The following is a 57671-nucleotide window of genomic DNA, read 5'->3' on the forward strand; positions in this document are numbered from 1 at the left end:
GCCCCTGCCACGGTTCGCCAATCAGCGTACGCCACGCGGCGGCGGTTTCAGGCGCGGGCGGGTCCGAATCCTTTCGCAGGAGAAACTGTATCTGTCCCGCCGTGCTCCCGTCCGGCAGTGCCACGTTCTGGCATCCTTGCGCGGCGATGCCGGTATACGCGCCATTCACGAGAAGCCTGTACTTCTGGACGACCGCAAGTGACTGACACGGCTGCTTCTTGAGCGTCACGGCGACAATGTCACCCAGGGCGACCGGCCTTGGCCTGTACAACGTGGCCGGCTTTGTCGATGTGTCCGTTGCGCCCGGCGCGTCCGCCGCATTCACCAAAGATGCGGCCACAAGAAAGAGCATGGCCAGCAGGCCGTGTATCGCCTTCACGATTGTCCCCTTCTCAGTTCAGGAAGAGTGTTTGCTCTGCTTCTCTTCGCTTGAGCAAGCCCGGCAGCTGTTTTCCGTTGGCGAAACTCCAGCGCGGGAACTGCTTCGCCGCATCGTCGAAGTCTCTCGCGTTCAATAGCTTGAGGAGCGTCGAAGAACGCAGATTGCCCAAGCCGAGATTGAGCGTGAAACTCGTGAGTGCGCCGTACTGGTTGTCATTGAGCGCAACCGTGACGACTGAGAGTACGCCGCTTCCGGCATGCATCAAGTCGGCCTGCAGGAAAATTTCTGCCTGCGCCTCGCTGATTCCGTCCGGATAGAGTGCCTTGACCTTGTCGAGATCGGCATTGCCGCGCAGGAAACGACCATCGACTCCAATGGCGTGCCCCCATCCGATCGTCCAGATGCCTATCGGATCCATGTAAGGATAAATATCGCCAGTCGTAATACCAGGAATCCCCTCAGCCTTTTTGACGAGTTCAATGGTTTGCGCGTTGACAGCGCGAGGTTGAGCCATGATTTCCTCACTATTCAGTTATTCTCACGCACCGCATCCCGATCGAGCCACCGATCAATTTCGTGCTGCTTTCACGGGACCATTCTGTTTTTTCGTGAAACGCAGTAGTCGGGCGTCATACTCAATTGCAAACGAATGGACCGTCATCGTAGTTTTCCGGAAGACGCTACATTCATCGGTTCCCGCGACACGAATGACAAGTTTCCGTAAGGATTTGTCGAAGGCCATCAAGTCGGCGGCTACGCGACACACGTTGCCATTGGAGGTCCTGCAGAAGGGGCTGGACTTATGCCCGAACATTAGAAAGCTGCATCTCAGTTTTCCTGAAAATTTACGCCCGAATGTGCGCAAGCGCACACGCGATCGAATTGCGGCAGCACAGAGAGGCAACCGCCGGCGATGAATACGATAAGTAATCCAAATTGAATTTTCGAACCCGAGAAAATTCACAGCCGCGCCATGCCATGAAGCACACGTTTAAAGGCTACTTGGTTCTGTCGACAGCAAACGGCACTTCCAGCACAAGCACTCAGCAAAGGGCAATCAATCGTTGCGGAGAAATCAATTCGTGCGCGGCGCCGGTTCCGCCCCCCGGTTGCACCGCGGCTCATGGCATTTGCGCGAGGCCACACCCTGGACAACTTTGATTGCCGGGCCAGGACAGCTTTCGTTTGCAAGCCACCATAACGGACCGTTTTCTGCACGTATTTAAAGGCGGCGCTACACTCAACCGGTTGTCGAAAGGCCGTGCTCATGTGCCTGTGCTTTGCCCCCCATTAGGCGGGCAAAGCGGAACAGCCGGCGCGCGGACACTTCGATTGCGCGATCAATATCGACAAATCCCCACTCCCGGAGAGCCGCTTCATGACGACGCTGATCATCAACGGAGAAACTCATACAGTCGACGCGCCACCCGAGATGCCGCTGCTCTGGGTCCTGCGCGACATCGTCGGCCTCACCGGCACGAAGTTCGGCTGTGGCATTGCGCAGTGTGGCGCATGCACGGTGCATCTCGACGGTGAGGCGGCGCGCTCGTGCGTGCTGCCCGTCGCGGCCGTAGCGGGCCGCAAGATCACGACCATCGAGGCGATCGGCACGACGCCTGCGGGGCAGAAGGTGCAGAAGGCCTGGCGCGAGATCGACGTCGTGCAGTGCGGCTACTGTCAATCGGGGCAGGTCATGTCGGCGGCCGCGCTCATTGCCGCGAATCCGAACCCGAGCGACGCGGACATCGACGCCGCAATGGCGGGCAACATTTGCCGCTGTGGCACCTATGCGCGAATTCGCGCCGCCATCAAGCAAGCCGCGAAGGAGGCCTGACATGTCACAGGGTCTCCTCGATGCGCAGAACGGCGCGCCGCGACGCAAGCCGCAACACGACGGCGGCGGTCAACTCTCGCGCCGCACGTTCCTCAAGCTCGGTGCGGCAGCAGGCGGCGGGCTGCTGCTCGGCATCAGCTTTTCCGCAGGTGCCCAAGGCGACAGCCAGACGCGCAAGTCGATCATCGGCGGCGACGGCAACGAAGCGCCGCAAGACGGCGTGTTCGAGCCGAACGCGTTCGTGCAGATCGACCGCTCGGGCAAGGTCACGCTCATCATCCCGAAGGTCGAAATGGGGCAAGGCGTGTACACGTCGATTCCCATGCTGATCGCGGAAGAACTCGAAGTGCCGCTCGATAGCGTCACGGTCGACCACGCGCCGCCCAACGAGAAGCTCTTCACCGACCCGCTGCTCGGCGGCCAGCTCACGGGCGGCTCCACGTCGATTCGTTTTGCGTGGCAGCCCATGCGCGAAGCGGGCGCCGCGGCGCGCACCGTTCTGATCCAGGCCGCCGCGCAGCAGTGGCAGGTCGACCCCGCCAGCTGCCACGCCAAGGCAGGCGAGGTGCTGCACGACGCGAGCGGCCGGCGCATTGCCTATGGCGAGCTCGTCGATGCGGCCGCGCACCTGAGCGTGCCGCAGAAGGTGGCGCTCAAGGACCCGAAAGACTTCACACTGGTCGGCAAGCCCACCAGGCGCCTCGACTCGCCGGAGAAGGTGGACGGCTCGGCGCAATTCGGCCTCGACGTGCGCCTGCCCGGCATGGTCTACGCCGCCATCGTGAACTGCCCCGTGTTCGGCGGCACGCTCGCGAAGGTCGACGACACGCGCGCGAAGCAGGTTCCCGGCGTCACGCAGATCGTGAAGATCGACAACGGCGTGGCCGTGATCGGCGCGCACACGTGGGCCGCGAAACGCGGCGCGGCGGCGCTCGTCGTTCAGTGGAACGAAGGCGCGGGCGCGAGCGTGTCGATGCAGCAGATCGTCGGCGATCTGGCGAGCGCCTCGCAACGCGAGGGCGCCGTTGCGCGCAAGGACGGCGACGTGCAGCAGGGGTTCGGCAACGCGAAAACGCGCATCGACGCGGTGTATCAGCAGCCGTTCCTTGCGCACGCAACGATGGAGCCGATCAACTGCACGGTGCACGTGCAGCCCGACGGCTGCGACATCTGGGTGGGCACCCAGGTGCCCACACGCGCCGTGGATACGGCCGTGGCCGTCACCGGTCTCAAGCCCGAGCAGATCACGGTGCACAACCACCTGCTCGGCGGCGGCTTCGGGCGGCGGCTCGAAGTCGATGCGATCACCCAGGCGCTCAAGATCGGCAAGCAGCTCAATGTGCCGGTGAAGGTGTTCTACACGCGCGAGGAGGACATTCAGCACGACATGTACCGGCCGTACTACTACGACCGCATCTCGGCCGCGCTCGACGCGAACGGCAAACCCGTGGCGTGGCAACACCGCATTGCGGGGTCTTCGATCATGGCGCGCTTTGCGCCGCCCGCCTTCCAGCACGGCGTGGACCCCGACGCCGTGGAAGTCGCCGCCGACCTGCCCTATGACCTGCCGAACCAGTTGATCGAATACGTGCGCCAGGAGCCGCATGCGGTGCCCACCGCGTTCTGGCGCGGCGTGGGACCGACGCGCGGCACGTTCGTGGTGGAGAGCTTCATCGACGAGCTGGCCGTGGCCGCGAAAACCGATCCGGTCACCTATCGCCGCAATCTGCTCGGCAAGTCGCCGCGCGCGCTGGGCGTGCTCGACGTGGCCACGCGCGCCGCGAACTGGGGACCGCCGATGCCGAAGGGCCAGGGGCGCGGCGTTTCGGTCATGCACGCGTTCGGCAGCTTCCTCAGCATGGTCGCCGACGTCACCGTGGACGACGGCGAGGTGCGCGTGAACCGCGTGGTGTGCGCCGTGGATTGCGGCATGGTCGTGAATCCCGAGACTATCGAGGCGCAGATCCAGGGCGGCATTGCGTTCGGCATCACCGCCGCGTTGTGGGGGGAAATCACGATCGAGCGCGGACGTGTGACGCAAACCAACTTCACCGACTACCGGATCATGCGCATCGACCAGATGCCGGTGATCGAAGTGCATATGGTGAAGAGCGCCGAAGCGCCTGGCGGGATCGGCGAGCCCGGTACCGCGGCGGTCATTCCGGCCGTGGCGAATGCGATCTATGCGGCCACCGGAAAGCGTCTGCGGCATTTGCCCGTGGGCCGCCAGCTCGCGAACGCGGGCGCATCCGCACAGTCGGCGTGAGGGAGCGAACCATGACGAAAACGATCAAGGCATCCCAACGAGCCCGCGGCCTGCGCCGCGCCGCCGGCCGCGGTGCAAAACTCGCGCTCGCCCTCGCGGCCTTCGCGTGTGCCGGTGCGCGCCCCGCTTTTGCAGCGGCCGCAGCGGACGCCGCCACAATCCAGCGCGGCGCCTATCTCGCCACCGTGGGCGACTGCGCGGCGTGCCACACGGCGCCGCACGGCAAGCCGTTTGCAGGCGGCCTGCCGATGAACACGCCGCTCGGACGCATCTACACGACCAACATCACGCCCGACCCCGACACCGGCATCGGCAACTACACGCAGGCGGACTTTGCGCGCGCCATGTGCGAGGGTGTGGCAAAAGACGGCCACAATCTCTATCCGGCAATGCCCTATCCCTCGTACGCGAAGGTGCGTGACGAAGACGTCGCCGCGCTCTACGCGTACTTCATGCAGGGCGTGCAACCGGTCAGGCAGAGCAACCGCGACGCCGACATCAAGTGGCCAATGAACATGCGCTGGCCGCTCAAGCTCTGGAACGCCGTCTTCCTCGAGAAGGGCGCGTACCAGGACAAAGCGGGCAAGGACGCGGCATGGAACCGCGGCGCGTACCTCGTGCAGGGCCTCGGCCACTGCGGCTCGTGCCACACGCCGCGCGGCGTCGGGTTCAACGAGAAGGCGCTCGACGAAAGCGGCGACGCCTGGCTCACGGGCGCCGCACTCGACGGCTGGTTCGCCTCGAACCTGACGGGCGAGCACAACACGGGCCTCGGGCGCTGGAGCGAAGCGGACCTCGCGCAGTTCCTGAAGACGGGTGCGAACCAGCACGCCTCGGCGTTCGGCGCGATGACCGACGTGGTCAACAAGAGCACCCAGGCCATGAACGACGCGGACGTGAACGCGATCGCCGTCTACCTGAAGTCGCTGCCGGCGAAGGGCGGCGATGGTGGACCGGCGTATGCATATGACCCGCAGGCGACGAAAGTATCGCTCTCGCGCCCGGCCAACGATGCGGGCGCGCGCGTCTACACGGCGTATTGCATGCATTGCCACGGCGCCGACGGGCGCGGCTTCGCGCCGATGTTCGCGCCGCTCGCGGGCAATCCGAACGTGCTGGAGAAGGACGCGTCGTCGCTCATCAACGTCACGCTCAACGGCACCGGCGATCTCGTGATTCAGGGCATGCCCGCGCCGTACCCCATGCCCGCTTATGCAGATGTCCTAAGCGACAAGCAGATTGCCGACGTGCTCACGTTCGTGCGCGCGGGGTGGAACAACAAGGCGGGTGCGGTGGGCGCGGCAGAAGTGGCGAAGATGCGCACGAGGACGCAGGCGGCGCGCTAAAAAGGAGTGATGAAGCGATCGCGCCGGCCATGAATGCGGCCGGCGCGAGTGAAGCAAGGCGCTGGTAGCAAAGCGCCTGTCGCGTTAGTGAGCGAGCGGTTGCGTCACGTCCTGGCCGAACCACTGCATGGAGATCTTCTTGAGCGTGCCATCCTGCTTGAGCGAGGTGAGCGCGTCGTTGATCGCCTTCTCGAACTTCGGATTGCCCTTGCGGAACGGAATGGCCATTTCCTGATCGGCGCCCGGCAACACGGCGCCCGGACGCAGCGGCAGGTTCGACGTCTTGATGATGTACGGCAGCATCAGGCGGTCGTCCATCGTTGCGTCGATGCGCTTCGCGGCCAGGTCGCGCAGCTTCTCCGGCGCACCCGGATACGTTTGCACGTTGATGCCCGGCACGGCGCGCGCCATCTGGTCATAGTTGGTGCCGAGCGTCACGCCGAGCTTCTTGTCGCCCTTGAATTCGTTGAGCGTCTTGAATTCGCGCTTGTCGTCGGCGCGCTGGATCAGCTGGGCCGCCGAATACGTGTACGGCTGGCTGAAGTCGAGCGCCTGCTGGCGTTGCGGCGTGATGGTCACCTGATTGACGATCACGTCGAACTTGCCGGCCTGCAGCGCCGCGATAATGCCGCTCCATTCGGTGGGAATGAACTCGGGCTTGACCCCGAGCTTGGCCGCCACGGCCTTCGCGACGTCCACATCGAAGCCGACGAGCTGGCCGCTGCTGTCACGGGAATCGAACGGGGGATAGGTGCCCTCCAGACCGATTTTCAGCACCCCGGCCTGTTTGACGGAATCGAGCAGATCTTCCGCATGGGCGGAAATGGCGGTGAATCCCAGTGCCGATACCGCAAGCGCGCTTGTGAACAGGAGCTTCTTCAACTTCATTCAATCTCTCCTCTTTGTCTGGATGTCTGGACTGCTTCGCGATGGCACATCAGCGCCCCCCGAGGCCGCGTCGCTAGAGAATACTACGATCGGCAGCGCCATCGTAGCCCGCGCAACTGAGTACTTTCCCGCGCTCAAGCGGCATCCAGGACGGGGCAAACCCGAATAGCCGAAGCGCCGCGCTATCAGCCCGCCGAGGCGTTCATCGCCTTCACGGCCTCGAGCGCGCCGCCCACCATCGCGCTCACCGCCGGCTCGATTTTCTGCGCGAGCGACGGCGCGTAGTCGAACGGCGCTGCCTCGCTCATATACGTCGACTGGCACATTTCGAGCTGCACGGCATGCACGCCGTCTTGCGGCGCGCCGTAGTGTCGCGTGTTGTAGCCGCCCTTGAAACGGCCGTTCGCGATCCATGTGAAGCCGCTTGCCGAAGCCGCGCGCTCGACTGCCGCCTGGACCGCCGGCGCCGCCGTGCGGCCGTCCTGCGTGCCGATGTTCAGATCAGGCAGCTTGCCATCGAATAGCCGCGGCAGCACGCTCGCAATCGAGTGCGCTTCCCACAGCAGCACGTTGGCGTGTTGCGTGCGCAAGCGCTGCAACTCGGCGCGCAGCGCGTCGTGATACGGCTGCCAGTAGGCGGCGACGCGGCGTTGCCGTTCGTGCGCATCGGGCGCACGGCCCTCGCGATAGAGCGCCGCGCCGCGAAACGTTTCGGTCGGGCACAGCGAAGTCGTCGTCTGCCCCGGATACAGGCTTTCGTCATTGGGCGGCCGGTTCAGGTCGATCACATAGCGCGACACGCGCGCACCCAATATCGTCGCGCCCAATGACTGCGCAAACGCATAGAGCCGGTCGAGATGCCAGTCGGTATCGGCAACCGTGAGCGCAATGTCCGTATAGGCGTCGCGCAGCGGCTCGGGTATCTGCGTGCCGAGGTGGGGAATCGAAATCAGCAGCGGCGCCGTGCCGCGTTCGAGCAAATAGAGGTCGGTCATGTGGGCTCCGTTCGGTTGGCCACGCACTCAAGCGCTGGCGAGGAGATGGTTCAGCGCCTTGCGATAGCCGGCGTACAGGCGCGTTTCGTCGCGGTGGCGCCGGTGCGCGACGACTGGCTCGCCGCCCACGTACACGTCGCGCACCGGCGTTTCGCCGTGCTCGCAGAACACCACGGAGGAAAGCCAGCTTTGTGGCGTTTGCTGCGCGAGGTTCGGGTGCTGCGCGTCGAGCACGAGCCAGTCGGCGCGGGCGCCCTCCTGCAGCGCGCCCACCGCGCGTCCGGTTGCGCGCGCGCCGCCAGCGAGCGCCGCGTCGAACAGACGGTCGGCCACCTGCGCGGTCTCGTGCGATGCGAGCACATTGCGTTCGCGCCGCGTGAGCCGCTGCCCGTATTCGAGCAGGCGCAACTCGGCGCGCCAGTCCACGCCGATATGGCTATCGGAGCCGATGCCGAACGCGCCCTGCGCCGCCAGGTAGTCATGGGCCGGGAAAAAACCGTCGCCGAGATTCGCCTCCGTCGTGAGGCACAAGCCCGCCACCGCGCCGCTCTTTGCGAGCGCCTGCGTCTCGTTCGTGTCGATGTGCGTCGCGTGCACGAGACACCACCGTGCGTTCACGTCGAAGCGATCGAGCAGCCATTGAACGGGCCGCGCGCCCTCGGTTGCGAGGCACGCGTCCACTTCGGCGGTCTGCTCGGCAATATGGATATGCACAGGCGCGTGAGGCAATGCGCCATCGAGCCCTTCCAGCAGCACGCGTAACGAGTCCTGCGACACCGCGCGCAGCGAATGCGGCGCGACGCCATAGCGCAACACGCCGTGTTGCGGCTGTAAGCGTTGCAACGATTCGACGATGGCGAGCAACTGGTCGGGCGTGTTGATGAAGCGCCGCTGGTCGTCGCGCGGCGGTTGCTGGCCGAAGCCGCTGTACTGGTAAAGCACCGGCAGCATGGTCATGCCGATACCGCTGACTTCTGCCGCCCTAACCACACGCTGCGCCAGCTCGGCGGGACTCGCATAATGCTGGCCGTCCTGCGCGTGATGCACATAGTGGAACTCGCACACGGACGTATAGCCCGCTTTGAGCATTTCGACGTAAAGCCAGCTCGCAACGGCCTCAAGATCCTCGGGCGTGATGCGCGCAGCGAAACGGTACATCAGGTCGCGCCAGCTCCAGAAGCTGTCGGTGGGATTCGCGCGGTATTCGGTGAGGCCCGCCATCGCGCGCTGGAACGCATGAGAATGAAGATTAGGCATGCCAGGGATGAGCGGACCGGCCGCGCATGCGACGCCCTGGGGCGCGTGCGCGAGATCGGGCGTCACGCCGCGCAGCGTGCCCGTTGCGTCCCATTCGAGCAGCACGTTGCGGCGCCAACCGCCTGGCAGGTATGCATGGTCTGCGAAAAGCGCGTTCATGATGGAAAGCGGAGGAATAACGGTGCTCATGAAATCAGGTTCGCGCAATATCGAGTGTGACGGCCAGCAGCGTGCCTTCGCCGCGCGCTTCGAGGTTCATTGCCTGCCCGGCGTCCACGCGCAACGTGTCGCCCGGCGCGAGCGCGATGAAACCCTCGCCAGCCACGCTCACCGCAACCTCGCGTTGCACGGCATGCAGCAACACGGTCTGCGCACATACCGTGCGCCGCCCTGCTTCTCGCCACACTTCGAGCGCGCCATGCGCGACGCCACGGCGCACCATCAGGTTGAACACGCGCACGGGCCCTGCGGCAATCCGCGCATCGATCGTGGATTCACCGGCAAAGCGGGCGATGTCCAGCGCGCTTTCCAGCCTGTGCGTTACGTGGGGCATCTCTGCGGCGGCGCGCACTTCGTCCAGCTGCAAGCTCGCGCCTGCGATCAATACGAGCGTACGGTCGACGCCATCGAAACGCGAAAATGGCCCGGCCTGCGCGATATCCGCGAGACTCACGCGCCAGGCGAACGCATCGGGCGGCGCGAGCGCCGCGCCACCCGCCGCGATTTCGCGCGTCACCCCGCCGCCATTCTTCCAGGGTGCGGGCGCAAGATCGACGCCGCGCAGCAGCGTCACCGTTGCTACGGACGAGCGGCTCATGCTCGTGAAAGCACCGCTTGCAGGAAGCTGCGCGTGCGCGGCTGCGCTGGCGCGGTGAAGATCGTCGAAGGCGGCCCCGCCTCGACGATCTCGCCCCCGTCCATCACCACCACGACGTCGGCCACTTCCTTCGCGAAGCCCATTTCGTGCGTGACGACCACCATGGTCATGCCCTCGGAAGCCAGCAGCTTCATGACCTGCAACACCTCGCCCACCAGCTCCGGGTCGAGCGCCGAAGTCGGCTCGTCGAACAGCATCACGCGCGGCTGCATGGCGAGCGCGCGCGCAATCGCGACACGCTGCTTCTGTCCGCCCGAAAGGCTGGCCGGCATCACATGCGCCTTGTGCGCGAGCCCGACTTTCTCGAGCAGGGCAAGCGCGGCGGACTCGGCCTGCGCCTTCGAAGCGCCGCGCAACATGCGCGGCCCTACCGTGATGTTGTGCAGCACCGAGAGGTGCGGGAACAGGTTGAACGACTGGAACACCATGCCGACTTCGGTACGCAGCGCGTTGAGCGCGCGGTCCTTGAGCATCGCGCCGTTTTCCACGAGGCGATGACCGCAGATATCGACCGTGCCGCCCTCGGGCTGCTCGAGGCCGTTGCAACAGCGCAGGAACGTGCTCTTGCCCGAACCGCTCGGGCCGATCACCACGACCACTTGTTGCGGCTGAATATCGAAGTCGATGCCGTTGAGCACGAGGTGCGAGCCAAACGACTTCTTGAGTCCGCGAATGCTGACGATCGGATCCGGTTGCGTGCTCATTGCACCATCCCTCCTGCGCGCAAGCGGCGCTCGACGCGATGCAGCGCATAGTTGGTCGTCTGCGTGAGCACGAGGTAGACGAGCGCGATCACGAGGTACACCTCCAGCGAGCGATACGAAACGCTGATGATCTTCTGGCCTTCATGCATGAGGTCGTCGATCGTCAGCAGCGAGACCAGCGCGGAATTCTTGATGAGCGCGATGAATTCGTTGCCAAGCGGCGGAATCATGCGAACAACGGCCTGCGGGAGAATGATCGCGCGCATGGCCTGCCCCGCCGACATGCCGATCGAACGCGCAGCTTCCATCTGCCCGCGATCGACGGACTGAATCGCGCCGCGCACGATCTCCGAAACATAAGCCGCCGAATAGAGCCCGAGCCCCAACATGCCGCAAACGAACGCCGGCAGCAGAATGTTGAACTGCGGCAGCCCGAAGAACAGCAGGAACAACTGCACGAGCAGCGGCGTGCCGCGAAAGAAGACAAGGTAGCCGGTGCAGAAGCCGTAAATGAGCCGCCGTTGCGGCGCGAGCCGGCCGATGCCGATCAAAAGGCCGAGCAGGCAGCTGAGCACGAGCGCCGCGGCGGTCACCTCCACCGTGACCAGCGCGCCGTGTGCGATGTCGGCCCAACCGGCTATGGCCGGAGAGAAGTCGAGTTGCATGGATCAGATCCGCCGCATTACTTCGAACCGGCGCCGAACCACTTGTTCACGATCTGGGCGTAGGTGCCGTCCGCCTTGATCTTCGCAAGCGCTGCGTTGAGCGAATCGCGCAATTGCGGTTCGTCCTTGCGCACCGCAATGCCATAGGCCTCCTTCGTCAGCTCCGTGTCGAGCACGCGAAATCCCGGGCGCGTGCGTGCGAACTGATACGCAGCGGGCTTGCCGGTAACGGCGGCGTCGGCGCGGCCGATGCCGACCAGGTCGAACATTTCCTGGTTCTTCTCGACCTCGACGCGCGTGACCTTCGGGTAATTGTCGCGCAGGAAGTTCACCGACTTCGTGCCGACCTGCACGGAGACCTTCTTGCCCTCGAGATCGGCGAGCGTCTTGATCGGCGAGTCGGCCTTCACGAGCGCGACGAGGCCGCCCGCGAAATACGGCTGCGTGAAGTCCACCACCTGGCTGCGTTCAGGCGTGATGTAGATGCCGGAGATCGCGGCGTCGAAGCGATGCGCAATGAGCCCCGGAATCAGCCCCTTGAAGTCGATGTCGGTCCACTGGACCTGCTTGCCCATGGCCTTGGCGAGCGCGTTCATGAGGTCGACGTCGAAGCCGGTGCGCTGGCCGTTTTCCGTGAACTCCATCGGCGGGAACGTCGCATCGGTCGCGACCTGGAGAACGTTCTGCGCTTGCGCGCTCGCGGTGCCGGGAGCGGCGGCGGCGAACATCGCGAATGCGACGCACGTGGCGGACAGCAGTTTGTGCAGTTTCATGGTTGGACTCCGGTGTGTGGTTGATCGGGACGCTACGGTTGTTGACTTCTTTCGTTGCGGTCTATCGAAATGCAATCGCATTCGTTCGCATTCATTCGGTTTGCAGGCGGGCGGAAATGGCGTGCGCAGTGCGCAAGGTCCAGTCGGCGAGTTGAAGCTCGCGGCCCGCCACGCGCGAGGACGGCGCCATCAAGGTGATCGACGCGTTGGCGAGCGCGCCGCGCGCAACGCGCCGGAACACCGGCGCGCTCACGCCCCATACGCCGGGGTCGACTTCGCTTTCGCTCACCGCGTAGCCGCGTGCGCGAATCTGCGCCAGTTCCGCTTCGATCGAGGCGCGGCCCGCTGCGTCGCCGGCGAAGAGGCGATCGAGCGCCTCGCCGCGCGCTTTTTCTTGCATGAACGCGAGCAATGACTTGGCCGACGCTCCGGCCTTGAGTGCAACCGCGCGCCCCTTCTCGAACGAGCAGCGCAGCGAATGCGTGCTCTCGACCATTTCGAGGCAGACCACCTGGTCGTTCACGGCAACGACGAGCCCGACACTCTCCTGCGAGGTCCGCGCGAGTTGCAGCATGCCTTCGCGGCTCGATTCGACGAGCAGCGAATTGACGTCGAAGCCGAGCGCAAGCTGCAGACTGATGGGGCCCGGCGCGTAATAGCCGGCGTCTTCGGTCACGAAGCCCCAGCGCTTGAGCACCGCGACCTGGCGGTAGAGTGTGCTCTGCGCGAGACCCGTTGCCGCGAGCATGTCCTTCGCGGACATTGCCTTGCCGCGGCTCGCGAGTGCCGAAAGCACCAGTAGCAGGCGCTCTGCGCCGGTAACACCGGGTTCGTGTTTCACCTGGAGGACGAAGGCTGAATGGATGCAGTCAGCATGCCACGTCACTCCCGGAAATCAAAAATACGATTCCCAGCGAATGGGAATGCGATGCGAGGGTTTTCCCTGGAGAGGTCCCGTGTGGTCCGCGCGGTGTGTTTTACCCGCTTCTGGTAATGTCACGCACATGCAAACGATCCTCTCCATCGAGAATCTCTCGAAAGTCTATGCATCGGGGCTCCACGCGCTCACGAACATCAACCTCGACATCCAGCGCGGCGAAATCTTCGCGCTGTTGGGGCCGAATGGCGCGGGCAAGACGACGCTCATCAGCATCATCTGCGGCATCGTCAACGCGAGCGAAGGCAGCGTGCGCGTGGCCGGTCACGATATCCTCGCCGACTACCGCGCCGCGCGCTCGCTGATCGGCCTCGTGCCGCAGGAACTCACCACCGACGCATTCGAAACGGTCTGGGCCACGGTGTCGTTCAGCCGCGGCCTGTTCGGCAAGCCGGCCAACCCCGCGTATGTCGAACGCGTGCTGCGCGACCTGTCGCTGTGGGAGAAGCGCAACAACAAGATCATGACGCTCTCGGGCGGCATGAAGCGCCGCGTGCTGATCGCGAAGGCGCTCGCGCACGAGCCGCAGGTCCTGTTTCTGGACGAACCGACTGCGGGTGTGGACGTCGAATTGCGCCGCGACATGTGGGAACTCGTGCGCGGGCTCAAGGCGAACGGCGTGACGATCATTCTCACGACCCACTACATCGACGAGGCCGAAGAGATGGCCGACCGGATCGGCGTGATCAACGCAGGCAAGATCATGCTCGTCGAGCACAAGGACGTGCTCATGCGCAAGCTGGGCCGCAAGCAACTGACGTTGCAGCTCGAAGCCCCGTTGCGCGCCATTCCGGAAGGGCTCGCCGCCTGGGGGCTGGAACTGGCCGGCAGCGGCGCCGAACTCATCTACACCTACGACAGCGAAAACGAGCGCAACGACATCATTGCGCTGCTGAAAGACCTGAGCGATGCCGGCATTGGCTTCACGGACCTGAAAACGAGCCAGAGTTCGCTGGAGGACATCTTCGTGAGTCTCGTCCATCAGGACCCGGCGGCCGCTGCGCCATTCGCCGCGCCTGCGGTCGAGGAAGATGGCAAAGCACAGGTAAAAGGACAGGTAACCTCGCGATGAACCACTACGCAATTCGCGCCATCTACCGCTTCGAAATGGCGCGCACCCGGCGCACGCTGATGCAAAGCATCGTTGCGCCGGTGATTTCCACCTCGCTCTACTTCATCGTATTCGGCTCCGCGATCGGCTCGCGCATCAAGGAAGTCAATGGTGTGAGCTACGGCGCGTTCATCGTGCCGGGCCTCATCATGTTGTCGCTCTTGTCGCAGAGCATTTCGAACGCGTCGTTCGGCATCTACTTCCCGCGCTTTACGGGCACGATTTACGAACTGCTCTCGGCGCCCGTGTCCTACCTGGAAATCGTGATCAGCTATGTCGGCGCGGCGGCGACCAAGTCGGTGGTGCTCGGGCTCATCATCCTCGCGACCGCGGCGCTGTTCGTGCCAATCCAGATCCAGCATCCCGTGTGGATGGTGCTGTTCCTGCTGCTAACGGCGGTCACGTTCAGCCTGCTCGGCTTCATCATCGGCATCTGGGCGGACAACTTCGAGAAGTTGCAGATCGTGCCGCTGCTGGTCATCACGCCGCTCACCTTCCTTGGCGGCGCCTTCTACTCGGTCGACATGCTGCCCACCGCATGGAAGGTGATCACGCTGTTCAACCCGATCGTCTATCTCATCAGCGGTTTTCGCTGGAGCTTCTACGGGCTCGCGGACGTCGACGTCGGCGTGAGTCTCGGCATGACAGCCGCCTTTCTCGCGCTGTTCCTCGTGATCACGGCGTGGATCTTCAAAACGGGCTACCGGCTGAAAACCTGACGTTAGCGAATCAGCCGGATGCCCGCCTCTTCACGCGGGCACCTGCCCCGTTGCGCTGTCGTGCGGTCCGTCCTGGGGACGGTTCAGCGGGCCGTCGAATGAGCCGTCCAGAATACGAAGCTTGTCGGTCATATCGGGAAAGCTGTGACCCGCGGCGCGAAGCTCATTGACGATCCGATGCCCAACGGCCCGGCAGTGCGCCAGCGTCTCATGCAAACGCGGCTCGGACTGCAGCCCCGTCACCGCCCGCTCCAGCTCAGGCGGCGATTCGCTCAGCAGTGCGGGCACGACTTCCTCCGGCGGGATCAGCGAGCCGTGACTCAGCAGTTGCGCCGTCCAGTCGCACCCGTACAGCAGCGCGCGCCGTTCGGCCCTGCGCGCTTCGTCCTGCTCGAGCGCGGCGAGGCTCGGGCGGCTCTTCTGGATCTCGGCGCGCCACGGCGCAAGCACGTCAGCACGTAGCGCCGCGATCGCTTCGCCGAGCGCAGCGTTTTGCCCGCCCGCTACGAGGCGGCGTTCATCGAGCCGGTCGACTTCGTCCCGATAGCTTTCGAGGTAGGCCAGCCAGTTCAGCGGCAGCTCCGGCTTTTCGAAGAATGCGCGCCTCACTTCATTGAGTTCGTTGCGAATGTCCTGCAGCGCCTGATTGTCGGCGAGCCGCGCTTCATGCACGTCGTGGGCCGTCACCATCTGCCGGTGCAGAGGGAAAAGCGGATTGCTGTAGCGCCGCTGCAAGTGGCGCTCCGCCGCGCCGGGCCGGGCGCTCCATTTCCAGTTGGGCAGCGACTTCGCGTCGAATTCGACGGCCTCGATCATCGGCCGGAAAACGGCGAGCGCTTCGTCAGTGGCGTGGCGAAAGCAGTCCGCCAGCTTGTAGTCGTTGCCTTGCAGGGAAGCGCCCGCCTCCCCCGCATAAGGCGACTCGGGCCGAAGCCTCAGGGTGCCGGTGGCGAGAAAGAATTCCATCGGCAGTTCAACACGCATGCCTTCCACCGCGAACGCGCGCTGTTCGGCGGAAATCGCTTCGACAGCACGCGCCAGGCGATTTTCCTGGTCGAGCAGTGCATCGATCGCGTCTCCCGAAGACGGCTGCGCGGCATCGGCTAGCAGGCAAAACGTTTCGCGCGCCATTCGCGCCGCGATGGTGCCGTGCTTCTCGGCAAACAGCCAGAACCACAGGGCAAGCTGATAGCCCTTGACCCCATTTTGGGCGGTCGTTTCGACTTCGGGGGTGAACGCGATGCCGGGCGCGGCCCAGTTCGCGAACGGCGGCGTGCCAACGCCCTGGTACATGCCCAGGAGTTGGCGTATGGATTCATGCGTATCGGTCGGCCAGTTGCGCGCCTCTTCTTCCTGGCGCTTCTCGGTCTTCCAGAACCTCCAGTCCATTGTGCACCTCGCAAGAGAGCAAGAGTATCGGTGCTACTCGCTGCGAGGGATACTTGCACACTCCGCCGGGGGCGTAAACCGGTGATGTCCGCTCTTGCTCTTCAGGCTCCGCTCAATTCCTGGTGTAGCGCGACAAACTCGCGTGTGAGTTTGTGCGCCGGGTCGAGGTGCACGACAGGCTTGGCCTGCTGATGCGATTCACGAATCTTCACCGACGACGACAGCCGCGACGACAGCACCGGCAACCCTTCATCGACGAGTTCGTCGACGAGCTTCTGCGGCAGGCTCGCGCGCGGCTGGAACTGGTTGATGACGATGCCTTCGACCGTGAGCGCGGCATTGTGATCCTGCTGAATCTCCTTCACGTTCTCGAGCAGCGTGTAGAGCGCGCGGCGCGAGAAGTCGTCGCAGTCGAATGGAATGAGGCAGCGCTCGACCGCGATTAGCGCGGAGCGCGTGTAGAAGTTCAGCGCAGGCGGCGTGTCGATGTAAATCGCATCGTACATGTCGAGTTCTTTGAGCGCGTCGCGCAACTTGTAGATTTTGTAGCGCGACTCGAGCTTCCCGTGCAGCGTGTCGAGGTCCGCATGCGCGGGCATCACGTCCAGATTCTCGAACGGTGTCGAATGAATGAACGACGTGACGTCGATGGGCCTGAAGCTGAAAGTCAGCGCGGTTTCGAAGAAGTCGGCGACGTTGGGCTTCGCATCGGCGGAAGCGGCCCCGAGCAGGTACTGGCTCGAATTTGCCTGCGCGTCGAGGTCGATCACGAGCGTACGCTGACCCTCATTCGCGCTGATTGCGGCGAGATTACAAACAATCGTTGACTTGCCTACGCCACCCTTCTGATTGAATACCACACGCCGCATGTCTTCGCTCCCCTGTTTCTCGTCAATGCAATGAGACGGATGGGGATGAGCATACCCGATGCGGCGGTGCAGAAAAGTTTTTTGGTGGCGGTTTTCCCGGCCAGCGGCTAGTTATATGACCGCTTCATTTTCCCGGGCCGTTTGGCTGGTTATAACCACTACCGTCGCATGCGTAACTCGCGGTTGCCGGAAGCGCGAGGACAAGCGATACAGCCAGCAGGGCTGCAAACACGCGTCGAGCTTTCATTTGCTTTCCTCCTGTTCAAACGAAGCCGGTGCGTTAAGCATAGGTCAGATGACTTAAAGCGCAATTGCGCGTGATTACGCCCAATTACGCCCCCGCGACTACGGTTACCGATGCCCCCAAAACCTGCGCTGCACCTGCATCACTTCTTCCTCGACCTCGGGCACGGGCCCGATCAGCTCTACGCGCTTCTGGCAATGGTCGAACACATAACGCGACGACACACTCATCGTCGGATTCTCCGCATGGTCGCCCGTGCATTGCAGCAGCCGCTCTTCCGTCATGCCGAACACCACGCGCCCAATGTTCGCCCAATAGGCCGTGCCCGCGCACATGCAACACGGCTCAACCGTCGTATACAGCGTGCAACTCCACAAGTATTGCGGCGTAAAGTTCAGCGCAGCGGTACGCGCGAGCACCGCCTCCGCATGATTGACGGTATCGACATTGCCCTGTTCGATGAGCACCGACTCCTGATCGGGTCCGACGAGAATGGCGCCAAACGGGTGGTGACCCAGGAGCGTCGCACGCTCCGCGACAAGGCTCGCGTGACGCAAATGGCGCACGATCTGTTCGCGCGTCGGCGCGAGCCCTTGTTCGGGAAACGCCGACGCGCTTTGTTGCGGCAAATGGGTCAGGCTCAAACTGTGTCTCCTCCTTGTTGTGGTGTTACGTCGGTGGCGTTACGTCGGCGGTGTTACTTCGGCAATGCGCCGTCTACGCCTTGCACGAACCAGTTTAGCCGCTGCAACTCGGCATCGGGCAGCGACGTGCCGGCGGCCACCTTGATCGCGCCGCTCTGATCCTTGATCGGTCCCGCGAACGGATCGAACTTGCCGGCAATGATATCGTCGCGTTTTTGCGCGAGCGCCTTTTGCGCGGCAGGCGAAACGGTTGCCGTATTGATGTCGGCAAGGTCGATGGCTTTTTCCTTGAGGCCCCACCACGTTGGCGCATTGGTCCACGTGCCCGCCTGCACCTGTTCGACCAGGTGAGAGTAATACACGCCCCAGTAGCTCACGCATGCGCCCAACTGAGCATTCGGGCCGAACTTCTTCATATCGGAGTCCCAACCGAACGCGTGCACCTTCTTCTGCTCGGCCGTCTGCATCGTCGCCGTCGAATCGGTGTTCTGAATCAGCACGTCCGCGCCCTGGCCGATCAGCGTTTCGGCCGCCTGCTTCTCCTTGCCCGGATCGAACCAGCTATTGATCCAGATGACCTTGACCTTCGCATTCGGATTGACCGAGCGCGCGCCCATCGTGAAGGCGTTGATGTTGCGCACCACTTCCGGCACCGGCACCGAGGCGACGAAGCCGAGCGTATTCGTCTTCGTCGTATAGCCGCCAACGAGCCCGGCGAGATACGCGCTCTGGTACGTGCGCACATCATAGGTTGCGAAGTTCGCAGCCTTCTTGTAGCCCGTTGCGTGCTCGAATACCACGTCCGGGTAATCCTTTGCGGTCTTCAGTTCGAAGTCCTGAAAACCAAAACTCGAGCCGACGATAATCTTGTTGCCCTTGCTTGCGAGATCGCGAAACACGCGCTCGGAGTCGGCCGATTCGGGCACGTTCTCCACGCGCGTGACCTTGATCTTGTCGCCGAACTTCGCTTCGATCGCCTTCACGCCCTGCTCGTGCGCATAGGTCCAGCCTGCGTCGCCGGGGTTGCCGAGATAGACGAACGCAACGCCGATCGGGGCCACGGCGGGGGCCGCGGCGGTAGCCGCGGGGCTTAGCGCGGCACAGGCGCCGAGCGTGGCGACGACCGTCGCCGCGAAGCGCAGTGAGCGCACCGCCGCGCAAGCGAATTTTGTTGCCATGAGGTCTCCGAAACAGGATTGGGAAGGATGCGACGCTATTCGACAGTTGTCCGCCGGATAACGTCACGTTAGCGAAAATATTGGTCAGTCAAAATTAAGGCCGAAATTTCGATTCATTATGTGATGAATAACAGAATCGATATAACCGGCCACGGCGTCATAGCAGCACTCAAATGTTCGGGGCCTCACGCTGGAACGCGTCGTGCTTGTCGAACCCGTTGCCCCTTCAACCTTCGCGCTCGGGAGACCTGTCATGCAAACCGCACTCGCCACGGACTTTTCGCACGTCAAGCCGCAGGACACGTCATTTACGGGCGGAGGGCTGCGCGACTTCTTCGTCTATCGAGACCTGGGAATCGCCGATGCGACGCACGGCAAGGTGGTCGCGCAACTCGTCAGGGCAAATCTTGCGCCGGAATTGGGCACGGGCTGGCACCGGCATGAGGCAGAATTTCACATTGTCATCATGCTCAAGGGCTGGGCGCGCTTCATGTACGGCGACAAGGAAACCCTCGTCGAAGCGGGGGACTGCGTGCATCAGGCGCCGGGCATCGCGCATTACCTCTTCGATTACTCGCCCGACATGGAGTACCTCGAAATCGTGAGCCCCGCCGACTTCAAGTCGATCGATGTGGAAGCGCCATGCGCCGTGCCGGCGCCGACGCCATGGCAAACGAGCGCCGCGACGTAAAGCGACCTGACGCGACCTAAAGCGCGCCGTCCGTCCTATTTGGGCTGCGTTTCGGCCGCGCGGCTGATCGCCGATGCCGCATGTGCGTCGGCGTCGAGCAGCGCGCGCAGGGTCACCTGATCGTCGCCTACCGCCTCCGGCGCCGCAATGCGTCGCGCGCGCGGCTCGTGGTCGTGAATGGTCGAGCGCACGAGCGGATAAATCTGCGTGTCCCAGCGGCGGCCATTGAATACGCCGTAGTGGCCCACGCCCGTCTGCACATGATGCGTCTTCATATAGGGGCGCAGCCCCCGGCACAGATCGTGGGCGGCCACGGTCTGCCCCACCGCGCAGATATCGTCCTTCTCGCCTTCGATCGTGAGCAGCGCCGTACGGCGGATCGCGTGCGGCTCGACAAGGCGCTCGCCCACCTTGAGCTTGCCGAGCGGCAGTTCGTACTCCTGAAACACCGAGCTGACCGTTTCCAGATAGAACTCCGCGGTGAGATCGGAGGTGGCGAAGTACTCGCGATAGAACACGTTGAGCGCATCGGCTCTCGCGGGGTCGCCCTTCGCCCGTTCGTGGCGCATCTCCTCGAATGACGCGAGATGACGCTCCAGATTCATCGACATGAACGCGCTGAGTTGCACGAAGCCCGGGTACACGCGCCGTTGCGCGCCGGGAAAGCCGCCTGGCACCGCGCTGATGAGATTGCGCTCGAACCACGTGATCGGCTTGCTGTTGGCGAGTTCGTTGACCTTGGTGGGATTCACCCGGCAATCGATCGGCCCCGCCATCAGCGTCATGCTCGCGGGCTGCGCGGGATCGTTGTCGGCGGCCATCAACGAGACGGCCGCCAGCGCCGCGACCGTCGGCTGGCAGATCGCCACCAGGTGCGCATCGGGCCCGATGCGCCGAATGAAGGACATGACGTGCTCGACGTATTCGTCAAAGCCGAAGCGGCCCGCCGCCAAGGGCACGTCGCGCGGGTTGTGCCAGTCGGTGATATAGACGTCGTGGTCGGCCAGCATGGTGCGCACGGTGCCGCGCAGCAGGGTCGCGAAGTGCCCCGACATGGGAGCGACGAGCAGCACGCGCGGCTGCGGCACGGCCACGTCCTTGCGAAAGTGGAGCAGCGAGGCGAACGGCGTGCGCTTGACGACGCTTTCGGTCACCGGCGTGCGCACGCCATCGACCTCCACGAAATCGATTCCAAACGGCGGCCGCGCGTGCGAAAGCCCGGCAAGCTCGATCTGCTCCCACCATGCATCGAGATAGCGCGCGTCGAATCCGGATGCGAGCGTGGGCCAGGCCGCGATCGCCGCGCGGGAAAACGACGCGGCGGCACGCCCGAACCTCGTCGCGTCCGCGAACGTCTGGTAGGCCAGGTAGGCAAGCAGGTTCATGGGCACGGGTCTCAATTGTCTTGAACGCGAAGTGAAGCAGGCAATACATATGCCAGAAGCGTTCATTGGCACAGTGTTTGCACCTTTTCGGCGTGGCGCGGCATGCGTGCGCGAGCACGCGCGCCGCGGCCTGCGCGTCGCGCCGCGGCAGCGGGGCGCGAACGCCTCGCGCAACGTGCACAGCACGCCGGCTGCGCCGTCCTGCATGCCGCAATGTAGTGCGGCGCATGCCGCGAGAGGTGCATGCACCCGTGATGCGCGCATTCGGTGCATGCGGCTTCCTTCCCGCACCTGCCCACCGTTTCCTTACCGTTCTGGAGCACCCATGAATCAGACGAATACGACCCTGACGATCAGCAGCCGGAACTATTCGTCGTGGTCCATGCGCGGCTGGCTGCTGGCCAAACTCGCTGGACTCGAATTCGAAACGGTAACCGTGCCGCTCGACGACGCCGCCGCGCGCGCCGAGTTGCTGCTGCTTTCGCCTTCCATTCTCGTGCCCTGCCTGCGTCACGACGGCATCACGGTCTGGGACACGCTCGCGATCTGCGAATACCTCAACGAGATCCAGCCGCGAGCGCAATTGCTGCCCGCGGACCGCACGGCGCGCGCGCACTGCCGCTCCGTATGCGGGGAGATGCATTCGGGCTTCAGCGCATTGCGCTCGGCGCTGCCCATGAACCTGCGCGGCCACTTCCCGAACTTTCGCGTCTGGTCGCGCGCGCAGGACGATATCGGGCGTATCGTGACGATCTGGCGCGAATGTCTGCAAAAGTATGGCGGGCCCTGGTTGTTCGGCGAGATCGGCGCGGCGGACGCGATGTATGCGCCCGTCGTCACACGCCTGCTAACCTATGACGTGCCGATCGACCCCGACATCGGCGACTACTGCATGCGCATACTCAAGCAGCCTTACGTTGCTGAATGGATCGCGGCGGCCCAGTCGGAAACCGAGGACATCGACGAACTCGATATGGAGTTCTGATCGTCACCGTGCACCAACAACGGGCGCGACACGCCCCCGCCCGGCATCGGCATGGAAGTTGCATGACCCCATGCAGCCCGATTATCGAACTGTATGAAGAAGCGCGAAGCAACAGCGCAGAAAAGCAGCGGACGGAAAGACGAACATGAAGCAAACATTCTTCAACGAGATGTTCGAGTACGGGGAATTCGACGTTCGCGGCCTCTCCGCCGCTGCGTTCGCGCAGGCCGGCGAGCCGCGCGCCCATTACCGCGAATTCTTCACATGGATGCGCAGCCAGAGCGAGCAGCAAATGCTCAAGAAGCGCGCCGAAGCCGACGCCATCTTCCGGCGCGTGGGCATCACGTTCGCCGTCTACGGTGAAAAGGACGTCACGGGCGCGGGCACCGAGCGCACGATTCCCTTCGACGTGATCCCGCGCATCTTCCAGCGCCAGGAGTGGAACACGCTCGAGCGCGGCTTGCGCCAGCGCGTGAATGCGCTGAACCGCTTCATCCACGACATCTACCACGAGCAGGAGATCGTCAAGCGCGGCATCGTGCCCGCCGACCAGATCCTGCGCAACGCGCAGTACCGCCCCGAGATGCAGGGCGTGAATGTCGCGCACGACATCTATGCGCATATCGCGGGCATCGATATCGTGCGCGCCGGCGAGGGCGAGTTCTATGTGCTGGAGGACAACCTGCGCGTACCCTCCGGCGTGTCGTACATGCTGGAAAACCGCAAGATGATGATGCGGCTCTTTCCCGACCTGTTCGTGCGCAACCGCGTGGCGCCGGTCGCGCACTACCCCGACCTGCTGCTCGACACGCTGCGCGCCGCCGCCCCTTCCGGCACCGACAACCCGACGGTCGTGCTGCTCACGCCGGGCATGTACAACTCGGCGTACTTCGAGCACGCGTTTCTCGCGCAGCAAATGGGCGTCGAACTCGTGGAAGGCCAGGACCTCTTCGTCGAGAACGATCACCTCTATATGCGCACCACAAAGGGCCCGCAGCGCGTGGACGTGATCTACCGGCGTGTGGACGACGACTTTCTCGATCCGCACGTCTTCCGCTCCGACTCGACGCTCGGCGCGGCGGGCCTCATGAACGTCTACCGCAAGGGCAACGTGACGCTCTGCAATGCGGTGGGCACGGGCGTGGCCGACGACAAGTCGATCTACCCCTACGTGCCCGACATGGTGCGCTTCTATCTGGGCGAGGAACCGCTGCTCAAGAACGTGCCCACGTGGATGTGCCGCAAGGCCGACGACCTGCAGTACGTGCTCGACCATCTGCCGGAACTGGTCGTGAAGGAAACACACGGCGCGGGCGGCTACGGCATGCTGATCGGCCCGGCCGCCACGCGCGCCGAGATCGAGGAATTCCGCGCGGTGCTCGTCGCGAACCCGGATAAGTACATCGCGCAGCCTACGCTCTCGCTCTCCACGTGCCCGACGTGGGTCGAATCGGGCGTTGCGCCGCGCCACATCGACCTGCGCCCGTTTGTGCTCTCGGGCAAGGAAGTGCGTATGGTGCCGGGCGGGCTCACGCGGGTCGCGCTGCGCGAAGGCTCGCTCGTGGTCAATTCCTCGCAGGGCGGCGGCACGAAGGACACCTGGGTGCTCGAGCGCTGAGCCGGCGCGTTGGCGAACACAAGAGCGCAAAAACGCAAGCGGCGCGTGGACGTTCACGACCGGGAAGACGAAGCCGAGATCACGCGATGAACGAAGCGCAATTTGTCGATGACAGGCGTTGCCAGCGCGAACGGATAGCCGTCCGGCATGCCGAGGCTGCGGTTCAGGCTATTGAGCGCGTAGGTGAGCGGAAACCAGCGCGCCATGAGGCTGTCGAAGCTCGCCTCGTCCACCGGCGTCTGGTCGACCAGCACAGGCTCGTCGCGGCTTTCGGGCAGCAGCGCGAGGCCGCAGGCCGTGGCTGTGTCGAGCGTATCGACGATATGCAGGTAATGCGCCCACGTCTCGGCCCAGTCCTCCCACGCATGCACCGACGCATACGCGCTCACATGGCGTTCGGCCCAGTCCGGCGCGGGGCCTTCGGCGTAATGCGCGGCGAGCGCTTCGGCATAGTCGGCGCGCTCGTCGCCGAAGCAGCGGCGAAACGGTTCGAGCCAGCGCCCGGTTGGCTCCTGCGCGATGAGACGGTCGAAATAGTAATGGCCGACCTCGTGGCGGAAATGCCCCAGCAAGGTGCGATACGGTTCGTGCAGCGAGACGCGCGTGCGCTCGCGATGCGCGTCGTCGGCCTCGGCGATGTTCATCGTGATGAGGCCATGATCGTGGCCCGTCATGACCGGCTCGCCATCGTCGGTTGCCTCGAGAAACTCGAATTGCAGGCCGTGTTCCGGGTCTTCGGCGCGCGTGACGAGCGGCAGGCCGAGCGCACCCAGCGTATAGAGCAGGCGCCGCTTGGCCGTTTCGAGGCGATACCAGTACAGGCGGTTCTCGGCTCGCGAGAGGTTGGGGATCGTGCGCGTGAACTGGCAGGCGCGGCACAGCGTGTCCCCGGAATCGGCCGGAATCATGCCGTTGCAGACGTTTTCGACCGCGTAGTTGTGGCACTGGCGAAAGAGCGCGCCGGCGGCCTTGGCATTCAGGCTGCGCCAGCGGCCTTCGCCCGCGTCTTCGAAAGCGTGCATCTCGCCCGTCTGCGGCACATAGCCCAAGCGCGCCTCGCATCGCTCGCAGCGCTCGTTTTCGAAAAACACCAGCTGATTGCAGTGGTCGCAGTGAAAGGTCTTCATGGCCGCATTCCTGTGATGGCCGCGCGGGCCGCAGCGCCTCACGCAGCACGCGGCGTGCCTCGCACGCGCGCGGGCCGCGCTTTTGCCCCGGTTGCCGCCGCGGCTGTCACATCCCGCACTCGCGCCGACTGCATCATACGCACGCTGCGCCGTGCGCCGCTTATCCGTTTTGCGCCGTTCCAACCAAGTCGATCGAGGAGTCGGGTGTGTCCATCCGTGTCGCGTTAAACCATGTCACGCAGTATCGCTATGACCGGCTCGTGCGCCTCGCGCCGCACGTGGTGCGCCTGCGCCCGGCGCCCCACTGCCGCACGCCCATCCTCTCGTATTCGATGCGCGTGGAGCCCGCCGATCATTTCGTCAACTGGCAGCAGGACCCGTTCGCCAACTATCAGGCGCGGCTCGCGTTTCCCGAGCCGACGCGCGAGTTCCGCGTCACGATCGACCTGGTCGCGGAAATGGCGGTCTACAACCCGTTCGACTTCTTTCTCGAGCCGAGCGCCGAGCGTTTTCCGTTCACCTACGCGCCCGAGCTGGCCGCCGAACTCGCCCCGTATCTCGTGCGCACCGAGCCCACGCCGCGCTTCGCCGCGTTCGTCGAGTCGATCGACCGCACGCCGCGCGTGACCATCGACTTCCTCGTCGATCTGAACCAGCGCCTGCAGCACGAGATCGGCTACCTGATCCGCATGGAGCCGGGCGTGCAGACGCCCGAGGAAACGCTGGAAAATGGCTCCGGCTCGTGCCGCGACACGGGCTGGCTGCTCGTGCAGACGCTGCGCCAGCTCGGGCTCGCCGCGCGCTTCGTCTCGGGCTACCTGCTGCAGCTCACACCCGACGTCAAGGCGATCGACGGCCCGCGCGGCGCCGAAGCCGACTTCACCGACCTGCACGCGTGGTGCGAGGTCTATCTGCCGGGCGCGGGCTGGATCGGGCTCGATCCGACCTCGGGGCTGCTTGCGGGCGAAGGCCATATTCCGGTGGCGTGCACCCCGGAGCCCGGCAGCGCCGCGCCGATCTCGGGCGCGCTCGACGAATGCGAAGTCGAGTTCTCGCATTCGATGTCGATCTCGCGCGTGCTCGAAACGCCCCGCGTGACGAAGCCCTACACCGAAGCGCAATGGGCCGGCATGCACGCGGTAGGCATCGAGGTGGACGCCGCGCTCGCCGGCCAGGACGTGCGCCTCACGATGGGCGGCGAGCCGACCTTCGTGGCGGCGGGCGACCGCGACGCGCCCGAATGGAACACCGACGCGCTCGGCCCGACCAAGCGCCGCTACGCCATCGCACTCATGGACAAGTTGCGCGCGCACTATGGCGCGCTGGGCTTTTTGCATATCGGCCAGGGCAAGTGGTATCCGGGTGAGCAGTTGCCACGCTGGGCGCTGTCGCTTTTCTGGCGCACGGACGGCGAACCGTGCTGGCGCGACCCCGCGCTGTTCGCCGACGAGCGCTCGCTCACGCACCACACGGCCGAGGATGCGCAGCGCTTCATTGCACATCTCGCTACCAAGCTCGCAGTTGATCCCGAGCACGTACAGCCCGCTTACGAAGACACCTGGTATTACCTGTGGCGCGAGCGCCGTCTGCCCGTCAACGTCGATCCGTTCGACTCGCGCCTCGACGACGAGATGGAGCGCATGCGGTTGCGCCGTATCTTCGACTCGGGCCTCGACACCGTGACGGGCTACGTGCTGCCGCTCGCCTGCGAGCGCGGCGAGCCTGGAGCGGGGCAACCCGCGCTGCAGGGCCCGCGCTGGATCAGCGGCCCATGGTTCTTCCGTGACGAGCGCATGTATCTCATTCCCGGCGACTCGCCAATGGGCTACCGGTTGCCGCTCGATTCGCTGCCGTGGGTCGCGGAGGCCGACTACCCGTGGCAGCACACGCGCGATCCGTTCGCCGCGCCGGCGCCGCTGCGCAGCGCGGCCGAGCTGCGCATGCAGTACGAGGCGAACTTTGATGCCGCTGCGCAATTGCGTAGCGGAGAACGCGCTGGAAGCGCGGGAAGTGCGGGAAGTGCGGGAAGCGCCGCCTACGCCGAAGGCGCGGGAGGCACCGGCGTGCCCTCTGCGTCACATCGCTACCCCGAACGCGGCGAGTCGGCCGCCTGGATCCATCGCACCGCGCTGTGCGTCGAAGCGCGCGACCCGGCGCGCGCCGCGGGACCGAAAGCCGAAGCCGCAACGTTCGGCCGCGCGCAGGGACAATTGCACGTCTTCATGCCGCCGCTCGCCGAACTCGACGACTACCTCGACCTGCTCGCCGCCGTCGAGGCCACCGCCGCCGACCTCGCGCTGCCGGTCGTGATCGAAGGCTATCCGCCGCCGCGCGACCCGCGCCTGAAAATGCTCCAGGTCACGCCCGACCCCGGTGTGATCGAAGTGAACATCCACCCGTCGTCGAACTGGGACGAGCTGGTCGAGCGCACCGAATTCCTCTATCAGGCCGCGCACGAAACGCTGCTCTCCACCGAAAAGTTCATGCTCGACGGCCGCCACACCGGCACCGGCGGCGGCAATCACCTCGTGCTCGGCGGCGCCACGCCCGCCGACAGCCCGTTCCTGCGCCGCCCCGATCTGCTCGCGAGCCTCGTGGCCTACTGGCACAACCATCCGTCGCTTTCGTATCTGTTTTCGGGCCTGTTCATCGGGCCGACGAGCCAGGCGCCGCGCGTGGACGAAGCGCGCAACGATCAGGTCTACGAACTGGAAGTCGCGTTCGCCGAGATCCAGCGCCAAGTCGATCTGCTGCGCGGTTTCGGCAGCCCGTTCGACAACGGCCCGCGCGTGCCGCCGTGGCTCATCGACCGCACGCTGCGCAACATCCTCATCGACGTGACGGGCAACACCCATCGCGCCGAGTTCTGCATCGACAAGCTCTATTCGCCCGACGGCCCGACCGGGCGCCTGGGCCTGCTCGAGCTGCGCGGCTTCGAAATGCCGCCGCACGCGCGCATGAGCCTCGCGCAGCAGCTGCTGCTGCGCGCGCTCGTCGCGCGCTTCTGGAAAACGCCATACACGCAGCGCCTCACGCGCTGGGGCACCGAGCTGCACGACCGCTTCATGCTCTCGACCTTCGTGCAGATGGACTTCGACGACGTGCTCGCCGAAACGACCCAGGCGGGCTTCGCGCTCGACGCCGCGTGGTTCGCGCCGCACTTCGAATTCCGCTTCCCGCTGGTGGGCGAGCTTCACACGGGCGGCATCACGCTCGCGGTGCGCCACGCGCTCGAACCGTGGCATGTGATGGGCGAAGAAGGCGGGGCGGGCACCACGGTGCGTTACGTCGATTCGTCGGTGGAGCGGCTCGAAGTGCGCGTGCTCGGCGTCAACGAAAACCGCCATATCGTCAGCGTGAACGGCCGCGCGTTGCCGCTTCAGCCCACCGGGCGCGTGAGCGAGAGCGTGGCGGGCGTGCGCTTTCGCGCGTGGCAGCAGTCGTCTGCGCTGCATCCGACCATTGGCGTACACGCGCCGCTCACGATCGATATCGTCGACACCTGGAGCGCGCGCGCGATTGGCGGATGCCAGTATCATGTTGCACATCCGGGTGGCCGCAGTTACGAGACGTTTCCGGTCAACGCCTACGAGGCCGAAAGCCGCCGGCGCGCGCGCTTCTTCACGACCGGCCACACGCCGGGGCCGGTGGAAGTGGCGCCGCCTGAGCGCAGCCTCGAATTTCCGTTCACACTGGATCTACGCCGCGGCTGATTGCGGCCGATAACCCGTCAATAGCCCTAACCGAAGGCGCGCCTCGCGAGCGAGGCGCGCTGCCACGACCCACGATCTTGCCGACTCAATCCACCCTGCCGTTCGATTCCTCCGCCAGCGACGACGAGGCGCTCGCGCCGCTGCGCACGCTGCCGGTGCGCGCCGGACACTGGGACGAGCTGCAAACGGCAGAAGGCGAGCTGCGCGAGCCGTGGCGGCAGTTCTTCGGCCTGCTCGGCAAGCCGGGCGTGGCGGGATTCGACAGCGCGGCGGCCTCGGTCGAGCGCCAGGTGCGCGAGAACGACATCACCTATAACGTCTACGCCGACGCGGGCGGGCCGCGCCCGTGGGCGCTCGACGTGCTGCCGTTCATCATCGACGAAGCCGAATGGGCGCAGATCGAGCGCGGCGCCGCGCAGCGCGCGCGCCTGCTCAACGAGATCGTCGCCGATATCTACGGGCCGCAAACGCTGCTCGCGCGCGGCCTGCTGCCGCCCGCGCTGGTGTTCGGCCACCCGGGCTACCTGCGCGCCGTGAAAGGCTTCGTGCCGCCGGGCCGCCAGTATCTGCAGATCGTCGCCCTCGACCTCGCGCGCTCGCCCGAAGGCCAGTGGACCGTCGTCTCGCACCGCACGGAAGCGCCCTCGGGCCTCGGCTATCTGCTCGAGAACCGGCTCATCGTCTCGAGCCTCTTTGCCGAGCCGTTTCGCACCATGCGGGTGCACCGTCTCGCGCCTTCCTATTCGCAGCTCGTCGCCACGCTCGCCGCGGCCGCGCGCGAGATCATGAGCGCCGACGAGCGCAGCGCGAGCGGCGCGTCTGCGCATATCGTGCTGCTCACGCCGGGACCGTTCAGCGAGACCTACTTCGAGCACGTGTTCCTTGCGCGCTACCTCGGCCTCACGCTCGTCGAGGGCAAGGACCTCACGGTGCGCGACGACATGCTGTACCTCAAGACGCTCGATGGCCTCGAGCGCGTGCACGCGGTGCTGCGCCGCCTCGACGACACGTTCTGCGACCCGGTCGAGCTGCGCGCCGACTCGACCATCGGCGTGCCGGGCCTGCTGCAGGTCATGCGGGCGGGCAACGTGATGGTCTCGAACGTGCCGGGCGCCGGCTTCGTCGAATCGCCCGCGCTGCACGGCTTCATGCCGGGCATCGCGCAGGCGCTGCTCGGCGAGGAGCTTGCGCTGCCGAGCAGCGCGACCTGGTGGTGCGGCGAAGACGCGGCCTGGCACGACGCGCTCGCGCAGGTGCCCGAGGCGCTGCTCGTACCGACGTGGCCCGGCGCGGCGAGCGCGTCTTCCGCGCCCGGGCTCGCCGCCGGCCTGCAAACGCTCGCCGACTGGCGCGAGCGCATCGAGCAGTTGCCCGACGCCTTCACGGTGCAGCAGCCGCTGCGCTACAGTTATACGCCGCGCTATGAAAACGGCGCGGGCATGCTCGGCGCGCGGCCGGCCGTCCTGCGCGTCTACGCGATCGCCGACCAGGAATGCGGCTGGCGTGTGCTGCCTGGCGGCTTCACGCGCCTGGCTGCTGAACATCAGGAATCCGTATCGATGCAGATGGGCGGCAGCAGCGTGGATACCTGGGTGCTGTCGAGCCAGCCCGGTTCGACCTTCACGCTCCTGCCGAGCCCGATCAAGCCCGGCGAGCTGCACCGCGAGCGCCGCCGCGTGCCGAGCCGCTCGGCGGAGAACCTGTTCTGGGCGGGCCGTTACGGCGAGCGCGCCGAAAACGGCGTGCGACTGTGCCGGTTGATTCTCGGCTCGCTCGAAGGCAGCGACGCCGAAGAATTGTTCGGCACCTTCATCGAACTGGCCGCCGCCAATGGGCTCGTGCCCGCCACGGGCCATGAAGCGCGGCGCAGCCTCGACGACTTCGAGCGCGCGCTCGTCGCCAATCTGCACGAGAACGCGGGCGCAACGGGAATCGGCCGCACGCTCGCGAGCCAGGCGTACGCCTGCGGCGAGATTCGCGGCCGGCTTTCGAACGACCATTGGCGCACCGTGCTTGCCTCGCGCAACGACTTCCGCGACGCGCTGCACGCGCTCTCGCTCGTGCCAGCGGCGCCGCGCAACGGCACCACCCTCGAATTCAGGCGTCCCACGCCGTACGACCGCATCGCGCTGATGGGCGCGCTCGACACGCTCGCCACGCAGCTAAGCGCCATCAGCGGCTGCCAGGGCGACCGCATGACCCGCGACGAAGCCTGGCGCCTGTTGTTCGCGGGACGCCATATCGAACGCGTGTCCGCACTCGCCACCATGCTGCGGATCGCCGCGCACGAACGCACGCTCGCCACGCCCGCGGGCTTCGACGTGCTGCTGCAACTGTTCGACAGCACGCTCACGTATCGCTCGCTCTATCCAGGGCGCCTCGAAGTGCCCGCGCTGCTCGACGTGATCGTGACCGACCCGACCAATCCGCGCGGGCTCTACGGCGTCTATGCGCGGCTGCGCGCGCGGCTCGACGAAATCGCCCAGGCTTCACGCGGTCCGAAGCGTGAGCCGTTCGCCTCACACCTCGCGCCCGTCGAGGCGCTGCCCACGCTGGAAGTGCTTTGCGAGCCCGGCGACGACGGCCGCTACCCTGCGCTCACCGCGCTGTGCGACAGTTTCGCCGAGCGCATGGCCGCGATGTCGAACGAGATCAGCGCACGCTGGTTCAGCCACGCCGTGCCGCTCGCCGCGCAGGTGTGGTCATGAGCGGCACGCGCCTCGCGGTCACGCACCGCACGACTTACCGCTATTCGACGCTCGTCGAGACCGCGCAGCATCTCGCGACGATCCGTCCGCTCGACCTGCCGTGGCAGCGCGTGCTCACGCACCGCGAACGCATCGAACCCGCGCCGTCGTATCAAACCAGCCGCTGCGACGCCTTCGGCAACGAGGTCCTCTACTTCTCGTTCGACGCGCCACACGACTACCTGCAAATGACGAGCGAGACGAGCGTGCTGCTCACGCCTCGCTACGCATCGCTCGATGTCGCCGCGACACCGGCCTGGGAAGACGTCGAGCGCATGCTGCGCTACACGGCGGGCGGCGCGTTTTACGCGGAGTCGGAGTTTTGCTTCGCTTCGCCGAATATCGCCCTGCAGCCCGGATTGCGAGCCTACGCGCTGGAAAGCTTCACGCCCGGCACCCCGGTACTGGCCGGGGCGATTGACCTGATGCATCGCATCCATGCCGACTTCGAGTACCTGCCCTCGGCAACGGCGTTCGACACACCCGCCGCGCGCGCGTTCGAACTGCGCCATGGCGTGTGCCAGGACTTCGCCCAGGTGATGATCGGCTGCCTGCGCTCGATCGGGCTCGCCGCGCGCTACGTGAGCGGCTATCTGCGCAACGACCCGCCCGAAGGCGCGCCGCCGATGATCGGCGCGGACGCCTCGCATGCGTGGGTGTCGCTCTACGTACCCCCGGCGCCGTCCGCACTCTCTGCGCCCCCGGCAGGCTGGATCGATCTCGATCCGACCAACGACGTGCTCGCCGATCAAGGCCACGTTACGCTCGCCATCGGCCGCGACTACACCGACGTGTCGCTGCTGCGCGGCGTCATTCTTGGCGGCGGCGAGCATCGGGTGGACGTGGCGGTCAGTGTGAACGCGGACTGACCGTCGCGTTCAGACCCAGCGCCGAAGCGGCGCCGCGCTGGGCGCCAACGGCGCTGATACCCCAACCTGTATGCACCTGGCTGGCTAACGAAAGCAGTGAATCGACGTGCCCGGCCACGCTGGCGTCGTAGAGCACGGCTTTGCCTTTCTCCATCTCGGCGGGTTGGCTGGCAATTGCGCGCCTGATCGCCTCGCGCAGCGATCGCACGTCTCCTCGCTCGAAGACGTGCTTCGCTTGTGTGGCGATCACATCGCCGCAACCCATCGTCGAAGGAATGATCACAGGCGTGCCGCACATCACCGATTCGATACCCACCAACCCGAAAGGCTCGTAAGCGGAAGCCAGGATCGTGAAGTCGGCAGCGCGATAACAGTCCTCGATTTCGCGCTGAAAGCCGATGTAACGCACGTGCGGCGAGAGGCTGCCCACCGGCCGCCCCGCTACTGCGACGACGACGGGTTCCTTGAGGTCCCGCGCGGCTGCCTCGATGAGCGGCAGGCCCTTGCGCATGTGACTGCTCGAAGGAAACAGCAACACGCACTCGTTGTCCTGAAAGCCGAGCCGCTTGCGCAGCGATGCGCGCGCAGCGGTATCGACAGGCGTGAAGCGCGCTGTGTCGACGGGGGGACGCAGAATGCGCACCTTGGCCTCGTCGATTCCGTACAGTTCGATCAGTTCGTCACGCATCAAAGGCGAATGCGCCAGAATGATCGCCGCATTGGCGTACAGGCGTTCCTCCAGTGCAATCTGCCAACGGTCGGTAAGCTTGGTTCTGCGGCCCGTTGCGCGCAGGAAGCCACGATGGGTGCCGCCACACACGGCGATATCCGAACTGTCGACACGGTTGCAGCCGATCATGATGTCCACGGCGGCTACACGCTTCGCGCGGCGCAATCGCCAGGAGAACCAGGCATCGCGCAGTTTGCCTGGCAAAAACGACACGTTGATGCGATGCGGCTCGACCATCGCATACTCGGGCAGCGCATGGTCGAGGCTGCGCGCAAAATAGGCGGGACGAAAGCCGCGCTCGGCAATGCCGCGCGCAAGATCTCTCGCGTAGCGCTCCATGCCGCCGCTATGCTTCAAGACATTGCAGGAAACGCCGAGTTTCATGGCATCCCCTCCTCTACAGTTGATCGATCCAATACTTCAAAACCGCCGCGTTTGAAGGCTCGCGCTCATGAACGCGACTGCAGCGCCTGAAAGTGCGCCATGACACGACCCACGCTGAGCAGCTTTGTCCACAGAAGCTCCTTGAGATTGCCGAACGGTATGACGTTGGGCGGCAATACGATGTGGCCAGGCCCCCAGCGCGGGCGCCACGTGCGCGCCAGTCCGCGCCGCATGAAAAGCGTGAGCGTGGGGACTCCGATCGACGAAGCGAGATGACCGAGCCCCGAGTCGTTGCCGATGAACCACGCGGACTCGGCGATCCACGTCGCCACGTCCTCGAGTCGCGGCAGTGAGTGAACCTCGTGCCCTTGCGCCTGGCTCTCCCGCCAGGCCGCAAACTCCCCGGGCGCGACGAGAAAGCTCGGATGCAGGTGCGCACGGCTGAGTTCGTGGGCGAGCGCGAGAAACTTCTCGCGGCTCCACATTTTTTCGCGGTGGCTGCCGGTGGGATGGATCACGACACGATCCGCGAAGCGGCCGCGCTGCACGCCGGGCGGCACGACGAGGCCGTTCGAATGCGTCACATCGCGTAACGCGAGCACATTCACGGCAATGTCGACCACGCGGTCGACCATGTGCTTCCCGCCGCCATATTCGGGCAGTTCGGCCAGACAAAGCGTCTTGCCCGAGCGGCTCAGCATCGGCCCGAACTCGGTGCGGCGCAGTTCGATGACCGTGTCGAACGCGCCGGCATACGCCGCCTGATACCCCACCGTCATGTGGGGAAACCAGGCCGCGAGCTGCTCGGCCACCCAGCCGAACACGATGGGCCGGTAGCCGTTTCGAATGAGGTTGTTGACGAGAACGAGCCCAATAAGGCTGTCGCCGATTGGCGGCGGCAACGCCACCGCAACACTGCCCTGGATCTGGAATTTCATGTCCATGCGAAGGTGGGCCGGAAGATTCCGGCGCGGTAAACGTTAGTAACACTAATCATTGATTCGATGCTTGCCGCGATCGCCGATATGCGTTACCGCGAAGGCAATTTCAGGCCAGCACCGCCACGCGTTCGCGCAATACCCGAAAGGCGCGGTGCACGCGTCGCACCGAAATCGCTTCGCGCCACCACTTTTCCTTGAGGCCAGCGGTCGGCACCCACCACGGCGGCAGCACGATCTCGCCGCACTGAAATCCAGGGCGCCAGCGCTGCGCGACGCGTCGCCGACGAAACACGGTCAGCGTCGGGATGCCGAGTGCCGAAGCGAGATGGCCCAGGCCCGAATCGTTGCCGATAAACCAGCCCGATTCGTAAAGCCACGCTGCAAGGTCAGCCGTATCGCGAAACGAACACAACGGCGGTGCGGTGCTGGCAAGCGGCAGCCAGCGCGAGCGCTCGCCGTCGGCAACGACGAACTCAGGCGCAAAACCTTCCCCGCTCAAACGCTGGGCGAGGCCAATGAAACGGCGCGCCAGCCAGCGCTTGTCCGCTGTGCTGGCCTCCGGGTGCACCGCTACGCGTTGGGCGTGGCGGCGGTGCTGAAGCTCCGGCGGCGCGCGCATACCGTTCGAAATCTCGACGGTTGGCAATCCGAAGTGACGCGCCGCGAACGCCGCGAAGCGATGCGCCATACAGCGGCCGTCGTCCGCGTATTCGACATCGTGCAGATCGACGAAGCCCGGATGCCATGCGCGTAGTTGCTTGAGCGGCCGGTCGCGGTGCATCTGCACGACGACGCCGAAATCCGCCAGCCGATCGCGTGCTTCTTCCTCGCCGAGCGCCGGCTTCATCGACAAGTGCGGGAACCAGCGGGCAAGCGACCACGCGTGATTACCGAATATTTCCACCTGCCAGCCCGCGAGCACGAGATTGTGCGCAATGATCAACAGATTCAGCGAATCCCCAAGCGCCGGCGACATCACAAACGCCGCGCTGCGTGCTTGCTCGCGCGCCAGGGAGGGACACGTTGCGTCGTGCTGGGCGTGGCTCTCACGGTCGAGGTGTTGCATCGTTGCGTGTCTGATCGGGGTTCGGCAGGGTTTCTGCGGGTTAAGGCTATGGACACGCATGTTGCCACCGTGGCGCCGGTTCCGGGTTACAGGATTTTTCCGTACATTTCTTCCACGCCACGCCAGCGTGCGCGAACGTTACAGGACCGGTTACACGTTAAGAAATAGCAATGGTTCTGAAGTTCGAAAATGCGAAATCATCTGCTACGCTGGTCTCACCTGACATTGCGCGGTATGCCTCAACCGTGGATGAAGGGTGCTATACCTCCAACTCTTTGCATACCCGGCGAAAACGCCGGGTTTTTTTTCATCCGCGGGCAGCCGCGAGGTCCTGGTCGGGAAGCGCGTCGTCGGGGCAGAAAACATAGCCGTCCCTGTAACGCGTTTGAATATATTGGCGGCCGCACGGCGACAGCCCGAGCAGCTTGCGCAGGCGGAAAACGACCACGTCGACGCTGCGCGCATGAAGCGACGAATTGCGATCGATCATGTTCACAATGCGCTCGCGCGACAGCGGCCGCAGGCGATTCGCGGCGAACACCGCGAGCACGGCAAGCACGAGGGGCGGAGCCGGGATCTTGCGGCCGTCCCTGAATAATTGATTGTCGATGGCGTCGAGTTCGAAGCCGTCGAAGACGTATTTCGTTTCCCTGCGCGGCGACGCAGGGTAATCGATCCTGCAGCGCAACGCGTGGTGCATGCGCGCGAGCAGTTCGCGAGGATCGAACGGATCGACCATATAGTCGTTGGCGCCGAATTCGAACGCGAGCACCTTGTCGGCCACGTCGCCGGATTCGCTCACGATGATCGCAGGCGTGAGCCACCCTCGCTCGCGCAGCGCGCGTAGCGTTGCAATGCCGTCGATCTTCAGCGCGTCATGCCGAAGGATGATGAGCGAAGGCGTTTCTCGCGCGAGACGCTGCTCCAGTCGCTCGACGCCATACAGCACCGACACGGCGATCTGCTGACGCTGCAAATAGGTACGCAGGTCGTCCCGATATGCCTGATCGGGTTCGACAAGCAGCACGTGTATGTCCATCGATCTGTCCCTTCCTGTGTCATGCACGTCATTCCAGCCAGATCGCGCGCACGAGCGGCATGCAAGCGCTTCGATCTGCAGCGGATCATACGGAACAACCGTGCAGGAAAAAGAAGGGAAATCTGGAGAAAATAAGGATTCGGACGGGCCACGCCCACCTTACGGTACGCTTCAGGCGAAAATAGTGCCGAATTTGCGCGCACTCACGTTTATTGCCTTCTGCTGAATCCGTCATGAAAGTCAGCGTCACCTCCAAACTCTTCCTCGCGATTCTTTCGGCTTGCGTGCTCGCCGCCGTGGCCATGGGCATCGCGGTCCGGACGAGTTTCGAATATGGCTTCGTGGATTTTCTGCAGGAGCAAGGCGCGAACGATCTGGCGGCGCTCGAACAGGAACTGGAAGCCTCGTATGCGCAGCACGGCAATTGGGATTTCGTTCGCGCTCGCACGCGAGGCCGGCCCCCATTCGATGGCGGCCCGCCGCCGGGCGAGCCGCCGCGCGACGCCCGTCCGCCCGATGCGCCGGGCGGCTTCCACGACGAAGGCGGCAAGGATGGCCCCTTCACCCCCGGCTTTGCCGAGCACTCGCGGACGTTTCGCCCGCCCTATATGCTCTACGACGCGGACATGAAGGTCGTCGCGAGCGAGGGGCCACCCCCGCCGCCCGAGGCTGTCCGCCATCCGCTGCGCGTCAAGGGTCAAACGGTGGGCTGGATCGCGGTGGCAGGCCCCACGTCGCTCATCAATCAGGCGGAACAGCGCTTCAAGGACCGCCAGACGCAGGCGACGTGGATCATCGTAGGCTTTACCACCTTGCTCTGCGCTGCCGTGTCGATCATCCTCGCGCGCACGCTGCTCACGCCGATCAAGCGGATCGTCACCGCCACACATCGCCTCGCGGGCGGTGACTACGCCACGCGCGTGCCGGCCACGGGCCGCGACGAACTGCAAATGCTCGCGAGCGATTTCAACCGGCTCGCGGCGTCGCTCGAAAAAGCCGAAAGCGACCGGCGCGACTTTATCGCCGATATTTCGCACGAGCTGCGCACGCCGCTTTCGGTGCTGCGCGGCGAACTCGAAGCGATCGAAGACGGCGTGCGCCGGCCCGACGCCGCGACCATCGCTTCTCTGCAGTCCGAAGTAGCGATGCTCAGCCAGTTGATCGACGATCTCTACGAACTCTCGCTAGCGGACATCGGCCAGCTCTCGTTCGAGAAAGTGCCGCTCGACCTCGTACCGATCGTGGAGGCCGCATGCGACGTCTTTCGCGAGCGGCTCGCAGCGAAGCGAATCACGCTGGACTTCGATCGCGACGATGCGCGCGCGACGCTCTCGGGCGATCCCTATCGCCTCACGCAGCTGTGGAAAAACCTGCTGGAAAACGCGCTGCGCTACACCAATGAGGGCGGCCGCGTGCGGATCTCGGTCACGTCGAACGACAACCATATTTATGTCGATGTCCAGGACTCGTTCCCGCCGGTTCCCGCGCCGCTGCTGCCCCATCTGTTCGACCGGTTCTTCCGCGTCGATCCATCGCGCAGCCGGCAAAGTGGCGGCGCGGGTCTCGGACTCGCATTGTGCAAGCACATCGTGGAGCAACACGGCGGCACCATCGAGGCATCGCGCTCGCCGCTTGGCGGACTGCGCATCCTCGTTCAACTTCCTCGCCTGAACACGCATCATGATTGATCCGACCACGCGGCCATCCATCCTCGTCGTCGAAGACGAGCCGAAGCTCGCGGCCCTGCTCGCCGACTACCTCGCGAAGGAGGATTTCGCCACGACGATCATTGCGGACGGCCGGGAGGTCGTGCCCTACGTGCGCGAGCATCAACCGTCGATGGTGCTGCTCGACCTGATGCTGCCCGGACGCAGCGGCCTCGACGTGTGCCGCGAACTGCGCACGTTCTCCGCCGTTCCCGTGATGATCATCACGGCGCGCGTGGACGAAATCGACCGTTTGCTCGGGCTCGAACTCGGTGCCGACGACTACGTGTGCAAGCCGTTCAGCCCGCGGGAAGTGGTGGCGCGCGTCAAGGCGATCCTGCGGCGCGCCGAGTTGCTGGCGCGAGCGCACCAGGAAGCGGAAGGCACTGTGCCGTCGCCGTTTTCGATCGACGTCGCGCAACACGCCGCGCGCCTGGACGGCCGGGATCTGCACCTCACGCCCATCGAATTTCGTCTGCTTGCGCTACTGCATTCCGGCCCTGGCCGCATTTACGCACGGGACTTTCTGCTGCGCGCGCTCTACGACGATCACCGTGTGGTCGCCGACCGCACGATCGATTCGCACGTCAAGAACCTGCGGCGCAAGATCCAGTCGATCCGGCCCGACCAGGACATGATTCGATCGATCTACGGTGTGGGTTATCGTCTGGAGATCGCGCCTGCGGGCGACTGACGTTGGATAACTGCGTAAGATTAAAAACGTGGCTGAATGCAGGCGCGCGTGCGCCATACGCGCGCCTGCATTGCATTTCGCGTTATGGCGCGATCGGCTTGCCGCTCGCGTCCTTGACCTTGTCCTTCCACTGCGACTTGATTTCGGCGACGACCGAATCCGGCAGCGAAATGTAGTCGAGGCTATCGGCTGCCGAAGCACCGTTCTTGAAAGCCCAGTCGAAGAACTTGAGCGTTTCCTTGCCCTGGTCCGGCTTGTCCTGTGCCGTGTGCAGCAGCACGAAGGTCGCGCCGACAACCGGCCATGCGTCCTTGCCCGGCTCGTTCGTGAGGATCTGGTAGAACGACTTCTTCCAGTCCGCGCCGGCGGCGGCGGCCTTGAACGTTTCGGTGCCCGGCTGAACGACCGCGCCCGCTTCGTTCTTCATCGCGGCGTAAACCATGTGGTTTTGCTTGGCGTACGCCCACTCGACGTAGCCGATTGCGCCCGGCAGACGCTGCACGAAGGCCGCAACACCGTCGTTGCCCTTGCCGCCCGTGCCCGTCGGCCAGTTCACGGTCGTGCCTTCGCCGACCTTGCTCTTCCACTCGGGGTTGACCTTCGAGAGGTAGTTCGTCCAGATGAAGCTGGTGCCCGAACCGTCGGCGCGGCGCACCACGGCGATGTCGAGGTCAGGCAGCTTGACCTTCGGGTTCAGCGCGGCGATAGCCGGATCGTTCCACTTCTTGATCTTGCCGAGGTAGATGTCGCCGAGCACCGGGCCCGACAGCGTGATTTCGCCGGCCTTCACGCCTGGCACGTTGATCGCCGGCACGACGCCGCCGACCACCGTCGGGAACTGGAACAAACCGTCCTTGGCCAGCTGGTCGTCCTTCAGCGGCGCGTCGGAGCCCGCGAAGTCGACGGTCTTGGCCTGAATCTGCTTGATGCCGCCCGACGAACCAATGCCCTGGTAATTCACCTTGCCGCCACCCGACTTCTGATAGGCGTCGGCCCATTTCGTGTAGATCGGCGCCGCGAAGGTACTGCCCGCGCCGGTAATATCCGCGGCCTGGGCCACGCTCGCGCCCAGCGCGAGAACGACAATCGCATACAGACTGAGTTTCATCCCGGACTCCTTAAAATCGTTATTGATGCGCTGGACCTTACGATCGCAATGTGACGATTGGGTGACACTGGAGTCGATCGCAGTAGCGGACTTATGGATGGCGACGCGACCATTCAGAGGACGTGTTAGCGAGGGCTCCCGGAAGACGTTCGCGTGCGCGTTACGGCATGAGTGGAATGCCGGAATAAACCGTATATACTGTTTATACAGTTTTCAGACCGGAGAGACCGACATGACTACAGCGACCACGCGCAAGCCCACAAAAAAGGCGTTCCACTTCCCGAAATCACCCGCAACCGGGGAGGAACAGAACGACGCGGCCATGCCGGTTGAGGCAGCGCAAACGAGCAAGCCCAGCCGCAAAAAATCCGCATCCAAAGCGGCGACACCCGCGAGCGCCCCAGCAGAGGCAGCGGCTCCTGCAGCTGCCGAGAAGGTCAAGACCAAGCGCGTGAAGAAAGAAAAAGTCGTGCGCGACAGTTTCACCATGCCCAAGGCGGACTATCAGCGCATCGCCCTCCTCAAGCGCAAGTGCCTCGAAGCCGGGGTTGCGGTGAAAAAGAGCGAGATACTGCGCGCGGGCCTGCAATTGCTGGAATCGGCCCCACAGAAGCGACTACTGGCCGCCATCGCCGCGCTTGAAACCGTGAAGACAGGCCGTCCGGCCAAAGGCGACGACAACGCTTGATACGCGCGAAGCGTGGGTGAGGGGCGCGGGCCGCGCCGATGGAAGACAGATGCACTGGAATTGAGCGCTGTGAGCGCTCAATTCCTCGCGGCGAAAGCTGTGGCGTTACTTCCTGCGCCGCTGGTTGACGAGCCGCAGAATATCGCTCGTTGGCCCACTCGTTGCGAGGCGCGGGATGTCGTCGAGATGGACCCAGCGGCATCTGGCGATCTCGCTGCTCGGCCGCGCCTTGGCCTGCCTGGGAATTTCGCAGGAGAACACGTGATGGTGTTTCTGCTTGCCGCGAATGTCGAACAGATACCTGGCTGCCTTACCGGAGAGCCGGGTCTCCTCCCTGAGTTCTCGTAGCGCGGTTTCCATCAAATGTTCGCCGCGCTTCAATATGCCGCCCGGTAGTGCCCACTTCGACTGACTGCGTGCTACCAGGAGAATTCGCTTACCTCTGCGACAAATCACGGTGGCCCGTTTCTTCAACTCGAACTCCCACTTCGTTCCTGGGGGGCGCCTCACGAAACATCAGCATTGCATCGGCTGACTTAGCTAAGCATCGTAATACAGAAAGTCAGAAGTTCAACCTGCTGAAAGCACGATGGCCGTCACCTTGCCAGATTTTAATTATTTCATCAAACCGTCATAAAGATCCGTTTCCCGACAGCCCTTGTGGTATGGTTTTGGCCACACATATTTTTTGTCAGACTCGAGGCTGCAATGGATATGGACAGTGACTGGCCGTTACCACGGCCGCGCACTCTCTTCAGAATCGATCGGCGGCGCTCCGCTGCATCACTCACCAGCAAGACCTCTATCGCCAGCACCTTTTCGTCATTGGCCATGCCAGTGGTCAACGAGGCGGTGCAACGAGCGAAAGCCCTGGCGACAGAAGCCGACCCCGAAGCATTTCATCAGCTTCGGGTCGCGTTCAGAAAACTTCGTGCCTTGTATTGGGCATACTCCCCGTGGCTTGGCGAGGAAGCCACCGCGCAAGCGAGCGACGAATTCAAGCGGCTCGCTGCGGTGGCAGGCGGAACGCGCGACTGGGACATCGCAGGCGAGCTCCTGAGAACCGCGCAGAAGTCGGACGCCTCCATCGAGCTGCTCGTGAGCGCCGCGCGTGAAAAGCGCTCACAGGCGGTGGCGCATAGCCAGGCGATGATCAACAGCGACGCTGTCGAGGCATTCCTGAACGACGCCCTGCTTCGCGCGCAAACCACGCTGCAGTCGTGTTGCAGTGATCTTCCGATACGCGCGTTCGCAAAAAGGCGAGTCCGGATGGCGCAGCGCACGCTTCGAAAGCGCAGCCGGCGCGCCGTGCAAAGCGAGGCTGGCCACGAGGAAAGTCTCCATGACGTGCGCAAGGCCGGTAAAAAGCTGCGCTATCTGCTCGAATTTTTTCAGCCGGTAATCAAGGGCGAGCACCAACGCACCCTTAAGGAACTGACGTCCGTGCAAAAGATGTTGGGCGAATTCAACGACATTGCCGCAAGCGAGACCTTGATCCGCAACACGACATTCGACGAGGTTCCAGCCGACGTCGTCGAGAAATCATTGCAATGGCTGGAAAGGATCAAGTGCCAACGAATCGAAGTGGCGGCGCAAAGCGTAAAGGCCATATCCGGCTGAGCCAGTGCAACCGCCATTACTGGCAGGTCACGACGCTCACAGGCAAGTTCTCGCTCGCCGTGCCGAGTCTCTCGCGCGATGCCGTGGTGATCGAACCGCCCGGCGGCAGGCATGCCGATTGCCCCATGCCGCCACCTTCCATTTGCGGCGCGCCGTTATTGAACGACTGCCACGTGATGACGACCGACGCGCCGCAATTGTTGATCAGGTCGGTGTAGTCGAGTCCCAGCTTGGCGTTTTTCCCGCGATATTCCCGGTCGATGCAGTCTGTCGAAAGCTCGCTCGGCTCGAAGCGCGGCGAAGCCGGCGGCGCCGCGCGGTCGCCGGCGGCACTCGCTGCGCCGTGCGCGAGAAACATCAGGAGAAGGACGGCAAGTTGGCTGTGCGCCAGTTTGCGGGAAGCTGTCATTTCTTCACCTCGTTTTTTTGGGTGTCGATCACCGTCAGTTAGCTTCCCGCAGAACCAGGCGTCAAGGGCCAGGAGGCGCCTTACGTGGGCAAACAGACAGTGTTCGTCACCTTTTTAGTAAGGAATTCGAAATGACTGGCGCGATACCCGCGTAACACTCACAAGGCCTGCACCTGCACTGCGGGTCCGGGAGCGCCGCCCACATTGGGCGCAATCACGAGGTATCGGCGGTGATCGGCAACGCCCGCTGTGCCCGGCGTACCGGGCGTGACGACTTGCCGAATCTGGCCCAGCGTGTTGACGATGGCCGAGCCGGCCGGATTGGTCTTGAAGCTCGCGAGCACGTCAATGCTGCCACTGCCGTCGGCGTGGTCGGAGAGACCGAGGAAATACGGCTGCCCTGCCTGCAGCCCGGTGACCGCCGCCTGCAGCACCTGCAGCAAGCCCTGATCGAACAACGCCACCGAAGTGGGCGCACCGCCCTGTCCGGCGGGCGCGCCACCCACCGGAATCAGCGACACGTGCGTCGCCTCGCCCGCCGCGCCAAGCGGCTGCGTGTTGGCCGTGCCATCGCCTTGCGGCACGGCGTCGGGCACATACGCCACGGCTTGTGGCGCCTGGCCGACCGGCACCGTGGCGATGACCTTGTTGGTCAGCGTGTCGATTGCCGTCATCGCATCGCCGTTTTCGAGGCCCACGTAGACACGCGTGCCATCGCCGGACGGCCAGATGCCATGCGGCAGGCTGCCAACGGCGATGGTCGCCACCTGCGAAAAGTCGTCGGTACGGAACACCTTGATCTGGTTCAGGCCGCCCACCGTGACGTACGCAAACATGCCGTGAGCGTTCTGCACGATGTTCACATGATTGGTGATCGGTCCCGTGTCGAGCGTTTTCAGCAGCGCAAACGGCGGGCGCGCGTCGAACACCTGGGTCTTGCCCACATCCTTGAGCGTGAACCAGACCTGCCTGCCATCCGGTGTAGCCGCGATGTTCGGGCAGAACGGGCTCGCCTGCGTGACCTTCGCCACGATCTGGTGATCGGCGACCGAAACGACATCGGTCTCCGGGTTGAACGACGAACAGATATACCCGTACTTTCCGTCCGGCGAGAAGATCTGCATGCCCGGCCCGGCTGGCACGACGATGCGGGTCTTCTCTTCGAAGGTCTTGCCATCGAGCACATCGACGTAATTCTCGCCGCGCACGGTCACCCACACCTCATTGCCGTCTGGCGTGAAAAAGGCCTCGTGCGGCGAACGGCCCACATAGGTCACGTGCCTGACCGAATTGGTTTGCGTATCGATGAACGTCACCGAATTCGAGCCGATGGAAACAATGGCGAGTGTGCGGTGATCGGGAGAAAAGCCCATACCGTGCACGAGCAACTGACCGTGATACAGCGGGCTGAAGTTGGCCGGAGTCGGCTCCCCGAGCCGAATGACGCCGATCAGACGATTGGCGGCGGGATCGATGACCGATACGGTGTTCGAAAACTGATCAGACGAATAGACGCGGTCCCGATGACTGACTGGAATATCGGCAGCTGCGAGCGATCCGGGGACCTGCCCCGCTTCGGCGAGCGTTGATGCAACAAGCGATGCGGCAATCATGGCCGCGCCAAGAACGAAGTTGCACTTCATGGTGATGTATTTCATGGCGTTGTCTCCTGCGTCGTGACGCGCGTGGGTCAGTGGGACATCGGAGCGGGCACAGCGATCGAGTCATGCACCGCGAAGCGCATGGCGACGATCTCCTGCTGTTGCTCAACCACGATCTCCTGAGCGATCCTGCGCAACTGTTCGTTGTGTCCGTGCCGCAGTTCCGCCATGGCCATGTCGATCGCGCCCTGGTGGTGTGGAATCATCGTTGCGACGAAATCGCGGTCGATATCGCCTGTGGGCTTCGCCGCCATCCCGGCCATCATCTTCGTCATGGCCGCGTCGTTCTCTGATAAAAACAGGCCTTCTTCGCGGTTGCGGGAAGGTCCCGCGTCACTCGAGGGCGCGGCGCATAGACCGGCCAGGGAAAGCACGGCCGCACCGCACACCGTTGCTCGTAAAACGAGTCGAATTGCAGCGTTCATGACGTCCCCTCCGTATCGATCGAATCGCATTCGACGTGAAGGCAAACAGCGCACTAGCCGATTTACTCCATGCGGACCAAATTTGCACTGCAGATTGTCGCGCCGCGAAACGTTGTCAAACGCCTTGCGGCTTCCAGGCCCTGGCCGGCCGAGTGGAATAACCGCCGCCAAACGCGTGTTCGTACCGTCAAGTTCGCGTAGGCGGGCGTACCATCAATGCACATCGAATGAAGGTCGCACGCGCAGGCCCGACTCACTCGCTTTTTGCCGGGCACCGTGCAGCAGATTGGCCGCTTCAGAGCGGCGAGGAGCATTCCATGGCCGCAGGCATCGGGCTTCAAGATCAAGGACGGCAACTGCTGCCGTTTCGCGAGTCGGTGTTGGCGATGCTCGGCGTCGCGTCGGTGTCGATGCTGATCGCGCTCGACCAGACCATTGTCGGCACCGCGTTGCCGCGCATCGTTGCGGAACTCAAGGGCTTCGAACTCTATGCATGGGTCGCGACGGCCTACATGCTTGCCTCCGTCATCACCATTCCGATCTTTGGACGTCTGGGCGATCTGTTTGGCCGCAAGCCCTTCATGCTCGCCGCCATTCTCCTTTTCACCGTCGCGTCGGTGCTCTGCGGCATGGCGACCAACATGCTGTTTCTCGTGCTCGCGCGCGGCCTGCAAGGTATTGGCGGCGGCATCATGATGGGGACAGTTTTTGCGACCGTCGCCGACCTGTTCCCCGATGCGAGGCTACGCCTGCGCTGGCTGGTATTCGTCACCTCCGCGTTTGGCATTGCGAACATGGTCGGACCCACGCTCGGGGGCATGCTGACCCAGCACGGAAGCTGGCGGCTCGTGTTCTTCGTCAACGTGCCGGTGGGTCTGCTGGCGCTGTTCTTCGTGCACGCTTTCCTGCCGCATCTGCACCATGCGCGCGAAGGCGCGAGGCTGCGCCTCGACTGGCTCGGCGCTTGCGTCGTCGCTGTCACATTCGGCGCGCTGCAGCTCGTGATCGAGCTCTGGCCGAAACAAGGATGGACGACGACGACGATCGTGCTGGCGGTGATCGTGCTGGTCTTTTCGCTAACGCTTTTCTTCTGGGAAAAGCGCATGGGCTACCCGATCATCCCCGTGGACATGCTGCTCGATCGCAAGCTCGGTCCGCTCTTTGCGATGTCGGTGCTTGGCGGGTTCGCGTTGTTCTCGCTCGTTTTCTACGTGCCGCTGCTGTTCCAGGGCGGCTACGCGATGTCGCCGCGCGCCTCGGGCATGCTGATCACGCCGCTCCTGCTCGGCACAACGGTGGGCAGTTTCGTGAACAACCGCGTGGTCACGCGTATCCGGCGCGCCAACGCGATCCTCTACATCGGCTTCGCACTGTCCGCCTTCGCGAGCCTCGCGGTGGTCGTACTGCGAGGCAACGAGCCGCATCTCGTGTGGATGGCGTGCATGGGCGCGAGCGGCCTCGGCCTGGGCCTCGTGGGTACGAGCCTCACGGTCTGCTCGCAGCAAATCGTGTCGCGCGACCATCTCGGCGCCGCCACGGCGATGCTGCAATCGCTGCGCACGTTCGGCGGCATGCTGGGCACGGCGATGACCGGCGCACTGCTCGGGCACCTCTACACCATGGGCGTGAATCGCTCGCTGGACTCGTACCAGGCAACGCAGTGGTTCAAGTCGTTTGCGAGTCCCGAACTGCTCGTGGACCGCGCCGACCAGGCCGCGCTGATCAGTCGCCTCGTGAGCGCCGGGCACGCCGGCGACGCGATGATGAGCTCGGCGCGCAGCGCGCTCGTGGATTCGATCCACATGGGCCTCGTTGTTGCCGCCATCGCCGCGCTCGCCGGCCTGTGTCTCGCGTGGTTCGTGCCGCCGGTACAGGTGGGGTATCTCGAGGCGCGGCCGTAAATGAACCCCGAACATTATTTCACCCGCATTTCATTTCAATTACCGCTTAACATAGGCGTAATAATTTGGTAATTAGGGAGTAATCGAGGGTAAGCATAATTCGCCGCCGTCAGCCATCACCACACAGCATCAACCACGACGACGGAGCCCTCAGCATGTCCGCATCACACCACCGAATTGCGCTGCCACTCTACCTGGCAGTGCTTACCAGCATTGCAGCACTAACCGCCTGCGGCGGCGGCAATAGCGACCCCGCCAGCACCGCCGCCATCCCCGCGCCGCCCGCCGACCCCGGCTTCGTGGACAACGCACCGATTCCCGACGTGCCCGCCTTCGTCGACAACATCGCGACCAACCAGCGCGGCGACGCGCGCTACGCCACGCTCGCGACCAACGCGGGCGTGCGCGTGGTGGCGCGCTTTCTCGATCTGTGGCAGCCGCTCACGCTGCTCGTGGACGCAGGCGTTTCCGCGCCTGCCAACGGCACGTTCCCCGCAGTCGTGCAGTCCACATGGACGGGCGTGCCCACCGACGGCACGCCCAACGGCACGATTCTCAACAGCACCGTGTTGAACGCGAACATCCAGTACGTTGTGAGCGCAACGACACAGCGCACCCAGGCGCAAGCGGACGCCGCCTACTACGACGACCGCCGCGGCAAGGGCTACAGCGTGACCGACGGCATGGGCCCGCTCACCGCCGCCTGGCGCGCGGCCGCGCAGCAAACCACGAGCATCACGTCGATTCCCGCTGACGCAACCACCACGCTCTACAACGACTCGGGCAACAACACGGGCGTGGGCAGCACGAGCAACGCGACGTTCGGCAAGGTGGTGGACCTGCTCAACACCATGGGCAACAACGCCTCGACCGAACCCGCCAAGCGCTTCTACAAATACGCGCGGCCATTCCGCTGGAGCACGAGCGTCGTGGTCGACCCCACGCTCGTGCCGGCGATCAGCACGACGCCTTCGACCGACGGCGGCTTCATCAGCGGCCACGAAGCCGAAGCCATGCGCGACGCGATGACGATGGCCTACCTCGTGCCCGAGCGTTACCAGGAAATGGCGAGCCGCGGCCTCGAACTCGGCGAGAACCGCATTCTTGCGGGCATGCATTCGCCGCTCGACGTGATCGGCGGACGCATGTTCGCGCTGGCCGCCACGGCCGCGAATCTCTACGACCCCGCGAACGCCACGCTCAAGAACGCGGCCTACGCGCAAGCGCACAGCGCGCTCGAACAGGCAACCGGCACGAGCACCACGACCTTCCCGACCTTCGCGCATTCGGGCACGAGCGCGACTGACCGCTTCGCCGACTATGCGACCAACAAGACGGAATTCGCGCGCCGCATGACGTTCGGCTTCAGCCAGATCGAATCGACCGAAGCGCCGCCTGTCGTACCCAAAGGCGCCGAGGTGCTGCTCGAAACGCGCTTCCCGTATCTGAGCGCCAACCAGCGCCGTGTCGTGCTGAAGACGACCGAAGTCGTCTCGGGCTATCCGGTCATGGACGATTCCGAAGGCTGGGGCCGTCTGAACATGTTTAGTGCTGCCGATGGTTATGGCGCATTCAGCGGCAACGTGATCGTCGCAATGGACGCAAGCCAGGGCGGCTTCAACGCCGCCGACACCTGGCGCAACGACATTGCCGGCTCGGGCAAGCTCACGCTGCAGGGCAGCGGCACGCTCACGCTCGCGGGCAACAACAGTTACACGGGCGGCTCGCAGGTGAGCGGCGGCGTGCTCGCGGCCGCGTCGGCCACGGCCTTCGGCAACGGCGATGTGTACGTGGGCTCCGGCGGCAGCGTGACCGTCGCGGCGGCCGCGCCGTTGACGGTAGCGGGCAAGTACACGCAGCTCGACAGCACGACGCTCGAACTCGACATCGACGGCAACGGCGGCGGACGCCTGCGCGTGGGCGGCCAGCTCACGGTGGCGGGCGGCACGCTGCACGTGAAGTTCGTGAACGGCTATGCGCCGAAGGCAGGCGACACGATCGACCTGATCGACGGCAGCGGCGCGTCGGTCAAGTTCGCGACCGTCACTGTGGATGGCTTCAAGGCCACGCCCGTTTATTCTTCGACCGGCGTGGCGGTGAAGCTCTCGGCTTCGTGATGTAGCCACACCGGAAAGCGGCCCCGAATCACAATGGTTCGGGGCCGTGTTTCATGCGCCGAACACCGGAGCTTGCGATTTCGCGAGGCTCGCAAGCGCCTCTCTCGCCCCTCCGTCAACGGCACGAGATCGCATGCCGTGAGACACCCGCATAACAGCGCACGTCCATCGGTCAACGCGTGGCGCCGGGGGGGCAGACCAAACCGGGTGTTTTCGCCACACCGCACCCGGCAAAGGTTGACGCGCGCAATGCGCGGCCATTACCCTTGCGCGCTGATGGTTCCCGGCGACGGGATCAAAAGGGAACGCAGTGCAAGACTGCGGCTGCCCCCGCAACTGTCAGCGGCGAGTCCATGCCAAAGCGGGCCACTGGGAAACCGGGAAGGCCGGCAACGGACGTCGACCCGCGAGCCAGGAGACCTGCCATCAGCCGAGTCCAGCAGCCGCAACGGGCGGGGATCCCCAATGCGCAAGCACCGCCCATGCGGCGGCTGCCCGTTGCAAGGACAGCCCTGAACAAGCGCTGTTTCCAGCCACCGCATCATGAAGTTTCGCCAGTTCGTTTTGACTTCCGCCGCGCTCGCCTGTGCGTGGCAAACCGCGCATGCCGCCGACGCATCGCCCGCCCAGGCGCAGCAGCAAACCACCGACGACACCACGCTGCCCAATATCCTCGTCGTGGGCGACACGCAGCACCTGCCGCAATCGTTCGACCAGCGCTACGCAACCACCCAGGTGCTCACGCGCGCCGACCTCGACCGCGTCTCGCCCGTCGACCCCAGCATTGCGCAGGCGCTCGCCACGCTGCCCGGCGTCACCGTCTCGCAGACCGGGGGGCCTGGGTCGTACACGGGCGTGAGCATCCGCGGGTCGTCGGCGGACCAGGTGGCCGTGTTCATCGACGGCATACGCGTGGGCTCCGTCACCACCGGCACTGCCGAATGGGGCGATCTTGCGACCGACTCGTTCGACCGCGTGGAGGTGATCTCGGGTCCCGCGGCCGCCTCGTTCGGCGCGGACGCCGTGGGCGGCGTCGTGCAGCTCTTCACGCGCCATGCGTCGAACCAGCCGAACCAGACCACCGTGTCGTTCGGCGGCGGCTCGAACAAGACCTTCGACACGCAGGTGCGCACCTCGGGCACGATCGGCTCGGCAGGGCCGCTTGCCGCGTTGAGCGGACTCACGTATTCGCTGGGTCTGCACGACTACAACACGGCCGGCATCGACGCGACGCAGCCCTGGGCCTACGGCCACGAAGCCGGCCGCAACCCTTACCACGCGCAGAACCTGGACGCGCGCCTTGGCTATGCGCACGACAACTGGTCGATCTCGACCTTCGCGCTTTACCACCGCTCCGATCTCTCCTACGACAACGCGGGTGGCAACGACCGCCAGCGCGACAACCAGCTCACGACCGGCCTCGCGTTCCACCTCGACATCACGCCGACCACGCAGTTCGACCAGTCGGTGGGGTACGCCACCGACCGTCAGTTCCTCTATTCGAACGACCCGACGATCCCGACCGACGAGATCGATTCGACGCGCTTTGCCACCTCCACGTCGCTCACGCATCAGGAAAGGGGCCACACGCTCTTCGGCATGCCGCTCGACGGCGAGACCAAGCTCGCCTACGACTACACGCGCGAACTGGCGTTTCTGCCTGTGGATGTGCCGGGCGGCCTGCCCGCGCGCAACGATTCCGCCGTGTCGATGCATCAGTCCACAACGCTCGGGCCCGTCACGCTGTTCCTCGCTGGGCGGCACGAGATCGTGCAGGGGGAGTCGGTCAATACGGGCAACGTCGCGCTCTCGTGGGCGATCACACCGGTCTACACGGCGCGCGTTTCGTATGGCAATGCGTTCCGTCTGCCCACGTTCAACGACCTGTACTATCCAGGCTACTCGAACCCCAACCTGCTGCCCGAGCGCAGCGACTCGGTCGAGGCGGCGCTCGATGCGACCACTTCGATCGGCACGTTCACGGCCGCGGTGTACGACACGCGCGTGCACGACCTCATCACGTACAACTCGCAGACCTTCCTGCCTGTGAACGTGGGGCGCGCGCACATTCAGGGTCTCGACCTCTCGTACAAGGGCACGCTCTGCAAGTCCACGCCGGTGAGCCTCACGGTGGGGATTCTGAATCCGCAGGACGTGACCGACCAGACCTGGCTCAATCGCCGCCCGCGCCAGACGGTGAGCCTGAGCGTGGATCACACGTGGGACGAGTTCCAGCTCCACGCGCTCAGCACCGGCGTTTCGCTGCTGTACAACGGCTCGACATTCGACGACCAGCTCAACACGATCTACCTGCCTTCGTGGACGACGGTGAGCCTGCGCGCGTCGTACAAGGTCAATGCGCATCTCGCGCTTTCGGCCACGCTTGCGAACGTGTTCAACCGGCAATATGTGACCGCGTACGGGTACAACACGCTCGGGCGCACGGCGTTTGGGAAGGTCACTTATACGTTTTGAGGATCGGAGCCAGCGGCTGGACGGCGGTTGTCCGCCTGGCATCGGCTCCAGATATTCCTGAAGACCGCTTCGTGGTAATTGGCGTCCTTGCTCAACAGGTTGGTCGCCTTGCTCAGCCCGCCACCTGCCGTCAGGTGTTCGATGTACAGCAAGCGCCGGATCTCACGCATATAGCTCGCAGGCAGCGGCATTTCGCCCTGCCGGCGGCCCTGGCGGCTCCGGTCTTCGTTCGCCATCGGCGTTTCGACCGTATAAAGCCCACGCTCGTGATTGATGAAGCACGCAGGCATGAGCGGATCTTCCATCACGCACACGCATTGGCGTTCGAGCACTGGCGCAGGAACCAGATTCTGCAGCCACTCCAGCGCGTGCTGCCATATCTTCCACGCGCTCTCTTTTGTCGGCGTAGCGTTGTGTTGCGCATGGACGAAGCGCAGGCATTCGACAACGATGTCCTCCTTTACGCAATACAGAATCTGGAACCCGGCCCGCAAATAAAGCACCAGTTGCAGAAGCTCATAGCATCGGCCCAGGATATGCGCCCCGTTGGGCGTGCACCCCTCGCGAGGCTCACCGCGCAGCAATTCGGGAAACAATAGAAGCGGCAACCCGGAAAACACGATCAGCGCGGGATTGCGCGCCGACTGCACTACGCCCCCCGCCCCCGCGGCAACCGCGGCCGCGGCCGCGGGGGCGGGGGGCGTTTGCGCGGCGCCCGTTTGCGGCACGGCGCGAGCGGCACTGCTTTCCTCGCGCTTCATTCGTTCGTTGTGCTTGCGAGCGTCGCGTACGATATCGCCAATCGCCTTGCCAATACAGGCCCCATTCGGCAAACCGCCGCCCTCTTCGTCGGCCCAGCGACGTACCCGCTCCCATGGAATGCTGAACGGAATCCCCACGAAATGCAGGCCGAGCCAGCTCGTCGTCAGCAAGTCGACGCGGATCTGCTCCGACTCGCCTATCGAAGTGTCCGGCGATTTTCCGCACCACGTCAGGAGCGCGCTCTTGCTGTCGGGCTCATGCGGCGAGGCCATCAGCAATTCAACCGACTGCAGGAACACTTCGGCCAGCGTCTGAAGCGGCAGGTCGGACGGCTGCGCCGCCTCGCGCTTTGCTGCGCTCTCTTCACGGTCTTCCCCGGCCAGTTCGCGCGCCACGCGCTGCGCGACCAGTTCCGGGTCGTGCAACGTCCACTTGCCGTCGGGCTGGCGGGTCACCAGCTTCGCGTAGACGCGCTCGGCAAGGTCGTCGATGTGCCTTGCCATCACTGAAAGCTGCGAAACCAGTACCGGTTCGGGCCTTGCGGCGTCGTTCATTGCAGCTCCCGGTAAATGAGGCTGGCGGTAAGCGTGCCCTTGTCGTCGGCGAGACCGACAAGAAACTTCTCGATCAGCCCGCGAAACACGGTCTTCGCATCCGTTTCGCTCCACTTCTCGGCAAAGCCGTCCTGGAACTGCAGCCAGTCGCCGAAACCGATATCGAGCAGGATCTGGTCGACGATGCCAGGCAGCAAGGGAAGATCCATCTGGTACAAGCGCCTGATCATCAAGACCTGGGAGAACACAGCGCAAATATAGTCGCGCGCACTGGCCGCGCGCGAAGCCGAGCGCATGATGTCCTCCACGGCCCAGCTCACGAGATTCATCCCCGTGCGCTCGCCCTCGCGCGTGATGTCGAGCGTGAGATCGCGAAGATAGACCTGACCCGGCGGCTTTCCGAGCAATTGATAAACGGTGCCGTCGACAACATGCATCCAGTTCGACGAATCGCCAACCCTCACGTCGTAATTCGCACGCACCCCGTGTTCCGCCTGAAGGTCGCGCGCCGCCTGCTCCAGCACCACCGTATGCCACACGAGTCCGATAAAACGGAGAAAGTCCGTTGCACGGTCCCTATCCGGCTCGCTGGCGTCGCTCCACGGCTTCACGAGCCTGAGCGGCATGTCGGTGATGATCAGCACCCTGTCGCGGCGCCCCCGCATCAACGCGGAGTACAAGGTTTCGCGGGGCGGGTTCTTGTCGAAGTAGAGCGGCCACTTCTGCTTGCGCGGGGCATCCAGCCATTCCCCGTCGATATCGAGCAAGCGGTAGACGGCATAGATTCCCGCCCCGTAGCCCTTCGGCGTCGTTGCACGGCGCGGGTCCACCGGAACACCATAGGCCTTGTAGAGCTGCCTCTGACTATAAGGTGTACCCAGTGAATTTCTGATGCTGCCAACCTGCCGGTTCAGTTCCGCGATGACGTCGCCGACTTCCGTCGCGCGTCGCTTCAGATCGGTCTGCAACGCACCTAGACCACTCGTATGTTTCTTGATCTCCTCGGCCTGCTGGCTCATTTCCCACAGTATCGAGCGCGCCGTCGCGTGCTGCTGTTGCAGCGCCACGAAATGCTCGGCCGCAACGTAGATGGCGAGGACCGCCATCAGGAAAACGGCCGCATCGTCGTGACTGCGGCGGATCATTGCAGCAAAGAAGATCAGTGTCGGCACGGCAAAACGAACGTGGGGATTGCCTGCCCAGCGGTGCAATCTCGAGGTCCAGGCCGTTGCAGCCTCGCCATGTCCCTCTTTTTTGCCAGCGCTCTCGAGCCCGTGCATCAGAAAGGCGAGGAACGTGAGCGCCAATACGAATACCCCCTGGAAGCTCGTTTCCTCCTGTTCGTCAGTCAGCAGATCGCTCATCACCTTCCTGAAGGTGTCAAGCGGCCGCTCGGACTGGCTGGCGGACGCGGCCTTGGGTGGATGGAGCGAGGATGGCGCAGTCTGGCCTGGCGCGCCCGCGTGCACTCCCGCAGACGCCGCAACGTGTGGCGCTGCGTTGAAGGACGGCCAGAAGAACAGGTAAAGGACGGCAGCGATAACGCACGCGCAATAAAGCACCCACGTCAAAAAGCGTCGCCAGCCTAAGCCGTTGGCATTTTCCTCGCCAACGCGGTCGATACCATTGCGCAACGGCTGGTCGTTCCCGGTTTGAATGACAGCACCGTTGCCGGGCGTATTGTTTCCACCTTCCTCGGCCATGGCGCTTCCCCAAGGGCTGCTCCGGATATCGCGACGCAATCCGCCGAATGAGCATAGGCGACAGCACGGTGACATTCAAGGCAGCGCGTCGGGGACCGCGCTGCACCCATCGATATGGATCGCTAACTATTGATGACGAACACCTGCTCTGCACACCTCCATCGGGATGACAAAAAGCGGCGCCGGCACGTGCGCTGGCGCACAGACAGTGGCGATGCCTTCACATAACAAATCGCCGCCGGTCGCTATCTCGGCCGCCGCACCGCGCGAATCTTCCCGCTGTTCCCGCCGCCGCAGAAGAACTGCTCGCCGCCATCGGACTCCAGTCCCGAAACGGCGGTTCCGGGCGGCATGTCGAGTTGTTCCAGCACTTCGCCCGTGCCCGGATCGATGTGCCGCAAGTCGCTCTCGTCGCCTTCCCAGGTGCCGTGCCACAACTCGCCGTCCACCCACGTCACGCCCGTGACGAAGCGGCTCGATTCGAGCGTGCGCAGAATCGCGCCCGTCTGCGGATCGATTTGATGGATCTTGCGCTCGCGATACACCCCGACCCAGAGCGTGCCGTCCGCCCACGCAAGCCCCGAGTCGCCGCCGCCGCCGGGCGCGGGAATCGTGGCGAGCACGCGGCCCGTTTCGGGGTCGATCTTGTGGATGCGGTCTTCGGAAATCTGGAACAGGTGCCGCCCGTCGAACGCCGTGCCCGCGTGCGCCGCGATGTCGATCGAGCGCTGCGTCTGGCCGCTCTCGGGGTCGAGCGACGCAATGCGCTCGCCCACGGCGAACCAGACCTGCTTACCGTCGTAGGTGACCCCGCCCACCTTGTCGATGCCGGGAAAAGGGCCGTACTCGCGGACGATTTCGGCAGTCGTTCGTTTCATGACTTCCTCCTTCAATGAAAGGGCAGGCGTTCATCCTAATCGCCCGGCAGCGGCGCGGGGAGTAACAAGGTCGTCGCGAATCCGGGAACAGGCGGCGTGGTCCAGCGGCGCGCGCGGCCGTAGCCGAACGACTGCACCTTGTCCGCCGCGGCGAGCGAATCGAGCGCGCGTTGCACGGTGCGCTGGCTCGCGCCGAGCGCGAGCGCCAGCGCCGAACTCGACCACGATTCGCCGTCGGCAAGAAATGCGAGTACCGCTGCGTGCTTTTCTTCCACAGGCCGCGCCAGCACCACCACTTCGCTCGCAGTGCGCGGCGCCAGCGCGAAGCCTTGCTGCGTCGAGCCGATCTCGGCCACGTCGCGCAACAGCGTGCGCAAGCGGCCAATTTCCACGCGCAGCCGCGCTCGATGCGTTTCGTCGGCGTGTTTCGTGCGAAAGGCGCGGGCGATCAGCACGTCGCGCGGCACATCGGCAGGCCACGCCTCCGCGAGCGCGCGCGCGAGCACGAACAGCACGGGCCGCCTCGCGAGTTCGACGACCGTCGCGCCCTCGCGCGCAACGTAGCGGCACGCATCCACGACGAGCGCCTTCGAGGCGAGCAGCGCCTCGACGTCTTCCAGCAGCAGCACCCGCTCTTCGCCACGCGCGATGAGGCGCGCGGCCGGCGAGGTCAACAGCCGCGCGGCGCTCTCAATCTCGGCGCTCAGCGCCGCGATGCCCGCTGCGCGCGCCGCGCGCGCGGCCTCTGCAAGCGAGCGCCGCGCGACCTGCGTTTGAATGCGCCGCATGGCAATGCCCGCGGCGATCAACTCGTGCGCCGCGCGCAAGGCGGGCGGCAGTGGCGCGGGATCGGTTTGTGCGAGCATGCCGCCGGCCTCGTCGAGCCGGCCAATGAGCAGCAAACGGCGAATTTCCAGGTAGCGCGCGTGCGCGGCATTGAGACGGTCGCCATGGGTTTCGAGCGTTTGCCGCGCCGCAGCGAGCGTGTCGGTGGGCCAGCCGAGATCGCGCGAGGCAAGCGCAATCTCGGCCTCGGCGACCACGCAGCGCGCCTGCGCCACGGCCTCGCGCGCGCCGAAGCCGCGCGCCGCGCTGCGCAACAGCGTTTTCGCACGCGCGAAGTCGCCGAGCTGCGCCATGGCGATGCCGCGCAACGCGAGCGCGGGCGCATCGTCGCGCAAGGCGACCCGGTTCAGCGCGCCGAGCGGATCACCGGCTGCGAGCGCGCGCGCCGCAGCCGTTATCAGCGAATCCATCGTCATGCGAATCCCGCCACACTTGTCACTCCCCCGGCTCCTCGGTCCGCGCCTAATCTAACACGGCGATCAAGCGAATCATCGATCGAACGACGCGGCGGCGCGCACAGCGCGCCGTCACCCCAGTGAATCCATAGGAGCACCAGGCAATGTCAACCCATACCACAGGAACACGCGAAGACTGGCTTGCGGCGCGTATCGAACTGCTCGCGGCAGAAAAGGAACACACACGGCGCGGCGACGCACTGGCGCAGCAGCGCCAGGCACTGCCGTGGGTGCGTGTCGACAAGACCTATCGATTCGAAACCGAAGATGGCGGCGCGACACTCGCCGAGCTCTTCAAGGGCCGCTCGCAACTGCTCGTTTATCACTTCATGTTCGGGCCGGATTACGCGGCGGGCTGTCCGTCGTGCTCGTCGATTGCCGATGGCTTCGACGGCATCGCCGTGCATCTCGCGAATCACGACGTTCGGCTCATGGCCGTGTCGCGCGCGCCGCTGCCCAAGCTGCTGGCCTACCGCCAGCGCATGGGGTGGCATTTTCCGTGGGCCTCGTCGAGCGGCAACGACTTCAACTTCGATTTCAACGTGTCGTTCACCACGGCGCAGCAGCGCGCGGGCGACATCGAATACAACTATGCGCGCAGCGGCCACGCGATGGACATGAATCCGCCGCCCGCGCCCGTCGCCGAATTCGCGGCGAGCTGCGGCACCGACGCGGCAACCTACACGCGCGACCGCCCGGGCCTCAGCGCATTCGTGCTGGAAGACGGCGTGGTCTATCACACGTACTCGACCTATGCGCGCGGCCTGGATGGCGTATGGGGCATGTACCAGTGGCTCGACCGCGCGCCGAAGGGTCGCAACGAGACCGGCATCTGGTGGCACCGGCATGACGAGTACACGCAAAGCTGAGGCGCATCATGGATAACGTCGGCATGACGGTACGGCGGCACGGCGGTCCGGCTCCGCGTGCGATTTTCTTTGGCGTTTCGTCGCTGGTCTTTGCGGCGAGCACCGCGGTGACGTTCGTCTGGTGTGCGTCGATGGAGGCGATGGGCGGCACGCCCATGCCCGGCGGCTGGACGATGTCCGCGCTCTGGGCACCCATGTGCGGGCGCACATGGTTCGACGCCGCCGTATCGTTTGCCGGCATGTGGAATGTCATGATGGTCGCGATGATGTTGCCTGCGCTCACGCCGGCTTTGTGGCGGTATTTCGAGGCGATGGGCGATGAACGCACGGCGCGTGCGGGCGGGATGACGGCGATGGCTGGCGTGGGGTACTTCTTCGTGTGGCTCGCGGTCGGCGTGCTCGTATTCGCGGCGGGTGCGCAACTCAC

At 64.6% G+C, this 57671-nt stretch carries 48 protein-coding genes, 1 pseudogene and 1 riboswitch (1 of these 50 running past the window's edge); of the genes and pseudogenes, 20 read left to right on the forward strand and 29 right to left on the reverse strand.

Annotated features, from left to right (window positions below; all coding sequences use genetic code 11):
* Both U5A52_RS08860 and U5A52_RS08865 read right to left on the reverse strand, forming a co-directional pair.
* Positions 1–379: hypothetical protein (locus U5A52_RS08860; protein WP_321934529.1), on the reverse strand; the 379-nt coding region annotated here is incomplete at its 3' end.
* A gap of 13 nt (positions 380–392) precedes the next feature.
* Positions 393–896 carry a lysozyme gene (locus U5A52_RS08865; RefSeq protein WP_321908555.1) on the reverse strand — a complete coding sequence of 168 codons (504 nt, stop codon included), beginning with the start codon at positions 894–896 and terminating at the stop codon, positions 393–395.
* An 864-nt stretch (positions 897–1760) separates the two neighbouring features.
* On the opposite strand from U5A52_RS08865, the gene U5A52_RS08870 reads away from it, so the two are divergent.
* From U5A52_RS08870 to U5A52_RS08880, 3 genes are read left to right on the forward strand one after another with little or no spacing between them, the layout of a single operon-like run.
* Positions 1761–2216 (forward strand): (2Fe-2S)-binding protein, encoded by a 456-nt coding sequence (locus U5A52_RS08870; RefSeq protein ID WP_321908553.1) that lies wholly within the window; start codon positions 1761–1763, stop codon positions 2214–2216.
* 1 nt (position 2217) lies between these two features.
* A complete protein-coding gene (locus U5A52_RS08875; RefSeq protein WP_321934530.1) occupies positions 2218–4482 on the forward strand; it encodes a xanthine dehydrogenase family protein molybdopterin-binding subunit in 2265 nt (754 codons plus the stop codon).
* A gap of 11 nt (positions 4483–4493) precedes the next feature.
* The gene (locus U5A52_RS08880; protein WP_321934531.1) at positions 4494–5828 is read left to right on the forward strand and encodes a cytochrome c; all 1335 of its coding nucleotides are present in this window, start codon (positions 4494–4496) and stop codon (positions 5826–5828) included.
* 84 nt (positions 5829–5912) lie between these two features.
* Here the strand turns inward: U5A52_RS08880 and U5A52_RS08885 are convergent, their stop codons facing one another.
* The 8 genes from U5A52_RS08885 to U5A52_RS08920 all read right to left on the reverse strand — a co-directional run bounded on the left by U5A52_RS08885 (position 5913) and on the right by U5A52_RS08920 (position 12828).
* Positions 5913–6716 (reverse strand): transporter substrate-binding domain-containing protein, encoded by an 804-nt coding sequence (locus U5A52_RS08885; RefSeq protein WP_321934532.1) that lies wholly within the window; start codon positions 6714–6716, stop codon positions 5913–5915.
* Positions 6717–6901: 185 nt separating this feature from the next.
* Positions 6902–7711 (reverse strand): N-formylglutamate deformylase, encoded by an 810-nt coding sequence (gene hutG, locus U5A52_RS08890; protein WP_321934533.1) that lies wholly within the window; start codon positions 7709–7711, stop codon positions 6902–6904.
* Positions 7712–7738: 27 nt separating this feature from the next.
* Complete coding sequence (locus tag U5A52_RS08895; RefSeq protein ID WP_415773673.1) at positions 7739–9157, reverse strand: formimidoylglutamate deiminase; 1419 nt, start codon at positions 9155–9157, stop codon at positions 7739–7741.
* A gap of 4 nt (positions 9158–9161) precedes the next feature.
* The gene (locus tag U5A52_RS08900) at positions 9162–9785 is read right to left on the reverse strand and encodes a HutD family protein (RefSeq protein ID WP_321934534.1); all 624 of its coding nucleotides are present in this window, start codon (positions 9783–9785) and stop codon (positions 9162–9164) included.
* Complete coding sequence (locus tag U5A52_RS08905; RefSeq protein WP_321908540.1) at positions 9782–10549, reverse strand: amino acid ABC transporter ATP-binding protein; 768 nt, start codon at positions 10547–10549, stop codon at positions 9782–9784. Before U5A52_RS08905 ends, U5A52_RS08900 begins: the two co-directional genes overlap by 4 nt.
* On the reverse strand, positions 10546–11214 hold the full coding sequence (locus U5A52_RS08910) for an amino acid ABC transporter permease (protein WP_321934535.1): 669 nt from the start codon (positions 11212–11214) through the stop codon (positions 10546–10548). The genes U5A52_RS08905 and U5A52_RS08910 overlap by 4 nt, the downstream gene beginning before the upstream one ends.
* Before the next feature lie 17 nt (positions 11215–11231).
* Positions 11232–11987, reverse strand: coding sequence for a transporter substrate-binding domain-containing protein (locus U5A52_RS08915; RefSeq protein WP_321908537.1), 756 nt, complete (start codon positions 11985–11987; stop codon positions 11232–11234).
* Positions 11988–12078: 91 nt separating this feature from the next.
* On the reverse strand, positions 12079–12828 hold the full coding sequence (locus U5A52_RS08920) for an IclR family transcriptional regulator (protein ID WP_321934536.1): 750 nt from the start codon (positions 12826–12828) through the stop codon (positions 12079–12081).
* A gap of 163 nt (positions 12829–12991) precedes the next feature.
* Here U5A52_RS08920 and U5A52_RS08925 point away from each other — a divergent pair, with 163 nt between their 5' ends.
* Together U5A52_RS08925 and U5A52_RS08930 are read left to right on the forward strand one after the other, a co-directional pair.
* Complete coding sequence (locus tag U5A52_RS08925; protein WP_321908533.1) at positions 12992–13996, forward strand: ABC transporter ATP-binding protein; 1005 nt, start codon at positions 12992–12994, stop codon at positions 13994–13996.
* Entirely contained in the window at positions 13993–14754 is a 762-nt protein-coding gene (locus U5A52_RS08930) for an ABC transporter permease (RefSeq protein WP_321908532.1), read from the forward strand. Before U5A52_RS08925 ends, U5A52_RS08930 begins: the two co-directional genes overlap by 4 nt.
* 30 nt (positions 14755–14784) lie before the next feature.
* On the opposite strand, the gene U5A52_RS08935 is transcribed toward U5A52_RS08930, so the two are convergent.
* The 4 genes from U5A52_RS08935 to U5A52_RS08950 all read right to left on the reverse strand — a co-directional run bounded on the left by U5A52_RS08935 (position 14785) and on the right by U5A52_RS08950 (position 19078).
* Positions 14785–16143, reverse strand: coding sequence for a tryptophan leader peptide (locus U5A52_RS08935; RefSeq protein WP_321908531.1), 1359 nt, complete (start codon positions 16141–16143; stop codon positions 14785–14787).
* A gap of 101 nt (positions 16144–16244) precedes the next feature.
* Positions 16245–17012, reverse strand: a complete 768-nt coding sequence (locus U5A52_RS08940) for a ParA family protein (protein ID WP_158761326.1) — start codon at positions 17010–17012, stop codon at positions 16245–16247.
* 351 nt (positions 17013–17363) lie between these two features.
* A complete protein-coding gene (locus tag U5A52_RS08945) occupies positions 17364–17900 on the reverse strand; it encodes a nucleoside deaminase (protein WP_321934537.1) in 537 nt (178 codons plus the stop codon).
* 53 nt (positions 17901–17953) lie between these two features.
* Positions 17954–19078, reverse strand: coding sequence for a BMP family ABC transporter substrate-binding protein (locus tag U5A52_RS08950; protein WP_321934538.1), 1125 nt, complete (start codon positions 19076–19078; stop codon positions 17954–17956).
* 253 nt (positions 19079–19331) lie between these two features.
* Between U5A52_RS08950 and U5A52_RS08955 the strand changes: the two genes are divergently transcribed.
* A complete protein-coding gene (locus tag U5A52_RS08955) occupies positions 19332–19769 on the forward strand; it encodes a cupin domain-containing protein (protein ID WP_321908526.1) in 438 nt (145 codons plus the stop codon).
* 35 nt (positions 19770–19804) lie between these two features.
* Here U5A52_RS08955 and U5A52_RS08960 read toward each other — a convergent pair whose 3' ends face one another.
* Positions 19805–21154, reverse strand: a complete 1350-nt coding sequence (locus U5A52_RS08960; RefSeq protein WP_321934539.1) for a polyhydroxyalkanoate depolymerase — start codon at positions 21152–21154, stop codon at positions 19805–19807.
* A 325-nt stretch (positions 21155–21479) separates the two neighbouring features.
* On the opposite strand from U5A52_RS08960, the gene U5A52_RS08965 reads away from it, so the two are divergent.
* A complete protein-coding gene (locus tag U5A52_RS08965; RefSeq protein WP_321908522.1) occupies positions 21480–22139 on the forward strand; it encodes a glutathione S-transferase family protein in 660 nt (219 codons plus the stop codon).
* 145 nt (positions 22140–22284) lie between these two features.
* Positions 22285–23757, forward strand: a complete 1473-nt coding sequence (locus tag U5A52_RS08970) for a circularly permuted type 2 ATP-grasp protein (protein ID WP_321934540.1) — start codon at positions 22285–22287, stop codon at positions 23755–23757.
* A gap of 53 nt (positions 23758–23810) precedes the next feature.
* On the opposite strand, the gene U5A52_RS08975 is transcribed toward U5A52_RS08970, so the two are convergent.
* Positions 23811–24884 (reverse strand): putative zinc-binding metallopeptidase, encoded by a 1074-nt coding sequence (locus tag U5A52_RS08975; protein WP_321908519.1) that lies wholly within the window; start codon positions 24882–24884, stop codon positions 23811–23813.
* A gap of 206 nt (positions 24885–25090) precedes the next feature.
* Here U5A52_RS08975 and U5A52_RS08980 point away from each other — a divergent pair, with 206 nt between their 5' ends.
* The 3 genes from U5A52_RS08980 to U5A52_RS08990 all read left to right on the forward strand — a co-directional run bounded on the left by U5A52_RS08980 (position 25091) and on the right by U5A52_RS08990 (position 32213).
* Positions 25091–28597 carry a transglutaminase family protein gene (locus tag U5A52_RS08980; protein ID WP_321934541.1) on the forward strand — a complete coding sequence of 1169 codons (3507 nt, stop codon included), beginning with the start codon at positions 25091–25093 and terminating at the stop codon, positions 28595–28597.
* Positions 28598–28674: 77 nt separating this feature from the next.
* Positions 28675–31305 (forward strand): circularly permuted type 2 ATP-grasp protein, encoded by a 2631-nt coding sequence (locus U5A52_RS08985; protein ID WP_321934542.1) that lies wholly within the window; start codon positions 28675–28677, stop codon positions 31303–31305.
* Complete coding sequence (locus U5A52_RS08990; protein ID WP_321908513.1) at positions 31302–32213, forward strand: transglutaminase family protein; 912 nt, start codon at positions 31302–31304, stop codon at positions 32211–32213. Before U5A52_RS08985 ends, U5A52_RS08990 begins: the two co-directional genes overlap by 4 nt.
* A gap of 76 nt (positions 32214–32289) precedes the next feature.
* Here the strand turns inward: U5A52_RS08990 and U5A52_RS08995 are convergent.
* From U5A52_RS08995 to U5A52_RS09010, 4 genes and pseudogenes are all read right to left on the reverse strand, one after another.
* Positions 32290–33327, reverse strand: a pseudogene (locus U5A52_RS08995) (glycosyltransferase family 4 protein); the annotation flags it as partial.
* A 65-nt stretch (positions 33328–33392) separates the two neighbouring features.
* A complete protein-coding gene (locus tag U5A52_RS09000) occupies positions 33393–34265 on the reverse strand; it encodes a glycosyltransferase family 9 protein (RefSeq protein WP_321908509.1) in 873 nt (290 codons plus the stop codon).
* 109 nt (positions 34266–34374) lie between these two features.
* Entirely contained in the window at positions 34375–35334 is a 960-nt protein-coding gene (locus tag U5A52_RS09005) for a glycosyltransferase family 9 protein (protein ID WP_321934543.1), read from the reverse strand.
* A gap of 307 nt (positions 35335–35641) precedes the next feature.
* Positions 35642–36373 (reverse strand): response regulator transcription factor, encoded by a 732-nt coding sequence (locus U5A52_RS09010; RefSeq protein WP_321908505.1) that lies wholly within the window; start codon positions 36371–36373, stop codon positions 35642–35644.
* Between the two features lie 233 nt (positions 36374–36606).
* Here U5A52_RS09010 and U5A52_RS09015 point away from each other — a divergent pair, with 233 nt between their 5' ends.
* Positions 36607–38061, forward strand: a complete 1455-nt coding sequence (locus U5A52_RS09015) for an ATP-binding protein (protein WP_321934544.1) — start codon at positions 36607–36609, stop codon at positions 38059–38061.
* On the forward strand, positions 38054–38773 hold the full coding sequence (locus tag U5A52_RS09020) for a response regulator (protein WP_321934545.1): 720 nt from the start codon (positions 38054–38056) through the stop codon (positions 38771–38773). Before U5A52_RS09015 ends, U5A52_RS09020 begins: the two co-directional genes overlap by 8 nt.
* Positions 38774–38855: 82 nt before the next feature.
* Here the strand turns inward: U5A52_RS09020 and pstS are convergent, their stop codons facing one another.
* Positions 38856–39881, reverse strand: a complete 1026-nt coding sequence (pstS, locus tag U5A52_RS09025; protein ID WP_321934546.1) for a phosphate ABC transporter substrate-binding protein PstS — start codon at positions 39879–39881, stop codon at positions 38856–38858.
* A 322-nt stretch (positions 39882–40203) separates the two neighbouring features.
* Here pstS and U5A52_RS09030 point away from each other — a divergent pair, with 322 nt between their 5' ends.
* Entirely contained in the window at positions 40204–40569 is a 366-nt protein-coding gene (locus U5A52_RS09030) for a hypothetical protein (protein ID WP_321934547.1), read from the forward strand.
* A 105-nt stretch (positions 40570–40674) separates the two neighbouring features.
* On the opposite strand, the gene U5A52_RS09035 is transcribed toward U5A52_RS09030, so the two are convergent.
* The gene (locus tag U5A52_RS09035; RefSeq protein WP_321908483.1) at positions 40675–41043 is read right to left on the reverse strand and encodes an NUDIX hydrolase; all 369 of its coding nucleotides are present in this window, start codon (positions 41041–41043) and stop codon (positions 40675–40677) included.
* Between the two features lie 234 nt (positions 41044–41277).
* On the opposite strand from U5A52_RS09035, the gene U5A52_RS09040 reads away from it, so the two are divergent.
* Positions 41278–42189 carry a CHAD domain-containing protein gene (locus U5A52_RS09040; RefSeq protein WP_321934548.1) on the forward strand — a complete coding sequence of 304 codons (912 nt, stop codon included), beginning with the start codon at positions 41278–41280 and terminating at the stop codon, positions 42187–42189.
* Positions 42190–42205: 16 nt separating this feature from the next.
* Here U5A52_RS09040 and U5A52_RS09045 read toward each other — a convergent pair whose 3' ends face one another.
* From U5A52_RS09045 to U5A52_RS09055, 3 genes are all read right to left on the reverse strand, one after another.
* Positions 42206–42598, reverse strand: coding sequence for a hypothetical protein (locus U5A52_RS09045; protein WP_321934549.1), 393 nt, complete (start codon positions 42596–42598; stop codon positions 42206–42208).
* Between the two features lie 158 nt (positions 42599–42756).
* Positions 42757–44241 (reverse strand): YncE family protein, encoded by a 1485-nt coding sequence (locus U5A52_RS09050; RefSeq protein WP_415764288.1) that lies wholly within the window; start codon positions 44239–44241, stop codon positions 42757–42759.
* A 47-nt stretch (positions 44242–44288) separates the two neighbouring features.
* On the reverse strand, positions 44289–44684 hold the full coding sequence (locus tag U5A52_RS09055; RefSeq protein ID WP_321934551.1) for a DUF305 domain-containing protein: 396 nt from the start codon (positions 44682–44684) through the stop codon (positions 44289–44291).
* 317 nt (positions 44685–45001) lie between these two features.
* Between U5A52_RS09055 and U5A52_RS09060 the strand changes: the two genes are divergently transcribed.
* From U5A52_RS09060 to U5A52_RS09070, 3 genes are all read left to right on the forward strand, one after another.
* Complete coding sequence (locus U5A52_RS09060; protein WP_321934552.1) at positions 45002–46585, forward strand: MFS transporter; 1584 nt, start codon at positions 45002–45004, stop codon at positions 46583–46585.
* Between the two features lie 155 nt (positions 46586–46740).
* On the forward strand, positions 46741–48702 hold the full coding sequence (locus U5A52_RS09065) for an acid phosphatase (protein ID WP_321934553.1): 1962 nt from the start codon (positions 46741–46743) through the stop codon (positions 48700–48702).
* 260 nt (positions 48703–48962) lie between these two features.
* Positions 48963–49145, forward strand: a riboswitch (cobalamin riboswitch).
* Positions 49146–49245: 100 nt separating this feature from the next.
* Positions 49246–51177: a TonB-dependent receptor domain-containing protein gene (locus tag U5A52_RS09070; RefSeq protein ID WP_321934554.1), complete on the forward strand. Its 1932-nt coding sequence runs from the start codon at positions 49246–49248 to the stop codon at positions 51175–51177.
* Here the strand turns inward: U5A52_RS09070 and U5A52_RS09075 are convergent.
* The 4 genes from U5A52_RS09075 to U5A52_RS09090 form a co-directional block, all read right to left on the reverse strand.
* Complete coding sequence (locus U5A52_RS09075; protein ID WP_321934555.1) at positions 51165–52493, reverse strand: hypothetical protein; 1329 nt, start codon at positions 52491–52493, stop codon at positions 51165–51167. The two genes, U5A52_RS09070 and U5A52_RS09075, sit on opposite strands and share 13 nt — an antisense overlap.
* Positions 52490–54196 (reverse strand): hypothetical protein, encoded by a 1707-nt coding sequence (locus tag U5A52_RS09080; RefSeq protein WP_321934556.1) that lies wholly within the window; start codon positions 54194–54196, stop codon positions 52490–52492. The genes U5A52_RS09075 and U5A52_RS09080 overlap by 4 nt, the downstream gene beginning before the upstream one ends.
* A gap of 245 nt (positions 54197–54441) precedes the next feature.
* The gene (locus U5A52_RS09085; RefSeq protein WP_321908466.1) at positions 54442–55074 is read right to left on the reverse strand and encodes a PQQ-binding-like beta-propeller repeat protein; all 633 of its coding nucleotides are present in this window, start codon (positions 55072–55074) and stop codon (positions 54442–54444) included.
* A 35-nt stretch (positions 55075–55109) separates the two neighbouring features.
* Positions 55110–56330, reverse strand: coding sequence for a helix-turn-helix domain-containing protein (locus tag U5A52_RS09090; RefSeq protein WP_321934801.1), 1221 nt, complete (start codon positions 56328–56330; stop codon positions 55110–55112).
* A gap of 149 nt (positions 56331–56479) precedes the next feature.
* On the opposite strand from U5A52_RS09090, the gene U5A52_RS09095 reads away from it, so the two are divergent.
* Together U5A52_RS09095 and U5A52_RS09100 are read left to right on the forward strand one after the other, a co-directional pair.
* Positions 56480–57244, forward strand: a complete 765-nt coding sequence (locus tag U5A52_RS09095) for a DUF899 domain-containing protein (protein WP_321934557.1) — start codon at positions 56480–56482, stop codon at positions 57242–57244.
* A gap of 8 nt (positions 57245–57252) precedes the next feature.
* Positions 57253–57671, forward strand: the 5' portion of a protein-coding gene (locus U5A52_RS09100; RefSeq protein WP_321934558.1) for a DUF2182 domain-containing protein. Its footprint extends 394 nt past the window's final position; the window shows 419 of its 813 coding nt (coding positions 1–419); the start codon lies at positions 57253–57255; its stop codon lies beyond the right edge, outside the window.

Source organism: Paraburkholderia sp. J8-2 (assembly GCF_905220195.1).
Taxonomy (GTDB): domain Bacteria; phylum Pseudomonadota; class Gammaproteobacteria; order Burkholderiales; family Burkholderiaceae; genus Paraburkholderia.

Bases quoted from the DNA above. Each gene is read 5' to 3' on its own strand.
- U5A52_RS09080 (WP_321934556.1), bottom strand. From the start codon at position 54,196: ATGGCCGAGGAAGGTGGAAACAATACGCCCGGCAACGGTGCTGTCATT.
- U5A52_RS08885 (WP_321934532.1), bottom strand. From the start codon at position 6,716: ATGAAGTTGAAGAAGCTCCTGTTCACAAGCGCGCTTGCGGTATCGGCA.
- U5A52_RS09065 (WP_321934553.1), top strand. From the start codon at position 46,741: ATGTCCGCATCACACCACCGAATTGCGCTGCCACTCTACCTGGCAGTG.
- U5A52_RS09005 (WP_321934543.1), bottom strand. From the start codon at position 35,334: ATGCAACACCTCGACCGTGAGAGCCACGCCCAGCACGACGCAACGTGT.
- U5A52_RS08930 (WP_321908532.1), top strand. From the start codon at position 13,993: ATGAACCACTACGCAATTCGCGCCATCTACCGCTTCGAAATGGCGCGC.
- U5A52_RS08965 (WP_321908522.1), top strand. From the start codon at position 21,480: ATGAATCAGACGAATACGACCCTGACGATCAGCAGCCGGAACTATTCG.
- U5A52_RS09075 (WP_321934555.1), bottom strand. From the start codon at position 52,493: ATGAACGACGCCGCAAGGCCCGAACCGGTACTGGTTTCGCAGCTTTCA.
- U5A52_RS08870 (WP_321908553.1), top strand. From the start codon at position 1,761: ATGACGACGCTGATCATCAACGGAGAAACTCATACAGTCGACGCGCCA.
- U5A52_RS08895 (WP_415773673.1), bottom strand. From the start codon at position 9,157: ATGAGCACCGTTATTCCTCCGCTTTCCATCATGAACGCGCTTTTCGCA.
- U5A52_RS08970 (WP_321934540.1), top strand. From the start codon at position 22,285: ATGAAGCAAACATTCTTCAACGAGATGTTCGAGTACGGGGAATTCGAC.
- U5A52_RS09090 (WP_321934801.1), bottom strand. From the start codon at position 56,330: ATGGATTCGCTGATAACGGCTGCGGCGCGCGCGCTCGCAGCCGGTGAT.
- U5A52_RS09000 (WP_321908509.1), bottom strand. From the start codon at position 34,265: ATGAAATTCCAGATCCAGGGCAGTGTTGCGGTGGCGTTGCCGCCGCCA.
- U5A52_RS08960 (WP_321934539.1), bottom strand. From the start codon at position 21,154: ATGAACCTGCTTGCCTACCTGGCCTACCAGACGTTCGCGGACGCGACG.
- U5A52_RS08900 (WP_321934534.1), bottom strand. From the start codon at position 9,785: ATGAGCCGCTCGTCCGTAGCAACGGTGACGCTGCTGCGCGGCGTCGAT.
- U5A52_RS08880 (WP_321934531.1), top strand. From the start codon at position 4,494: ATGACGAAAACGATCAAGGCATCCCAACGAGCCCGCGGCCTGCGCCGC.
- U5A52_RS09050 (WP_415764288.1), bottom strand. From the start codon at position 44,241: ATGAAGTGCAACTTCGTTCTTGGCGCGGCCATGATTGCCGCATCGCTT.
- pstS (WP_321934546.1), bottom strand. From the start codon at position 39,881: ATGAAACTCAGTCTGTATGCGATTGTCGTTCTCGCGCTGGGCGCGAGC.
- U5A52_RS09015 (WP_321934544.1), top strand. From the start codon at position 36,607: ATGAAAGTCAGCGTCACCTCCAAACTCTTCCTCGCGATTCTTTCGGCT.
- U5A52_RS09010 (WP_321908505.1), bottom strand. From the start codon at position 36,373: ATGGACATACACGTGCTGCTTGTCGAACCCGATCAGGCATATCGGGAC.
- U5A52_RS09085 (WP_321908466.1), bottom strand. From the start codon at position 55,074: ATGAAACGAACGACTGCCGAAATCGTCCGCGAGTACGGCCCTTTTCCC.
- U5A52_RS08955 (WP_321908526.1), top strand. From the start codon at position 19,332: ATGCAAACCGCACTCGCCACGGACTTTTCGCACGTCAAGCCGCAGGAC.
- U5A52_RS08975 (WP_321908519.1), bottom strand. From the start codon at position 24,884: ATGAAGACCTTTCACTGCGACCACTGCAATCAGCTGGTGTTTTTCGAA.
- U5A52_RS09030 (WP_321934547.1), top strand. From the start codon at position 40,204: ATGCCGGTTGAGGCAGCGCAAACGAGCAAGCCCAGCCGCAAAAAATCC.
- U5A52_RS08865 (WP_321908555.1), bottom strand. From the start codon at position 896: ATGGCTCAACCTCGCGCTGTCAACGCGCAAACCATTGAACTCGTCAAA.
- U5A52_RS09060 (WP_321934552.1), top strand. From the start codon at position 45,002: ATGGCCGCAGGCATCGGGCTTCAAGATCAAGGACGGCAACTGCTGCCG.
- U5A52_RS09095 (WP_321934557.1), top strand. From the start codon at position 56,480: ATGTCAACCCATACCACAGGAACACGCGAAGACTGGCTTGCGGCGCGT.
- U5A52_RS08940 (WP_158761326.1), bottom strand. From the start codon at position 17,012: ATGCGGCGTGTGGTATTCAATCAGAAGGGTGGCGTAGGCAAGTCAACG.
- U5A52_RS09040 (WP_321934548.1), top strand. From the start codon at position 41,278: ATGGATATGGACAGTGACTGGCCGTTACCACGGCCGCGCACTCTCTTC.
- U5A52_RS09045 (WP_321934549.1), bottom strand. From the start codon at position 42,598: ATGACAGCTTCCCGCAAACTGGCGCACAGCCAACTTGCCGTCCTTCTC.
- U5A52_RS09070 (WP_321934554.1), top strand. From the start codon at position 49,246: ATGAAGTTTCGCCAGTTCGTTTTGACTTCCGCCGCGCTCGCCTGTGCG.
- U5A52_RS09055 (WP_321934551.1), bottom strand. From the start codon at position 44,684: ATGAACGCTGCAATTCGACTCGTTTTACGAGCAACGGTGTGCGGTGCG.
- U5A52_RS08925 (WP_321908533.1), top strand. From the start codon at position 12,992: ATGCAAACGATCCTCTCCATCGAGAATCTCTCGAAAGTCTATGCATCG.
- U5A52_RS08875 (WP_321934530.1), top strand. From the start codon at position 2,218: ATGTCACAGGGTCTCCTCGATGCGCAGAACGGCGCGCCGCGACGCAAG.
- U5A52_RS08905 (WP_321908540.1), bottom strand. From the start codon at position 10,549: ATGAGCACGCAACCGGATCCGATCGTCAGCATTCGCGGACTCAAGAAG.
- U5A52_RS09020 (WP_321934545.1), top strand. From the start codon at position 38,054: ATGATTGATCCGACCACGCGGCCATCCATCCTCGTCGTCGAAGACGAG.
- hutG (WP_321934533.1), bottom strand. From the start codon at position 7,711: ATGACCGACCTCTATTTGCTCGAACGCGGCACGGCGCCGCTGCTGATT.
- U5A52_RS08910 (WP_321934535.1), bottom strand. From the start codon at position 11,214: ATGCAACTCGACTTCTCTCCGGCCATAGCCGGTTGGGCCGACATCGCA.
- U5A52_RS08990 (WP_321908513.1), top strand. From the start codon at position 31,302: ATGAGCGGCACGCGCCTCGCGGTCACGCACCGCACGACTTACCGCTAT.
- U5A52_RS08950 (WP_321934538.1), bottom strand. From the start codon at position 19,078: ATGGCAACAAAATTCGCTTGCGCGGCGGTGCGCTCACTGCGCTTCGCG.
- U5A52_RS08935 (WP_321908531.1), bottom strand. From the start codon at position 16,143: ATGGACTGGAGGTTCTGGAAGACCGAGAAGCGCCAGGAAGAAGAGGCG.
- U5A52_RS08915 (WP_321908537.1), bottom strand. From the start codon at position 11,987: ATGAAACTGCACAAACTGCTGTCCGCCACGTGCGTCGCATTCGCGATG.